This is a genomic window from Paenibacillus contaminans, assembly GCF_003285015.1.
GTDB classification, from domain to species: domain Bacteria; phylum Bacillota; class Bacilli; order Paenibacillales; family NBRC-103111; genus Paenibacillus_V; species Paenibacillus_V contaminans.
Genome location: NZ_QMFB01000052.1, coordinates 1 through 47,887, shown reverse-complemented (window position 1 = coordinate 47,887; position 47,887 = coordinate 1). Strand labels below are relative to the sequence as shown.

Annotated in this window: 31 protein-coding genes and 2 pseudogenes; 4 read left to right on the top strand and 29 right to left on the bottom strand. The window is 51.2% G+C overall.

Going from position 1 to position 47,887, the window contains the following annotated elements; translation table 11 throughout:
• Nucleotides 1-483 precede the first annotated feature (483 nt).
• The 10 genes from DQG23_RS39945 to DQG23_RS39900 all read right to left on the bottom strand — a co-directional run bounded on the left by DQG23_RS39945 (nucleotide 484) and on the right by DQG23_RS39900 (nucleotide 16,431).
• Complete coding sequence (locus tag DQG23_RS39945) at nucleotides 484-1,548, bottom strand: alpha/beta hydrolase family protein (RefSeq protein ID WP_113036646.1); 1,065 nt, start codon at nucleotides 1,546-1,548, stop codon at nucleotides 484-486.
• Nucleotides 1,549-1,805: 257 nt separating this feature from the next.
• Nucleotides 1,806-2,690 carry a carbohydrate ABC transporter permease gene (locus DQG23_RS39940; protein WP_113036645.1) on the bottom strand — a complete coding sequence of 295 codons (885 nt, stop codon included), beginning with the start codon at nucleotides 2,688-2,690 and terminating at the stop codon, nucleotides 1,806-1,808.
• 12 nt (nucleotides 2,691-2,702) lie between these two features.
• Nucleotides 2,703-3,560, bottom strand: coding sequence for an ABC transporter permease (locus DQG23_RS39935; protein ID WP_113036647.1), 858 nt, complete (start codon nucleotides 3,558-3,560; stop codon nucleotides 2,703-2,705).
• Nucleotides 3,561-3,676: 116 nt separating this feature from the next.
• Nucleotides 3,677-5,443 carry a type 2 periplasmic-binding domain-containing protein gene (locus tag DQG23_RS39930; protein ID WP_113036644.1) on the bottom strand — a complete coding sequence of 589 codons (1,767 nt, stop codon included), beginning with the start codon at nucleotides 5,441-5,443 and terminating at the stop codon, nucleotides 3,677-3,679.
• A 126-nt stretch (nucleotides 5,444-5,569) separates the two neighbouring features.
• A complete protein-coding gene (locus DQG23_RS39925; RefSeq protein ID WP_113036643.1) occupies nucleotides 5,570-6,649 on the bottom strand; it encodes a Gfo/Idh/MocA family protein in 1,080 nt (359 codons plus the stop codon).
• A gap of 658 nt (nucleotides 6,650-7,307) precedes the next feature.
• Entirely contained in the window at nucleotides 7,308-9,512 is a 2,205-nt protein-coding gene (locus DQG23_RS39920) for a family 78 glycoside hydrolase catalytic domain (protein WP_113036642.1), read from the bottom strand.
• Nucleotides 9,513-9,573: 61 nt separating this feature from the next.
• Nucleotides 9,574-11,019 (bottom strand): hypothetical protein, encoded by a 1,446-nt coding sequence (locus DQG23_RS39915; RefSeq protein ID WP_146762479.1) that lies wholly within the window; start codon nucleotides 11,017-11,019, stop codon nucleotides 9,574-9,576.
• A gap of 757 nt (nucleotides 11,020-11,776) precedes the next feature.
• Nucleotides 11,777-12,697, bottom strand: a complete 921-nt coding sequence (locus tag DQG23_RS39910; protein ID WP_113036640.1) for an AraC family transcriptional regulator — start codon at nucleotides 12,695-12,697, stop codon at nucleotides 11,777-11,779.
• A 77-nt stretch (nucleotides 12,698-12,774) separates the two neighbouring features.
• The gene (locus DQG23_RS39905) at nucleotides 12,775-14,160 is read right to left on the bottom strand and encodes an extracellular solute-binding protein (protein WP_158560950.1); all 1,386 of its coding nucleotides are present in this window, start codon (nucleotides 14,158-14,160) and stop codon (nucleotides 12,775-12,777) included.
• A gap of 300 nt (nucleotides 14,161-14,460) precedes the next feature.
• Nucleotides 14,461-16,431, bottom strand: a complete 1,971-nt coding sequence (locus tag DQG23_RS39900) for a glycosyl hydrolase family 28-related protein (RefSeq protein ID WP_158560949.1) — start codon at nucleotides 16,429-16,431, stop codon at nucleotides 14,461-14,463.
• 296 nt (nucleotides 16,432-16,727) lie between these two features.
• On the opposite strand from DQG23_RS39900, the gene DQG23_RS39895 reads away from it, so the two are divergent.
• The 4 genes from DQG23_RS39895 (at nucleotide 16,728) to DQG23_RS39880 (ending at nucleotide 20,329) form a co-directional block, all read left to right on the top strand.
• Nucleotides 16,728-17,084: a hypothetical protein gene (locus DQG23_RS39895; RefSeq protein ID WP_113036637.1), complete on the top strand. Its 357-nt coding sequence runs from the start codon at nucleotides 16,728-16,730 to the stop codon at nucleotides 17,082-17,084.
• 27 nt (nucleotides 17,085-17,111) lie between these two features.
• Entirely contained in the window at nucleotides 17,112-19,241 is a 2,130-nt protein-coding gene (gene secF, locus DQG23_RS39890; RefSeq protein WP_113036636.1) for a protein translocase subunit SecF, read from the top strand.
• A gap of 197 nt (nucleotides 19,242-19,438) precedes the next feature.
• Complete coding sequence (locus tag DQG23_RS39885; RefSeq protein ID WP_113036635.1) at nucleotides 19,439-19,777, top strand: ArsR/SmtB family transcription factor; 339 nt, start codon at nucleotides 19,439-19,441, stop codon at nucleotides 19,775-19,777.
• Between the two features lie 36 nt (nucleotides 19,778-19,813).
• The gene (locus DQG23_RS39880; protein WP_113036634.1) at nucleotides 19,814-20,329 is read left to right on the top strand and encodes an SRPBCC domain-containing protein; all 516 of its coding nucleotides are present in this window, start codon (nucleotides 19,814-19,816) and stop codon (nucleotides 20,327-20,329) included.
• Between the two features lie 324 nt (nucleotides 20,330-20,653).
• Here DQG23_RS39880 and DQG23_RS39875 read toward each other — a convergent pair whose 3' ends face one another.
• From DQG23_RS39875 to DQG23_RS39780, 19 genes and pseudogenes are all read right to left on the bottom strand, one after another.
• Nucleotides 20,654-32,122 carry a fibronectin type III domain-containing protein gene (locus DQG23_RS39875; protein ID WP_158560948.1) on the bottom strand — a complete coding sequence of 3,823 codons (11,469 nt, stop codon included), beginning with the start codon at nucleotides 32,120-32,122 and terminating at the stop codon, nucleotides 20,654-20,656.
• A gap of 773 nt (nucleotides 32,123-32,895) precedes the next feature.
• Nucleotides 32,896-33,114 carry a VOC family protein gene (locus DQG23_RS39865; RefSeq protein WP_113036631.1) on the bottom strand — a complete coding sequence of 73 codons (219 nt, stop codon included), beginning with the start codon at nucleotides 33,112-33,114 and terminating at the stop codon, nucleotides 32,896-32,898.
• A complete protein-coding gene (locus DQG23_RS39860; protein ID WP_113036630.1) occupies nucleotides 33,108-33,572 on the bottom strand; it encodes a sigma-70 family RNA polymerase sigma factor in 465 nt (154 codons plus the stop codon). The genes DQG23_RS39865 and DQG23_RS39860 overlap by 7 nt, the downstream gene beginning before the upstream one ends.
• 65 nt (nucleotides 33,573-33,637) lie before the next feature.
• Nucleotides 33,638-34,291 carry a hypothetical protein gene (locus DQG23_RS39855; protein ID WP_113036629.1) on the bottom strand — a complete coding sequence of 218 codons (654 nt, stop codon included), beginning with the start codon at nucleotides 34,289-34,291 and terminating at the stop codon, nucleotides 33,638-33,640.
• Between the two features lie 142 nt (nucleotides 34,292-34,433).
• Complete coding sequence (locus DQG23_RS39850; RefSeq protein ID WP_113036628.1) at nucleotides 34,434-35,003, bottom strand: GNAT family N-acetyltransferase; 570 nt, start codon at nucleotides 35,001-35,003, stop codon at nucleotides 34,434-34,436.
• A 40-nt stretch (nucleotides 35,004-35,043) separates the two neighbouring features.
• A complete protein-coding gene (locus DQG23_RS39845) occupies nucleotides 35,044-35,499 on the bottom strand; it encodes a VOC family protein (RefSeq protein ID WP_158560947.1) in 456 nt (151 codons plus the stop codon).
• A gap of 19 nt (nucleotides 35,500-35,518) precedes the next feature.
• Nucleotides 35,519-35,923: a VOC family protein gene (locus DQG23_RS39840; protein ID WP_146762478.1), complete on the bottom strand. Its 405-nt coding sequence runs from the start codon at nucleotides 35,921-35,923 to the stop codon at nucleotides 35,519-35,521.
• Between the two features lie 147 nt (nucleotides 35,924-36,070).
• Nucleotides 36,071-36,955: an AraC family transcriptional regulator gene (locus DQG23_RS39835; RefSeq protein ID WP_113036625.1), complete on the bottom strand. Its 885-nt coding sequence runs from the start codon at nucleotides 36,953-36,955 to the stop codon at nucleotides 36,071-36,073.
• 175 nt (nucleotides 36,956-37,130) lie between these two features.
• Nucleotides 37,131-37,520: a hypothetical protein gene (locus DQG23_RS39830; protein WP_113036624.1), complete on the bottom strand. Its 390-nt coding sequence runs from the start codon at nucleotides 37,518-37,520 to the stop codon at nucleotides 37,131-37,133.
• Between the two features lie 104 nt (nucleotides 37,521-37,624).
• A complete protein-coding gene (locus tag DQG23_RS39825) occupies nucleotides 37,625-38,641 on the bottom strand; it encodes a P-loop NTPase family protein (RefSeq protein ID WP_113036623.1) in 1,017 nt (338 codons plus the stop codon).
• Between the two features lie 132 nt (nucleotides 38,642-38,773).
• Complete coding sequence (locus tag DQG23_RS39820; RefSeq protein ID WP_113036622.1) at nucleotides 38,774-39,766, bottom strand: serine hydrolase domain-containing protein; 993 nt, start codon at nucleotides 39,764-39,766, stop codon at nucleotides 38,774-38,776.
• Nucleotides 39,767-39,976: 210 nt separating this feature from the next.
• Nucleotides 39,977-40,864, bottom strand: a complete 888-nt coding sequence (locus DQG23_RS39815) for an AraC family transcriptional regulator (protein WP_113036621.1) — start codon at nucleotides 40,862-40,864, stop codon at nucleotides 39,977-39,979.
• A 263-nt stretch (nucleotides 40,865-41,127) separates the two neighbouring features.
• Complete coding sequence (locus tag DQG23_RS39810; protein ID WP_113036620.1) at nucleotides 41,128-41,481, bottom strand: beta/alpha barrel domain-containing protein; 354 nt, start codon at nucleotides 41,479-41,481, stop codon at nucleotides 41,128-41,130.
• A gap of 208 nt (nucleotides 41,482-41,689) precedes the next feature.
• Nucleotides 41,690-42,322, bottom strand: a pseudogene (locus DQG23_RS39805) (IS256 family transposase); the annotation flags it as partial.
• 532 nt (nucleotides 42,323-42,854) lie between these two features.
• Nucleotides 42,855-44,474: a polysaccharide deacetylase family protein gene (locus DQG23_RS39800; RefSeq protein ID WP_113036618.1), complete on the bottom strand. Its 1,620-nt coding sequence runs from the start codon at nucleotides 44,472-44,474 to the stop codon at nucleotides 42,855-42,857.
• A gap of 75 nt (nucleotides 44,475-44,549) precedes the next feature.
• Entirely contained in the window at nucleotides 44,550-45,095 is a 546-nt protein-coding gene (locus tag DQG23_RS43325; RefSeq protein WP_238178246.1) for a hypothetical protein, read from the bottom strand.
• Between the two features lie 406 nt (nucleotides 45,096-45,501).
• The gene (locus DQG23_RS39790) at nucleotides 45,502-46,689 is read right to left on the bottom strand and encodes a patatin-like phospholipase family protein (protein ID WP_113036617.1); all 1,188 of its coding nucleotides are present in this window, start codon (nucleotides 46,687-46,689) and stop codon (nucleotides 45,502-45,504) included.
• 301 nt (nucleotides 46,690-46,990) lie between these two features.
• On the bottom strand, nucleotides 46,991-47,464 hold the full coding sequence (locus DQG23_RS39785; protein ID WP_113036616.1) for a hypothetical protein: 474 nt from the start codon (nucleotides 47,462-47,464) through the stop codon (nucleotides 46,991-46,993).
• A 103-nt stretch (nucleotides 47,465-47,567) separates the two neighbouring features.
• Nucleotides 47,568-47,887, bottom strand: a pseudogene (locus DQG23_RS39780) (hypothetical protein); the annotation flags it as partial.

The following is a 47,887-nucleotide window of genomic DNA, read 5'->3' as shown; positions in this document are numbered from 1 at the left end:
TCCTGCGAATGAGCGAGCATTCGTGAGAAAACCGCTACGAACAGAGGGAGTTGCGTTTGCCTCACTAGTTGGCAGAATGAGCCTTTTACCAGTTAAATAGTGAGTCTAGCCTCATTAGCAATGAGGTTTTCTTCACTAGCAGACTGACCGCTTTACATCCGAGGTTCGGGCGATATTGTGCCCCATGGGAACCCCCAGTCTGACTGAGGACTCTTTAATGGTGAGTCTACATAAGCGGTTTACCTGCTAGCCAACCCACTCCGCTTACTATTTCTTCGGCCAGCACGCCCTCCCCGCCGCTCGCTTTCCTTTGAGGGCCCGCATCCGCATCGCGACGAATTCGGCGCGGGTTATGCCGTCATCCGGGAGGAATGTGCCGGCCGGATAGCTCAACTCCGTGCCTTCCCCCTCTCTCCAATTCGGCGAAATCGGACTCCGCTCGATTCCGCGCTTCCCCCTCCCATTATCCAGGAGACCGATCCGTTACCGGCTCAAATATTGCTTCATAAAAGGCCATACCGGTTCCTTGTAGTACCGGTGGCCCTCATGCCCGACAAATTGCCGGCATCTGTCGGCTGCACCTTGTGCTGCATAGACGGCATGTACATAAGAAAAGGCTTCTTTGGCAGCCTCAATCGGGAAGATCATGTCGTCCTTGCCGTTAATGAGCAGCAGAGGTCTTGGCGCAACCAATGCAGCCACATCGTACATCTCTCCGAGCTGCAAGATACCGGGGATGTAGTTGCAGGAACAATGGTGCATTGCCATGATGGAATCGCGAAACGTACAAAAATAGGAGCTTGGCGCACAAACGGTTATCCGCTCGTCAAGCGCGGCTGCGAACAAGGATACGGTCCCGCCTCCCGAGTTGCCGGTTATGGCGATTCGGCTCGTATCGATTTCGGGGCGGGTTGCCGCATAATCGATCAATCGTCCGATGTCAAAAACCCGTTCACCGATTAAAGTACGCCCGTATAAAAGCGAGATTCGCTGCAGCTCAAGGCACGAACTGCCTTTATTTTGCTCCCACTCCTGCCGCCTGCCCATCTCAGCAAAACCTCTGACGTCCATCGCAATAGCGGCATAGCCTGCTTTGACGGCCTGGAGCGCGATGTCTCTCTCCCCCGCTTCGTTCTCGGCGCGATCCGCCTCATCGGCGTAATGCCCCACGTAGGTTTCTTTCCCTCTGGGTCCGTGACCATGAGGCGTCAGCACAAGCGGGTAACAGCCTTCGCCTTTTCCGAGCGGGAGCAGCAAATAAAAAGGAATTTCTACGCCCGGCTCAGCCGTGACGAACAATTTCTCTATGGTGTAATCCGATCGCTCCTCCCGGCTGACGGCGCGCACCTGAAGCGGTACGGCGGAAAATTGCGACTGCATGTCGCTCAAGCCTGTGAGCTTGGCGAGTTTGCTGCGGAAATCGGTGCGCCATGAATGCCAATCGGTATGATTCAAATCAAGCTTCGTAATTTCGTACTGCGGCTTGTACCGTTCATCCAAGCGGTTCACATAAGCGGCGGTATTCAAATATTGCATGCTGATCCTCATCCTTTCGATTTTACTCCTATTATCCTTTGATGCCGGTGGTGCCGATTCCTTCTACTATAACCAGTGACGTATCATTAATGGCAGCGTTTACGCCAATTTGTGCTAAATGTGCAGTATGGGTCAACGGATTCCTCTGATTCACGCTTAATGTGCAACATACGTCAGCCGAATTCTGTCATTTCATGCAGCAAGTCTACTAACAGAAAAAGAAGCCCCCATCTCCACCCCATCGGCGGATATGAAAACTTCTTTTTCCCCTACTCCTTAACGCTCCCCAAAACGATCCCCTGCATAAAATACCGCTGCAAGAACGGATAAATTAGAAGGATCGGCAAAGCGCCCAAAAAGATTTGAGCCGCATGCAAGGTACGGTCCGAGAGAGTGGCCAGCATCTCGTCGTCCAACGCGGTTAACGCCGTGTCGTTCCCCATGATGACAACCGACTGAAGATAGCTCTGCAGCGGGTAATTTTCCGGACGATTGATATAGATCAAGCCGTCGAACCACGAATTCCAATGTCCCACAATCGAAAACAGAAGCAGCGTCGCCAAAGCGGCTTTCGATAACGGAATGAATATTTTGAACAGGATCGTAAAATGCCCCGCTCCGTCCATAAACGCGGCTTCCTCCAGCTCCTTGGGCAAACCGCGAAAAAAGTTCAGCAAAATAACGACGCTAAACACAGGGACTGCGCTCGGAATGATCAAGGCTCCGATCGTATCGATCAAGCCGGTTTTTTGCAAGGTCATATAGGTGGGGATGAGGCCCCCGCCGAACAGAATGGTGATGTAAAAATACCATACGTAAGAGGTACGGAACCGAAACTTATTCGCCTCTTTGGACAGCGGGTAAGCAAGCAGCACGATCAGCAGCATTTGCAGGGAAACGCCCAAAACGACCCTTTTAATAGAAACGATCAAGGCTTTAACGAAAGCGTCGTTGCGCATCACGTATTCATAAGCGTTCGTCGTAAAATCGACGGGCCATAATGTGACCTTCCCCGCCGTGGCGGCCGAGGCTGAGCTGAAGGAAATGGCAAGCACGTTAACGATCGGAAACAAGCAAAGACAAGCTACGATAGTCAGCCACGTATAGTTGAATACGAGAAAAACGATACGAGACGGAGAATTATTCGGTGTCAAATCCAAAACCTCCTAAAAGATACGGTAGTTCGCAAACCGGTAAGCCAGCCAATACGAAACGCCGACTAAAACTAACGACACCGCCGACTTGAATAAACCGACCGCCGTAGCTATGCTGTACTGCGCGTTCTGCAGACCTATCCGGTAAACCAGCGTATCCAAAATATCGCCGCTCTCGTACACCTGCGGACTATACAAAACGAACACCTGCTCGAAGCCCGCATTGAGCACTTGGCCCAAGCTTAACGTAACGAGCAGTACGATAATCGGCCTAATTCCCGGCAGCGTAATATGCCAAACCCGTCTGAAATGGCCGGCCCCGTCGATAACCGCCGCTTCATATAAGGAAGGATTGATGCTTGTAATAGCCGCCAAATAGACGATCATGCTGAAGCCGAATTCCTTCCACGTATCGGAGATGACAAGCGTGAAGGGAAACCAGGCATTGTCTCCAAGAAAGAAGATCGGCGGAATGCCGACGAATCCGAGAAGCTGATTGACGATGCCTTGGGACGGCGACAGCACGTCGATCAGGATGCCGCCAAGAATAACCCAGGACAGAAAGTGGGGTAAATAAACCATCGTTTGAACGATTCTTTTGAAAAACTGCTTTCCGATTTCATGAATGAGAAGCGCCGTTACGATGGGAGCGATCAGTCCCGCAATAATTTTGAGCGTGGCGATAAAGACGGTGTTCCAAATGACCTGTACCGTGTCCGGCAGACTGAAAATATAGCGAAAATTATCCAAGCCGACCCATCGCGAGCCGAACATGCCGTCCACGGGATTGTAGTCCTGGAATGCCATAACGATGCCGACCATCGGCACATAAGCGTATATAAAAACGATAATAAAACCCGGCAAAATCATCAGATGCAAGGGCAACTGGGATGTAGACCGTTTCTTCAAGTTGGATTCCCCCTGTGCGTGCGGATGGCAACGGAATTAGGCGAGGAGGGAGATACGGCATCCCCCTCCTCTGCGGCTTATTTATTTTTGTACCATTCATTCACTTCTTTCGTGATTTCGTCCCCGCCCAGCTTCTTCCACTGCTCGACGAACGTATCGAATTCCTCAAGCGGCGCTCCCAAAATAATTTTGCTGATCATTTGATATTCCATCTTCTTCAGTGCCGGCATTTTTTGTACCATTGCCGGTGTCGGAACGGTCGTGAACGCCTCCGGCATGTATTGATTGTTTTGCACATAACCGTCGATCACTTTGGCGCCGCTGTTCAGACCCGCTTTGCCGTTCCGCCCTCTAAACTTCATATCGCCTTTCTCGTATTCCAGAAGCTCTTTGTACCAGGCGCGTTCCATCGGAGTCAGCTTGCTGAGATCCTCGTTCGTTTTGTCTTTTTTCTCCAGGAACGGCTTGATGTGGCGGTAGGCGTCGACGTCGTTGAACGTGTTGTACAGTTTGATCGGAGCGTTCATCCAATACCCGGTCCCCGTAACCGCATTATATTTGGCGTATACTTCGTCCGAAGTGTTTTTGTAGAACAGGTCGATCCAGGCTTGGATCATCTGATAGATCGCTTCCGGATTTTTCGTTCCTTTCTTCACGACCCAGTAATACGAATAAATATTGAGCGGATGCTGCATAGACGCTTTTTGGCCGTCGATCGAAGGCACCGGGAAAGGAAGCCAGTTCGTATCCGGCGTTACATTTTGCATCACCTGCGCCGTGCCGATGGAGCCGAACATCATGCCGAGCTTGTTGGCCCCGATCGTTTCATTCACTTTATTTCCGTCCTTGACGCCGAACTCGGGATCGATCTGCTTGGCTTTGAACATTTCCTGAAGCGCGCCTAGCGCTTTTTTCATTTCAGGCTGCAAGGTGCTGTAAGTCAGGCCGCCCGAGCCGTCCTTCATCCATATGCCTTGATAAGCATGGTACCCGTTAAGAAATCCGGTCAATTGGCCAAAATCCTTGTCGAGCGCCAAACCGTACGTATCATCCTTTTGATTGCCGTCCGGATCCTGGGTCGCGAACGCTTTCGCAATGTTCAGCACATCGCTCATCGATTGCGGCCCCGACAAATTCAGCTTCGTGAGCCAGTCTTCGCGTATCCATAAAATCGGCACGCCTACCTGAGCCTCGCCGGTCCATGGGATCGCCATGATTCTGCCTTTCATTTTGGCCGACTCCAGCACTTCCGCTCCGGCGTCGTTGATCAGCTTCTTAATATCGTCGGAAGCGTACTTGTTATAGGAATCGGTTAAATCCTCGATCAATTTCGCGTCGTAGAGCTGCTTGAATTGCGTAGGCGTCACGGCGAAAAAGTCCGGTATATCCCTTGATGCGATCATCAAATTTACTTTTTGCTCGTATTGCGAATCGGCCACATCCCAGAGGGTGTTCACTTTAATGCCGTATTGTTCCAGCATGTACCGCGACCAGGGGTTGTTGTTGATATCGTCACCCTTGTCGAATTTCGGATAGTTATAGTTAAACGTGACGGTGGACATTTCGATCGGCGGATCGTATTTCTTGAGCTTGCCGTCCCCGGCTTCGGCCGAAGGCTTCGGCGACGACTGCGGACTTGCCGAAGGCGCAGCGGATTGTTTGCCGCCTTCCCCTTCCTTCCCTTTCGAGCTGCAGCCTACCAAAAATGAGGACAATATGAAGACGAAGACCAAGGCGTTCAGAAACCATTTACGTCTGTTCACAGCAACCTCTCCCTTCAAAATTTGTGCAGTCGGTACGCCGGCGATGAACGCCGTTCTTACTCCGCCCCTCTTTTTCCGCACCACGTGTGGCTCCCAGCGCGGCACACTGTGCTCGGTCACACGTCGGCGGTCAAACCTCCTTCGATGCTTATCGATTAAGCAATGAAAGGGATTACATTTTCAAGCGCGTTCTCGAGCGGTTTAACGTTAATCCGCCATCCCGCTGGACACTTGCACGGCCTGCCAATCCTCGTCCAAGCCGAGCCCCCTTAAATCGGCGATCGAACCGTTCTTCTCGGCTTCGTACAAACGCCAAATGACGCGAAGCCCCTGCAGGCTTGTCGGCCCGTCCGTTATCGGGCGGTCTCCGGTTCGGATGCAATCGAGAAAATGCTCCAGCTCATAATGCGTAAACTTGCCGGAGGAATCCGCCTCGAACAACACCTGCGTCCGCGATTCCGTATCCAGATTCGCTATCTCCTCGTTCATTTGTGTATGCGCATACAGCTTGAAGTCCGCCTGCTTGATCTCCAGCATCCCTTCCGTGCAGTGGGCGTGAATGCTCCAGCCAAGCCGCGAGCCGCGTGCCCCCCACGTTCCGAAATGGTAGCCCAGCGCGCCGCTCTCGAATTCGATCGTCGCGTTGCTCGTACCTTCCTTCTCCATCCACGGCGTGCCGAAATTCGTACCGATATGGGTGCCGCGCACAGGCCGTCCGAGCATCCAAAGCATGATGTCAACGTAATGGCAGCCGTGGCTGAAAAATTGGCCGCCGCCCAGCCGGTCCGCCGACAATGCCCAGTGGCCGTCGTAGTATCTGGTGAACTGCTCGGTCCAAATCGAAAGCTGGAAGCATTCGCCGTATGTTTTCGCGTCGAGCAGCTCCTTCAGCTTCAGGACGATCGGCCAGAAGCGGACCGGATATGCGGTCATCAGCACTTTGCCGGTTTCCTCCGCTGTCCGGATCAGCTCGATGCATTCCTGCTCGGTATTGCACATCGGCTTTTCCATCAGCACATGCTTGCCTGCCTTCAAACACGTCATCCCAACTTCGAAATGAAGATCATGCGGTAAAACGACCAGCACGGCGTCCACAGCATCCAGCAGCTCCCGGTAATCCGTTACGGCCAGCTTGGCGCCGGTCTGTTCCGCCGCTTGCCGGGCGCGCTCCTCCACAATGTCGCAGGTTGCGGCGATTTCCACCCTGTCGGCCAAATAGCCGAATCCCCCCGAATGGGTAAGCGCCATCCCTCCGCAGCCGATAATGCCCAAACGAATTTTACTCATTCTTTTTCCCCTCTCTTGATCGGCAATGACAAGTTTTAGCTTGATACGACAATTATAGTAAGGATGAAATTTCGATTCTTTAGTAAAAAACGTTTATTTTTTGTACGCAATTGATCAAAAGAGAATCGGCTGCGCCACCTTACTGTTTCTCGACGATGGCTCATGTGCCGGCGAGACAGTGCGGAAAAGTTCACTATTAGTGAGTCCAACCTCACTGTATCTCGACGATTGCTCTAATTTCAGCGAGACAGTGAGGAAAAGTTCACTAATAATGCGGAAAAGTAAACGAATAGTGAGTTTTTCCTCATTAGCTAGTAAAAACGAAGCAAAACCGCCATTTTTCCGCTAAATTAGTGAGTCCAGCCTTATGAACAGTGTACTTTTCCTCACTATGCGCGCACACAATTCACACAGCTTAAACGACTGCCGCCAGGTCGGGTTCCTCCAGTATCCGATCTCCTCCATATCTTTAGCGCTTTAAAGAGTTTTATCTTACATCCTCATGTAGCGCCGCAGCTCGCGCCGGGAGAAGCGCGCGTTGAGAAAAGAACTAACAAGGATAAACGCTCATGGCCTCTCAGGCCGAATAAGTGCCCGTCCTCTCGCGTTTTCGTAAAAAACGGCCGCGACTTCCTTAAAGGACAAGCGCGTTTACCGGCTAGGCAAGCCCGCCTTCAACAGCGACGCCATCGGGTACGGTAAGCTTCGCCTCGCCGCCGGCATATTCCAACGCGATCGTGCCGGCAGGGGTCCGAAACGAGAGCATAATCCACTCAAGAGAATTCGGAATATGTGGCGTAAAGGACACCTTCGTCCAGCCGGGAGCCGCAGGCTTCAAGCCGATAATTTCCTCAATCAGCAAAGGGATCGGCGCGCTTGCCCATGGATGGCATAAGCTGGCATTCGGCTTCATCTCCTTGGACCAAACTTCGAAGCAGGTCGTCGCCCCTTCCTTCAGCATCGAGGCCCAGGAGTTTCGATCGTCCGAATTTATAAGTTCGTAGATTAGCTCGTATTCGCCCGCCCGGGCAAGCGCCTTCAACACGAAATAAGCCATGTACACCCCGCAGCTTAACCGCTTGGCCCGAATCAACCTTACAATTGACGGTACAGCCTCCTCAGGTGCGAGACCGAATAACAGCGGAAGCGCATTGGCGTGCAGCGAGGCATGCTGCGAACGTTCCGCATCGACGAAGAGCCCGCTCCCGTCGCTATAGAAAGCCTTGCGGAAGGCCGCTTTCACCCGCGCCATTTCATCCAGCAGCGCTTGCGGCTTCGCGCCTTCCAAATGCTCGCGAATCTCGCAAACGGTCTCCAGCGCTCCATAGTAAAAAGCGTTGATAACGTTATGGCAGCCTTCGCCGATCGGATGATCGAGCTTAAAATCATATCCGTCGCGCATCGCTTCCGGCCAATCGACAAGATTCCATTTGTCGTCGACCTTCGCGAGCAAACCGTCTTCTCTCCGGTATGAATCGAAGTGGCGCAACAGCCTCTCGGCTGTCGGAAACATATCCCGAAGAAATTCCCTGTCGCCGCTTTGCTTGTAATACTGCAGCAGCTGCATGGGCCATTGGAGGGAGAAATCGGCGATCTCCTGCATATAACTGCCGGAAGCGACCGCCATCATCCCGGGACATACTCGTTCCGCCAGCAAGGCGAAGTCTTGCAGCGATTTCCGGAACAGCCGCAAATCGCCAGAAGCATAAGCGTGCGCGTGCGTGATGACCGTGTTATCTCCCAAATACTGGCCCTTTTCCCGCGAGGGGCAATCGACGTAATGCTCCTGCGAGCCGTATTTGACGCCGTTGCTGCAGATCGCCCAAATTGCGTTCAGCCGCGGATTCGAGGTTTCGAACGTACATGCCCCGGCCTCAAACGGATAGTGGCGCACCACTGCACGGAAGCTTCCGGTATCTAACGTGACGCCTACTCCGGCAAGCACCTCGGCATACCGGAATGCCTTATAATCGAAAAACTCGGACATGTCGTCCTCACGCCCCGACAGCGTCCAAAAATCCTGATAGCGGCAATTGCATCGCATATCGTAACGAACCCGTCCGTCATCGTCCAACTCCTCGCCGCAGCGAATTTCCACGATCTGTCCTGCGGACCCCCTTGCCCTTAAGCTCACTTGGCCGGTAATCTCTTGACCGAAATCGATTTGATAGCCCTCATCCCCCAGCGCCGTCACATGCAAAGGCAATTGCTCGTAAACGGATACAGGCGGCGTCGGCTGCAGACAGAAATGATGGTCGTCTTGCCCATGCTCTGCGGCCCGGCTCCACTTCGAATCATCGAAGCTGGCCTCCCGCCAGCCCGGCGTCCTCAAGCGGCAATCGACGTGCTCGGTAAATTGCGTGTCGTAGCCGATCGCGCTTCCTCGCCCGTATTCCTCCGTGCTCCGATACTTCCAACTGCGATCCGTCTTTGCCGTTATAATGCCGTCAGCCGTCAGCTCGGCAATAAAACCTTGGCGGTAATCGCCGCTGTTGTACGCATGACAGACCAATCCGTGGTAATAGACGTGAACGGCGATCGCATTTATCCCTTTTTGGAGGAAGGAGGCTATGTCGTAACGGTTATAGTAATAATGAAAAGGATTCCCTTGCGCCGGCCCTTGTCCGACAAAGCGGCCGTTGACATATACCTTGTAATAATCGTCGCCGGTTATATCCAAAACCGCTTTTTGCGGCTTCTCATGTAGCGTGAATTCCTTTCTGGCAAACATGTGGCGGTTCGTCAGCCCGGTCTTATGCACGCTTCGCGGTTTTGACTCCAGCTCTTTGCGATAAAGATCGATCGGCGGCAAGCCGACAAACGCGCGGTCCATAATCCACCGGGCCGTCCATCGTTTCTCCATGTTTTTCTCCTTCTTAGCTCTAAAAGCATAAACCACAGAGGATCGTCCATTCCGGCCCTCCCTACAGCCTGCGGAGTATATCGTAAGCCTTGGACTCGTATGCCTCCTGCCATTCCTCGGCAAGCATGCATTCCGTAACCTCGTAGCCTCCCTTGCCGTAATGCTCGACCGGGGCGGCATAGTGCAAGTAGCCGTTCGTAAACGCGGAAACGAAAGTGTGCTCGTAGGGAGAAGCTTTTTTGAGGTTCAAGCCGATTTCCACAAGCAGCTCCGCCGGCGCCGTAATTAGCGCGCAGTCTCCGATTTTGACGCCCTGCACCTCGGCGGGTACCGTTTCACCGCCTGCCTCGCGGAGCAGCGTCTCATGGTATTGAAACGTCGCCAAATCCTCCTGAATACGGATCAATTTCTCCATCGTATAAATGTTGTTCAAATACCGGTCCAAATTCCCCCGGTTGTGGACATCCATAGAAACAAGCTCGTTCGAGCCGATTCTTTCTTCTTGCATGTAGCGGTAAGCATAATCGGACGGGTAATCCGGATTCAGCGCATATTTGATGTAGAGAGGCAGGAACGTTTTAAAATTGAGCGTCGTGCTCCTCAATGTAGCCAGCAGCTTTGCCTGCTCTTGAAGCCTCGCTTCCATGCGCTCCGGGATATTTTTGCGAACGGGAAGCCGGATCGTTTCCGACAGGACATTCAAACCGGCATCCTTGGTTTGGATTTTCCTGACCGCCTTCAAGGTGCTGAGACCGAGCATCGTCCCCAGCGGCTCGCAATTTCTCGGCCGGTTGACGTCTTTGAAGAAAACCTCTAGTATATCGCCACCCGCCCCCTGCAAAAATAAAGCCATCACACCATTGCCGAGGTTTTCCTCAATGACCTTCGAGGCGAAACCCGTGAAGTTCGCTGTAACGCCCCGCTCGGGAACGCCGATCAAAAGATGGCTCGCAAAGTTATAGACGACTGCCAGCGGCTGACCGTCCAGCCTGTCTAAACGAAGAACGCCTATCGAAGGATCGATCGGCCCGATATCGGCGACCTCCTTGTCCTCCGGGCAAGGATGGGCGTAGCGGATCGACCAATGGCTGCCGTCCTTCATTTTGAGATTCCGGTTTACGACGATTCTGTCTTCATGACCGAAGCCCGAGCCGGCCCTTACCTCCGTCATCTTTTGCAGCGCCTGCCTGACTGCCTCAAACGTCCGCTCGACCTGCTCGGCGTCGTCACATAGGAGCCGGCCCTGCGGATGAGTATGTGAAGCGTTCACCAGTACGTTCCCGCCTGGAATGTGCAGCTCGTTCTCAATTCGGGCGCGCAGCTTCGGCAGGAAATCGTCCTTTATATCGCCTAAACCGCCTATCGCCAGCGCATCCATCGCAATAATAACCGCTTTCGTGATCCCGTCGTCTAGAACGAGCGCTTTGGCGTACAACGGGTCGCTAATCAATATTCCTTCCTCTCCGGTAGTGATCTCGCTTTTGGCCACGCCTGCGCGTAATTGCATTTCCGGCATCCTCCCGACACTTTTCTCTAATCCTCCTGCTGTTTCAGAACCATTATATAGCCGGGCAAAGAGCCGTTTCTTTAGTAAAAAGCGTTTATTTTTTGTACGCGGTTGATATGTGCGGCCGCGTTATTTTTTGCTGCGGGATACAACTAAGCCCCACAAAAACGAGTACTTTTGGGGAGCCCCGATTATCCACAGAAAATCGTTTCGAGAAAAACAGTCCGAAAATCACGGACGTTAATTTGGTGCCTGGCTAAATGTCCAGCGATCCAAAGCTTTCATCAGGTTTGACGGAGAGTCCACTATCCCATAGTCACATTAACAATTGGCATTGAGTTGGAAGCCGTGCCGGCCCTTTGGAAAGTTTATCTTGCCGTATTGAAAACAGGCTTATGCAGGGAGAATTGCGCGAACAGTCGCTAACTGGAAAACATGCAGCTATTTTCGGTTAAAACGCACGAAACAGACATTTAGCTGGAAAAACTACAGGTAACTTTCGGCATTTCTTCGTATTTGGGAGTTTTCAATGGAATTAGCTGCAAGTTCTCCATTAAGATTTATAAAACAAGGAGTATTTCGGAAAACAACTGTAGGTTTTCCAGTTCGCATGGCGCCGATTTCTCGTGTTTCCTCTTAGGGACAAGCGCTTTACCGAGATTTAAAGCCGTATCCACGATATACTTTCTGACAAATCGCAAAAAGATCCGGCGTTACCGGATCTCCGCTCATGAAACTTTCGCGCCGAAAAGGCAAACTATCGCTGCACGACGACGTGATGGTCGACAATGTCGAACTTCTCCTCGATTTTCAGCTCGACGATCTCTTTCATCTTTTGACGGTATTGCAGCGGCGACATTTTCTCTTTGACGGCAAAACGGCGGCTTAAATAATGCACGCTTTGGAAGCCGACCTTGGCCGCAATTTCGGTAATCGTCATGTCCGAGTTGACCAGCAGCTCCTTAGCCTCTTTGAGCCGCCAATTGTTCAAATACTGCATGGGCGATACTTTGTATCTTTGGCAAAAAACGCGGCACAAGTGAGCCCGGCTCACAGCCAGCTGCTGCGAAAGCTCCTTCAAAATAATTTTCCGCTCATGGTTCTCTTGAAGAAACTGAAGCGCCTGACCGGCTAAATCGTCCTCGAACGCCGATCCCCCTTGACGCGCCGGCATTCCTTTTTCCTCGGAAAATTTCGGCATGTTGAGGATCGACTGCGACTCGGCGTCATCATCGCTCTCCAGGCAAATCGACCGCTGAATGTTCATAATGAATTCGATGAAATGAGCCGTAATAATCTCCTTGTATTGGGGCCGGCAGTGCGTCGCCTCTTCAAGCATGGCTTCGAGAATCAGCTTGACCTTTACGCCGGGTACGACCGTTTTGAGCGACATCAGCTTCAAATACGATTCCAGCTGAGGATCGTTCACAAGCGCTTTCACTTCAATCGTGCACAACGGCTTGGATGAATCCGATTGGAAGCTGTGGGGTGTTCCCGGAGGGATAATATACAGATCGTTCTTGTGCATGCTGTGCTTGATCCCGCCCGAAAACAGCGTGCCTCTCCCGCCTATCACATACATGATATGATGAAAGTTATGGCAATGACTGGTGACCGAGCTTTCGAACTTGTACTTGCATCTGGAAATAATAAGTACTTTGGTCGCTATAAAGCTCATCCGAATCCCCTCATTCCTTACCAGAATATCGCTAAGCCGCGTCTTTCAATCCGTTTGCTTGCATGGATCTGACTTTGCTAACTGTGCGCTCTTTCCGTTTCCCGTACGGACAATTTCTCGATTAAACTGTCGCAGAGCTTCTCTTCGTCCAGCAGGTCCGCCCAGTAAGCCTTCAACTGCCCCGCCAAAACCTGATTGAGCGCCCACGGCAAATTCAGCTCGCTGTGCATCCGGTAGGAAGAAATAATTTCGCGATACATCCCGTACCGGCTTGGGGGTTGAAGCTCCGGCTCCGCGGGCTCTTCGATCTGCTGCATGGCCGGCAGGCTGAGCGTGATTCGGCGTATGATCTCCTGCGTCCGCCTGGATGCGAAATAGTCGATCAGCAGCCGCGCCTCCTCTTTATTACGGGTGTACTTGTTCATGCCGAACCCGATCGCGACAACAAGCGTACGCGGCTCGTGCATATAAGGCAGCGGAGACAAATCGTAATCAAGGCCGGTATCGCGAAAGTCGTTGAGTCCCATATAACTGATGAGCACCATCGAAACTTTGCCTTCCATAAACAGCCTGTTGATATCGTTATTGTTTTCGGATAAATAAAGCGGAAAAATGTCCCGGTTGTGGATAATCTGCTTGCCAAGCTTCATTCCTTCAAGCAGTCTCGAATGGCGAAGATCGCGGAGCACCGCTCCGTCCCACTGAAAACGCTCCCCGCTTTGAAGCAGGAAGAGCGGCCAGCGGTTTTCCGACAGGATGTGGAAACAAAAGCCGAACCGGTTTCCGTTCTCGGACAATTTGACGGCGTTTTGCGCCAAATCATCCCAGGTCCATCCCCCGTGCGGTTCGGGAAGCCCGCACTCCTTGAAGTGCGAACGGTTGTAACAGAGCACGATCGGCGAAAAAATGGCCGGAAGCACATACTGTCGACCGTCCTTCCGAAAAGCCTCGTTCAAGAAAGGAAACGCCTCCTCCGATCCGGTAAGCGGCTCCAACATCGAATGCCGGTTCTCCTCCGTCAGCTGCTGAAATTGAGTCGAATCAAGCGCGATGACATCCGCCTGCCCGTTCCCTCCGTCCTCGCTGAATTGCGGAGTATCCGAGTACTGTACCGTAGTTACGCGAATCCACGGGTATTGCTGATGAAAATCGTCGAGCAGCCTTCTCAGCTGAAAATCGCGTTCGATCGAATACGAACAAGCAAGGGTCAGCGTGACGCTCGGCCGTTGTACGTTCACCCGGTTGCCCACCCTCGGTATTTTGACGATCAGCCCTTCCTCCACCAGCTTCTCGATCCCCTTGCGGATCGACTTATTGCTCAGTTGGAACCGTTTGGCCAAAGCCGATTCGGACGGCAGGAAGGAATTGGCCGGAAAGGTGCCGTTGCCGATTTCCTCGCGCAGCTCGTTTGCCATATGCTCCAGCTCGAGCTGAAACTGTTTGTTGGTTGGCTTTGCTTTCATGTGTACAGCGCCCCATTCGCGTGATTTCCTTATACGATGATCCGGCATAAACGAATCATAATCTAATGTATATTTCTTATCGTTATGTACATTAAGAAGTAATCAGACCTTGTTTTCATCATCATAATAAGACATCAGAAACACCCTGTCAATCATTATTACGTACATCAGAAAGACTATTTTACAGCACATATGTACATCAGAATGCAAACACAGACTTTACTTTCTGCATTTCCAAAAAAAAAGAACCGAGGCATCCGCCCCGGTTCTTCCCGCTCCTGCTTATAAAAGGCCGGCTAGCTATATGACCCAGCCGTCCGTTTTGCTCACCGCAACCCACGTCGATACGCCGAACGCCCTGAAGCGAATATAGGAGCCGGGTTTGGCGCTGTGCAGGCTCGTAAACGCGCTGCCGGTTCCGGCAATGATGCTAACGCCGCTTGGAGCCGTAATCGTTTTGGTACCCGTACCGACCGTCATAACGCCTATTTCCGTCCCGATGATCGGAACAGGCAATTGAAAGCTTTGATCGCCGTTAACGGCGAATGCGAAATCGCGCCCGGTATGCAGGATCGAAATGTTGTAGCTCGCATCGCCGATCGAGATGGTGTGACAGCTGGAGCTCGTAATCGTGACCCGCGTGCCTTGGTTGATGAACTTATTCGGCGATGCGTCCTGCTCGGGGGCATATGTGATTTTGCCGCTCAGATCTATGGCGTCAGGCGTCATGTAGTAAGAAACGCCGACGTCGGCCTTGAAAAGATCAGGGCCCAACTGCATCGTTAACGGATACAGCGGACTTACGCGATAAGCTGCGGAAGCCTTGGAAAATTCATTGTTCGATGCCCGAATAAGCCCGCCGATCAACGTAAAACCGTCGGTGCAGTATACGATGTTTCCCGTCGCCTCCAGCATGCCGCCCAAAGTGCCAGCTTTAGAAAAATCGTTAAACGATGTCGACGCGATCGTACCTGTCGCATTCGTTATTTTGGCCCATTCGATCTCCGCTCTATGAGTCGTCGAACCGGCAAATACGCAAGTATCGATATGGATGCCGTCGATGTTATCCACCTTCAATCCCCGCTGGCAGCTGACTTGAATCGGGTTAAACGCCGTGTTTTTGATTGTCAAATCGTTGCGGGTCCTGTTGCCGTCATGTCGGATCATATTGTTCGTGATATCGTAAAAAACGCAAGTATCGAAGCTGGTCAGCGTGCCGCCGAACGGATTCGAGTCCCTGAGATCGTCGCTCCACCATCCGTCCTGCAAACCGTCGAACGTGACGTTCTCGAAATGATTGAACTCGTCGTAAGTCGCCCGTATCCCGCTCCTTGCCGTCCTCAGTCTCGTCGCCGCCGTAAGGCCGAATGTCCCGACAAAAACGCGATTGAGCTTCAGTCCCGGGGAGCTGTACGAATCGATCAAATCCCCCGTGAAGCTATCATTGGCATAACAAATATCCATATCCTGAATAAGTGCCGACCGGGAGCCCGCACCATAAAACTTCAGGCCGAAACCGGCCGAAGCTCCCGTAAACAGCAGAGTCGTCGTGCCGCGAATCGCATTGTTCGTGCCCCGGTAGCCTTGTCCGACAAGCTGCAGCCCCATATCCTGCGTAATGTTGAATACATCGGGCGATACCGCGTACACGCCGCGCCCGAACACAATTCTGCCGGAGGTGTACGCGGTGATCGTCCCTCCGCCGATTTCTTGCAAAATCGTAACGGGATTCGCTCGCATGGATGCGATAGCGGCCCAAATGGCGGCATCGTTATTCGTCACCCCGTCGGGAATGGCGCCGAAATCCTCGGCGCGGCATTCCGTCGTATCCGTACGGATCCAAGCCACATCGTTATTTACGATAATAATCGAGCCGTTGTTGTCGACGGGATTCGCCAGATCGCTGACGGCAATACGCGTGAACATGCCTCCGCCTGTCGGACCTCTTCCGGTTATCGGGTTGCTCGTCCAGGTGCTGCTATGCGAGACGACATATACCTCTTCCCCGTCGTAAGACCCTATTGTCGTGCGGAGAGTCGCGATGTCCGGAATTTGCCTGATGCCTGGCGGGCATCCGCAGCTTCCGCCTTTTTGGCCCGCCGTTTCATTGCCGGGGCCCGCTGCCGCCGCTGCCGTCACGCCTCCCGTCGCAAGGGCTACGCCCGCCATCCCCATCGATACCAAAAGCTTTCTTCTGCTCATAAAGCTTTCCGAAGTCCGTTCTTCCGCACCGTCCGGCTTGAACGGCTTATCCTGTTTTTGTTCCGACATCCCGCTTCCTCCCCATCGCATCCTTATTAAATCTTCAGATCCGTCGTCAACGACAATTTTGAATTCCGCTCCGCAGCCAACACAATGAAAGCGCTCTCTAACTTCGCAAGGGAAAACAACCTCCTAACCCGTTCGGATAGCCTTCAACTCTCGCAGAACCATTATATAAGCCCGCCGCATCCGCATCTTTAGTAAAAACCTTCATTTTTTTGTACGCCGTTGATACGTTGGCGGTATTGCCCTTTATTTACAAGCAGTGATATAATCCCATCTAACGGAAAGGAGGTGAACACACGATGAGCAAAATAATAAAAGTAACGCTGCTGGCCCTCATTCTCTTCGTTTCTTGTTTGTGCCCTTTCCTGTACCTGAACGCAGGACCGGATCATACGCTTCCTGCAGAACACAAGCTGGTCAGCGGCAACTACAGCACCGGCGAGATCATCATGTCCGCCTCGATCAAGAACGGCTCCCTGTCTTCTCCAGTTCTGCCCCTGCTGATTTTCAATCTATTTCTCTATGTCTTTTATATCCGCCGCCCCAAAATCAACCGGCAATTCCGGTCCGCCATCCCGACTCTCCGCACCCTCCTGATCCTATATCCGATCAAATTCCAATCCAACTACATAGCGCAGCTCCCTGCCCGTCTATAGCACTATAGATCGAAGGGAGTATTTAGCATGCGCAAAATGATAAAAGCGCTCGTACCATTTACATGTCTACTTTTATTACTGTCGACCCTCGTATTGACGACAGTCCCTCAGATTGCCCGTTCCATCAAGCTCGGACTTGATATTAAAGGCGGCTTCGAAATCCTGTATCAGGTCGAGCCCATCGATTCCGGACAACAAATCACCCCCGAATTGCTCCAAGCCATGGGAAAAATGATCGAGAAACGCGTCAATATTACGAAAGTGTCGGAGCCTGAGCTTACGGTCGAGGGGACCGACCGGATCCGCGTCAAAATTGCGGGAGTCGCAGACCCGAACAAGCTGCGCGAATTAATCGGCCGGCCCGCCAATTTGACTTTCAAAGACGAGTCGGGCCAAATCGTACTCGACGGACATGATCTCGCCTCGAACGGAGCGAGTACCGGTTTCGACTCTCTCAATCGCCCCGAGGTCATCGTCAAGTTTCAAGACGCATCCAAGCTAAGCGAAGTCACGCAGCACAATTTGGGGAGAGAGATATCCATCTATCTCGACGATAAGGAGGTTTCGTCAGCCGAAGTCAAAACGGTAATCACAGACGGAACGGCATCCATAAGCGGTCAGACGGCTGCTTCCGCCTCCGAGCTGAAGGACCTGCTGAACGCCGGGTCGCTGCCCGCCAAGCTTATCGAAAAACAGGTCACCTCCGTCGCTGCGAGCCTCGGCGAGCAAGCTTTGCAAATGACATTGCTTGCGGGATACGCCGCAACGGCGGTCATTTTCGTCTTTATGCTGGCTGCTTATCGTTTGCCCGGACTCGTCGCGAATATCGCCTTGATCGGCTTTGCCTACGTTTGCTTCGTGCTCCTTTTTTGGATGAAAGCTGCGCTGACATTGTCCGGTATTGCCGGTTTCATTCTGGCGATCGGCATGGCGGTGGACGCCAACATCATTACGTTCGAAAAAATAAAAGAAGAGCTGAAGGACGGCAAAAGCGTCCGATCCGCTTTTCGCAGCGGGGCGCGCGCTTCCTTTTCGACGATTGTGGATTCGCATATGACGACGCTGATTGCAGCCTGGGTGCTGACGATGTTCGGTACGAGCTCCATAAAAAGCTTTGCGATCGTACTGATAATGACGATAATCGTCAGCTTGCTGACCAATGTGTTCGGGTCCCGCTTTATGATCTGGCTGCTTATTAAGGACAATGCGTTTCCGAATGCATCGTGGTTCGGTATCCGGAAGGATCGCAACCCGAACGGGACTTGGAAGCCGCCGTTCGATATCGCGAGGAACAAGAAATGGTTTCTTTCTTGCTCAACCGCCATTCTTATAGCCGGCTTGCTGGTCGTCATGATCAAGGGGTTGAATCTAGGTGTCGATTTTCAATCGGGGACGAGACTGGATATCCATGTGGGGCGCGCTTTTGAAACGGACGAGATAACCGAAATCATTCAGGAGCAGCTGCCCTCCGTCGGGATGAAGCCGGTCGTTAAGGTCGGCAATGACGGTTTTTCCGCCGCGACGACCTTTAGCAAACCGATCCCTGCTGAAGAGCTGCATTTGGTCGAAAGCAAGCTGAAGGACGTTTATGGCGGCCAAGTCAGTGCGGAGGAAGTCACAGTAGACGCGATGATCGCAAAAGAAATGGTGCGAAAAGCAGGTTACGCCATCGTTATCGCATCGGCAGGAATCGTGCTGTATACGGCAATTCGTTTTCAGCTGTTGATGGGGATTGCCTGCATCATCGCTTTGCTTCACGATATTTTGATTCCGGTCGCTCTTTTTTCCGTGTTCCGGCTGGAGATCGACATTACGTTTATCGCCGCTATTTTGACCGTCGTAGGATATTCCTTGAACGATACGATCGTGATTTTCGACCGGATTCGGACGAATTTGAAGGGAGCCGCCCTGTCATCGCTGCATGAACTGGCGGCGGTCGTGAACGCAAGCCTTTGGCAAACGATGAGACGTTCTCTTTATACGGTATTAACCGTCATGATTTCGGCGCTCGCCTTGTTGTGGCTGGCCGGAGACGGCATTCGGCTTTTCTCGCTCGCCCTATTGTTCGGACTCGTTTGCGGCGCTTACTCGTCCATCTTTATCGCTTCCCAAATCTGGCTGATGTTTTATGCGCGTAAAATGCGAATTCGGCAATAGGGTTATTCACCGCGTATGCGGACGATTTAACGTTAGAAGAATGGCACCGGCGCCGCTCAGGAACCGGTGTCATTTTTTTAAAATATTCCTTTACAGGAATATTCCTTTTGGTGTATATTTAACTCATCAAGAGGATAACATACTGAGGAAGGAGATGGGAATATACCGAGTGACCATTACTTGATGAGGTGAGCGACATGTCAGGAAAGCATCCGGGCATGGACATGAAGACGCTGATCGCTTTGGCCGAACCGAATCGTATGGATATCGTCGAACTGTTGCGCGACGGTCCCCTGACAGTCGGTGAAATCGCCGACCGGCTGGGCCTTCGCCAGCCCCAAGCCTCGAAGCATTTGAAGGTGCTTAGCGACAATGGAATATTGGAAGTGAAGGCCGAAGCCAACCGGCGGATTTACAAGCTCAGGCCCGAGCCTTTTCAAGCGCTGGATGATTGGGTGAAATCCTTTCGGCGTATCATGGAAGACAGATTCGACAATTTGGAAGACTACTTGCGGAAATTACAAGACAAGGAATAACTACAAATCATACAAATCGACTGGGAGGAAATTAACATGTCTAACAACGCTATGGTTTCAAGAGTAGAGAACGATCGGGTGCTGGTGCTGGAGCGCGTTTTCGATGCGCCGCGGGATCTCGTGTTCAAGATGTTCAAAGAGCCCGAGCATCTCAAGCGCTGGTGGGGACCGAAAGGCTGGGAGCTTCCGGTTTGCAACATCGATTTCCGGCCGGGCGGCGTTTGGCACTATTGCATGAAATGCATCGACAAAAACCAAGGCGATTTTTACGGCATGGAATCTTGGGGCAAAGGCGTTTATAAGGAAATCGTCGAGCCGGAGTCGATCGCCTACACCGATTATTTCTCGGATGCCGAAGGCAATGAGAACGCGGACCTGCCGGCGACCGAGGTCGCGATGGAATTCGTCGATCTGAACGGCAAAACAAAGCTGATCAGCCGTTCTCAATATGTGTCTGCGGAAGCCCTCAAAACCGTTATGGACATGGGCATGCTGCAGGGTATCACCGAAACTTGGGATCGTCTGGCAGAGAGCCTGAACGAGCTCAAGTAAGGAAATATGGGGCGGTCAACCCGACTTTGGATCTTGCAGAAACCTTATCGTACTTGATCCCCCGGGCTTCTCGTCAAAATAACAGGCTGCCGTTCGCCGGCAGCCTGTTATTTTTGTTGAACTCTTGCAGCCTCTTCCCCAGCATGACAACAACTCGATCCGACAAGAAAGCCATCCGCTCGCCATCCGTTTTTTCTCGAGCATCATATGGACCAGCCGGTTGTGATAATGTTCCGGGCGAGGGTCATCAAGTTCCACCCGAAAAGCTTCGATACCGCAGCAAAGAAAAGTCGCCGCCCCTCTCCAAGGGACGGCGCACGCTTGTTACTCGCTAATCCTCTTATAGTGATGCAGCATTCGCCAGATAAGGACGACCGCTTGAGCCCGGGTTGCTTCAGCCTGTGGCTGAATCTCTTTTTCCGACACTCCTTGCAAAAGTCCCATGCCCACGGCCTTCGCCATTCCGGCTCTCGCCCATCCCGAAATCGCCGGATAGTCGTCGAACTTTTCCAGCAAAGCGTCGTTCGCTTCGGGCTGCGGCTTGCCTCCCGAAAGCTTTTCGGCGGTGCGCAGGACCAGCATCGCGATCTCCTCGCGGGTCACATCATCGCCCGGACGGAACTGTCCGTCCGCGCCCTCCGCTATTCCGGCGCGCGCTGCGGCTTCGACGTAAGCATAATACCACTCGTTTGCCGCGACATCGCGGAAGGACGGGGTCCCCGGAGCCTCAAGCTTCAGCAATCCGGCGCCGACCAGCGTCTCGACAAGCAGCTTCGTCATTTCCGCGCGGGTAATGGAGCGATCCGGCTCGAACCGGTCCGGCGATACGCCGTCCACCAGATGACGGCTGACGAGCACTTCGACTTCCGAAACGCTCCAGTGTCCTTGCAAATCGCCAAACGGGCGATCGTACAGCAAAACGGCGTATTGTCCCGCTTCCGAAATATCGGTCCGAACGCGATGCTCCTTCGGCTCGACGACGCCTCCGACATAAGTCCAACCGGACGGCTGTCTTTCGTCCTGCCTGTAAATGCCGAGCCGCTCGACGTTCCATCCTTTCGCTAAGGCGGCATCGTAATCGATCAAAAGCGTGACCGGCCGTTTGGCCGTAAAGCTTCCGAAATCCAGCCCGTAAACGGGCGACATCGCCGTGTAACCGGAGCCCGGTTTCGACGCCGAATCGCCGCTCTTCGTAACGGTCAGCTTCCCGCCCGCCGACACGGCACCTTCCTTCACTGCCAACTCCAACATGCCATCGTAAGCGGAGAATGTTCCGCCCTTCTCGTCAATGGCCCACTCGATACGGGCAGGCGGTTTGGGGGTATTCGGCTGGGATCCGCCGCCACCGCCGGTACTGCCAGTGCCGCCGGTCCCTCCTCCCCCTGTTCCTCCTCCGCCTGTACCGTTACCCGGATCTGGCTTCGGCTGAGCGGTTTTCGTCTGCGCCGTAATCGTTACTGCGACCGATTCATTTCCGCTCTTATCCGTCGAGGTCAATCGGATCTCGTATACGGTATCTGCAGAGAGCCCCGTAATCGTATACGTTCCGACACTCGGCTCCACTTGCGCCGTCTGCGCCGAACCGGAGCCGTTCGCCGGTTTCCAGGCAAGCTTCACCTTCGCGAGATCAGGCGCTGCCGGATCGGTCCATGCCAGCCGGATAAGGTCGGCCTCCGTCCCTGCAGCCTTCAGGTCAAGCACTGGCAGCGGCGGAGTATTGTCGACGGATTCGGAAGCTCCGATCGTCCGGTTAAGCGTTACACCGGCGGATTCGTTGCCGCTGCTGTCGACGGCCGCCAGACGGAACTGGTACGCAAAACCCTCATGCAGATCGCCGATCATAGCCCATTTCGTCCCGCCGGATACTTCTATCGGAGTCCCGTAGTCCGGATCGGACGACTTCTTGTAGTACACGCGCACTTTATCAAAATCCGGATCGCGCGGATCGTTCCAAGCCAAGGTCATGTCATGGCCGGCGATTCCATCCAGCACGCCCGATACGTCGGACGGCGCTTGCCTGTCTTCGTCCGTCACGAGCACGCTGCGCCGGACATCCGCCGCAAGCGGTATCCCCGCATAGCTGGCGATCGAGCGGCTTACGGTCAGCTCGTAAGTTTGACCTGTCTCAAGCGGCGCTTCCGGCAAGAAGCGGATTCCTTGGGCAAGCGAACGGCCGTTAACCGTGACCGGATCGATGCCGTATACGCCACCGGTTACCGTTTCGCCTCCCCGGACGACCGTAATGCTATCCGGTGCCAGATCGTCCACCGATACCGGCTTTGAGAAATAAATATCGACCGACGTACCGCCCGGCTGCGCTATGGCATACTCGACTTCCGGAGCCCGGTAGGAAACGAGCGGGATGTTTACGTCGAAATGAGGCGGCGGCACCTCCATTTCATGGCTGTACGCCGTCTCGTACCCTTCCTTCTCGTACATAACCTGCCATCTGCCCTGCGGCACGTCCCAGCCGTACCGGCCATCGGCATTCGTAAGCTGCGGATTCGACTGACCGTACCACTCGGCATCCCAAACATGCCACTCGCCCGTAACCGGATCCTGCTCGAGCGCCGTCGCTGTTACGTCCTGCACGCGATTATCGGGAATCCCCTCGTAAACGTACCCGCTCGGATCCCAAATATATTTCGGATCCGCCTGCGGTTTTTTCTTAGGAGGCACCGGCTTCACCTTGCACGATTGCATGTTCAAATACTTTTCCAATTCGTTCAGTTCGCTTTCGACCATCGAGTCTAGCACATTTTCGGCGAGCAAACCGCTCAGCCAGAACGCGAACGCCGTTCCAAGCCCGAGCGTTTCGGGCCCCAGCACCAGTCCCGCGGCCTGCAGCGCCCATTTGATCGACTCGTGGATCATGATCGTTCTGCCTATGCCTTCAGCCCATGCGGTATAGTACTCGCTTGCTTGCGGATCGCACAGATTTTGCGCCCGGATCAGCAGCTCCTCGGCTTTCTTGAACAAGTCCGAGGCGCCGGCGATATCCTTCAAGCTTTTCAGCCTGTCGATCAATCCCATGACATCCGGCACATGATCCGTTAACGCATCGAGCGTCAGCCGAAGGGCGAGCCGGATCGTTTCCGATTTGGCTGACAGGGCGATAACCTTGGCATGTTCCTCTCCCTTGCCGTTCAGCGCCTGTTCCATGAGCCGCAATCCGGCCGCAAAGCCGCCTTCCCCTTTAAGCTCATCCGCCGGAATGTTGATGCTGAAATTCACGACGAGCGAATTGGCGTTCTTCGAATAGCCGACCGACGCTCCGTAAGCGGGAAGTCCGCTGTACTCCGCCTGCTTGCGTTCTTCGGAAGTCGGTTCGTAATCCGAAAGCCGCTGGACGGTAAACTGCGCATTCGCATTCATATCGCTCGACACTCTCGATTTGATGGTCGCCGTCTTTACCGAGGATGCCGTGCCGTCGATTACTGCGTTCATCAAATCATCCGGGACAGTAACCGAATCGATGACGTAATCTTTCATGCTGGCCGGCAGACGGTTCCGGAATTGCTCTTCCGTCGGCATCTTCTCGGCGTTGTCCGGATTCCACTTCGGCTTCGTCCGGTACGATACCCAAACGGGACCGATATCGTTTGTCGTCGCGATTGTAGCTTTGTAGACCCCGTCTACCAGTTGGGCGGAGACGAGATTTTGGCCCATTTGCACCGTTACGTCCCGGATCCGTTCCGGCTGACTGAAGGTCAGCTCGAACAGGAATGGCACATTCGGCACGACGACATAAGGGAACTTTGCCTGCCCCTCGGACGGGTTGAACGTCACCTTGCGTCCGTTCGCCTGCATCATGGACATTTGCTCCAGTACGGCCGCTTCCGGATCGACTTTGACGATCGCATCTCCGCTTGACAGCTGCTGCCCGCCGATTTCCGTTTCCGCCCGCAGCCGGTGCTCTTGCATGCCGGTCTCGGGCAATTGAACGGACATATGCCACAGTCCTGAAGACGATCCGACCGCATGACCGAGCGGCACATTGCCGTCAAACACGGTAACGGGCTTGCCTGCCGGAGCCTTGCCGTTCACCTTGAACGAAGGACCAGTTACGACAGACGGCGCTTCGATCGTAACGGGCACCGTTTCCACCCGGGCCGCCCCCAGCAGCTCCTCGCGCTCCGCACCTTCATAGGCGTAACGCAGTCTGGCGGTGACGGACGGCTCCGTATGGTACGCGGCGTCGTCCAAGGCGAGCTGGAATTGTATGCTGCCCGTCGCGTTCGCCGCGATCGTGCCGAGCGGTATTTCGACCGTTCGGCCGGCTTCATTCGCCGGCCCTGCTTGACCGTTCACGGCGACGGTGTCCGGAACGAAGCTCGTTCCTTCAGGCAGCTCCACGAGAAGAACGGCACGTTCGGCCGCCCCGCGCGGCTCGCCTGAATTCGCATAGGTCGCGCGGACTTGGACGAGACTGCCCGGCGCCGCGGAGCCCGACATGATCTGGATTCCCGATCCGTTCCGTCCGGCGAACTTGCCCGATCCGTCCAGCCGGATTTGCCCAAGCGCCTTGCTTTCCCCTGCTGCGACTTGAAAATGGACCGTTTGAGCCGCCGTAGGACGATTCGGGTTGTCGCTGACGTATAGTTTGTATGCTCCGGCTTCGGAAACGTCGAATTTGAACGATTCGCTGTTCAGCAAAAGCGTTGTCACATAACGCTGATTTCCATTGTCCCCGGTGCGGTATAAATCGCCGCGATAGTTAGGCTGCAGGGGAAGCCCATCCGGCTTCTCAATTGATCCGGTAACGGCCGATCCCGCGCTCTCCAGATAAATATCGATTTTCCCCGCCTTGTTTTCGTCGATGACCGTCTCGGCGCAGGCTTTCGGAAGACCCGCTTCCACCCCGTCTGCGCATATTTTTACGGTGTCTCCTTCTTGCGCCCTGACACGGGCCGGATCGCCGTACTCCAAAATCGAATGCGAGGAGTAGATACGGAAATGAATAGCGACCCGCCAATCGAGATCTAACGGACCTTGCCAAGTGCCGCCGGGAAGTCTCGTATACAGATTGATCGCGACTCTGGCATCCATGTTCAAAAGTTTGACGTCCCGCTGCACGGTCCCGCCCTCCGCGATGTCCAGCCGAACCGGCTTGGAGCGTATATTCGCATTGGCTTTCCCCACCGCCTCCACGGTAACGGAGCCCGCCGGAACGTCTAACGAAAACCGGCCGCTCGCGTCCACGTTTACCGCGCTGCGGAACGATTCGTTATAAATATGGACGACAGCATCCGATGTCGGCTTTCCTTGCGGATCAAGCACGTTTCCGGACAACGATCCGCTCGGCTTCGCTTGCGGGGAGACCGTCGTTTCGTTCCGCTCCTTGTCAAGAACGAACGAAGAGGTCACGGGCAAGTATGCCGGCTGATCGGCCATATCGGTCGTCAGCGTTACGGTTTCTCCGACGAATGCGGCTTTTGTATTCGCGATGATGCCGTCCGGTCCCGTCTTCCCTTGCTCCACCCATCCGCGTTTTCCGCGAAGCACATACTTGACGTCCGGAAGAGGCGCTCCGCTGCGGTCGAGTACCGTGATGCGAAGCTTGGCTTGCGGCTCCAGGTAAGCTTCGGTCGGCAGTCCGTTTTTGACCGCTATGCCTTCCTTGTTCCAAACGACCGTTTGGTGGCTGCCGACAATCGTGAACGAATAGTTCTTTCCCGCAGGCAGCGGAATTTCCAGACCGCCTCCCGCTTTGGCGACGCTGCGCCAAGTGCTGTATGCTTGCCCCCGAATCGTCAAGTAGGCGTCGTTTGGCCCGAAATCGTCCGGAATCGGGTGAACGTTAACCTTCAAAGTGCCCGTAACCTGCATGTATAGGCCGTCAACTTGCCTTTCCGCGCTTCGCCCGGAATCGTCGGTTACGCTAAGATTCACTCCGCGCACCTCGGTTATTCCTTCGTCCAGCGGGAACGCTCCGTTATACCCGCCCGGGATTCCGGTATCCGGTGTCATAGGAACGTCCTTCGTCCGCACGACAGGCTCATCCAGCAGCTTCCCGGATTCGTCGAACCAGGACTTGTAGGCGACCGTCATCTTGGCATAACGGTTCGCTTCGCTCCGGAAGCGGACTTGCAGGCTGCTGCCCGACACGGCGTGTTTTGTAGCGCCTACCCGGATCGTCTCGACGTTCCAAGCCGGATCCGCAATGGACAGATTGGACGTACGGATCGAAACCTCGTCGGAAAAAGGCACCTCCGTTCCAGACCCCGTCTTTTTCATTACGTAATAAGCATATTGCGTATCGCTTAACAGCCCCGTATCCGTAAACGATACCGCTGCCGGATCGTTCACGGTTCCAGCCAATACCGGATCGGCCGCTCCCGTCCGGCGGTAAACGGCAAATCCGGCAATGCCGGTCTCGTCGGACGGAATCGTCCACGTTACCTCCGCCCGCCCCCCTGGGACATAAGCGACGCTAAGAAATACTTTCAGATGGATCGTCGTTTCCTCCGTCAATCCTTGGCGTACCGTATAAGTCCGCTCCTCCCGCAGCGGGAGCTCGCGCCCGAGCGAGGATCGAAGCTTCACTTCGTAGTCTCCTGCCGGAAGACCTTCGAACGCATAAACGCCGTTGCCCGACAGCTTGATTTCTTCCGTCAGATTTTGCCCTTTATCGCGAACCGTCAGCACCGCATCCTTAAGACGGGCCCCGTCTTCGGACCGAACGCCAAGCTTCAACGTTCCGCCTACGGGGATGTCCGCGACTTTATCCAGTTCGGCGGTAACGCCGCCTATCGCAAGAGAGACATGTACGCTTAGGATCTGTTTGACGCCTTCCGGAACGGTATAGGTTACCTTGTAAATGGGACTTGAGGCGTTCGATGCCGCTAACGGAACCTCGGCGCTGTCCGTCGTGCCGTCCGTCTTTACATAATCGATGCGGGCGGCGGCTTCGCCTCCGGGGCTTCCTTCCGCCTCGACGGCCAGCTGCCCTCCGACGGATGCATAGCCGCTGCCGCTTTTTGCGATTGTTGCGCGAACGTCCTGCAGCCTGACGTCGATTTCCGTCTTCGTCGTTGCGACTGCCGTTAACCCTGTCGCGCTTTCATTGCCCGCCGCATCAACCGCTTTGACGGTAAATACGTATTCGGTCCCGGGCTTCAGTCCCCAGACTGTTCCCGTCGTGCCGGTTCCCGGGAACGATTCATACGGATTGTCGCCGTAGTAGATCCGGTATCCGGCGACCGCCCGGTCGTCCTCCGCCGGGGTCCACGCAAGCGCGATAAATTCCGCTCCCGCTTCCTTCACTTCCGCCGAGCCGCCCGCCGGGAACACAGGGGGCACCGTATCTTCCTGCGGAGACTCCTGCGTCGAGACCAAGAAAATATCGGCTGTTTTATTGACGTCGCCGAATATCAGGTTATCCGCTTCGGATTGGAACACGATATAGGCTCCGTCGCCGCTGATTGCCGGCATGCTCGCGCTCCCATTGCCCCAGCCGCCTTTATACGTCAAGCTCGCCGGCTTCGTCTCGCCGGTCTGCCTGTCGTATACGTAAATATCGGCTACAAAGTTCTTATCCGCTTCGTGAATATCGGCCGCTCTCGTCGCATAAGCCACATACCGGCCGTCAACGCTGATCGACGGTGCCCCGACCGAATCGTCTGGCGCTACGCCGGTCAAGGAACGGCTCGCCAGCTTCGTCTCGTCCCGGTCCCGGTCATAGAGGTAAATAGCCGGATTCTCCCAGTCGCCGTAGTTCTCACGAAGGAAAGCGACGAATCGGCCGTCGGCGCTAATAGCCGGATCGTAGAACACGGTTTGCTCTCCCGGGAGCGACGATATTCGCTTCGCCGTTTTGCCGGGAATATGGTAAAGATAGATGTCTTTGTCGTTATCCGTGTCGCCAGTGTCGAGATTGTTCGCTTCGGTGGCGAAGGCGACGTACTGCCCGTTCCCGCTCAAAGCGGGAGCTTCGCTGTCGGCGTTCGGAGCCGTACCGTCTACCAGTTGCAGCAGCGATAACGAATCGCTCTCCCGATGGTACAAATACAGATTCGTTTGATCCGCCGCGCCGGGCACCAGCTTCGCATAAGAGATAAAGGCAATAACCGATCCGTCGTCGCTGATCGCCGGCCTAAAGCTGTCATCGTCGCCGGAAGCGCCCGTTGCCGTCCGGCTGATTTTCGTCACGGCATCCGTTTCCCGATCGTACATGTAGACGTCGGTTACGAAGCCGTTGTCGTCGTCCGCAGTCAGATCGTCCGCATAAGAAGAGAAAACGATATATCGTCCGTCTCCGCTAATTTTGGGCTCGAAGCTTAAATTGTTTGCCGAAGCTCCGCCAGCCGTTTTGCTGATCAGCCGGATGCGGTCCGTAATCCTGTCGTATAGAAATACGTCCGTTTTGCCGTTCGTATCCCGCTCGACCAAGTTGCTCGAATCGGAGTCGAAAACGATGTAGCGCCCGTCGTCGCTTATGTCCGATCTTGTTCCCGGCCCGTTGCCCTGCTTTCCGCTATCCGAAAGGTTTATACTCGAAATTTGCTGCCCATGAGGCAGTCTGGCCGTTACGGAATCGGAGGTTGAACGGTTGCCGTCAGCATCTATGCCTTCGACGACAACCTCGTATTCGGTTCCGTTGACGAGCCCGTTCAATTGCGCCTGCTGCATACCGGCAGGAAGGAGCGGCCCCTCCTTGAACGCGTCGGCCCCTTTTTTCCTCCATTTCACCTGAAGACGGGCCAAATCGGGATCGCCGGGATCGTTCCAGCGAACGATCATGCTGCCGAGATTCGGCTGCAGCGCGATATCGTCCGCCTTGCCGGGAGGATTCGTTTCCCGCTTAGACAGCGTGGAAGCCGATACCGACAAAGCCTCCTTGCTCCAGTTATACGAACTGTCACCGGGTTCAACTTTGAATGTATAAGCCGTACCGTTCGACAAGCCTTCCGCCAAATAAGCGGTCCCCGCAACGATATCGTGCAGAACTCCGTCGCGGTACACTTTATAAATGACCGGTCCGGCTTCGTCCTGAGCAGGAGTCCAAGTTAACGCTATATAGCTGCCGCCGGCGAGCGATGCGCTCAGCGACGCGCCAGGTCCCCAATCCGGCGGATTCCGGTCATCCTGTTCTTTGGCCGGCAACTCCCGGAAATAGATGCCGCCCAAATAATCGTCTTCCTCGGGCTCCGCCAGCAAGTTCGTCGCCAAGGAATCGAATGCCGCGTACTTGCCGCTTAGGCTGATGACGCCCTTCATGCTGTCCCGGTCGCCCGGCTCGCCTGCGGCGGATACGCTCAGCAGCTCGGTTTCACGGGTGATCCGATCGTGCATGTATATGTTCTTGTAGTAAGCATCCGGTTGAAGCTCGTCGTCGGAATGAAACGCGACCCATCTGCCGTTCGCGCTGATCCAAGGCGAATCGTTCTCGTCGAAGCTCGGCTCGCCGGAAAGTTTGACGCTGACGATCTCCGTCGTCTTCATCACCCGGTCGCGGACGAAAATATCCTGATTATACGTGTCGTCGCCCGGAATGAAATTTCTGGCATACGAGGCGAATGCCACGTACCGGCCGTCGGCGCTGATGGCCGCATTCTGGCTAGTGGAGTCGCCTTCTTCCCCTGCGGACGATACGCTGACTCTCTCCGTTTGGCCTGACTTCGTATCGTATACGAAGACGTCTTTTTTGCCGTTCGTATCGTCAGGAACCAACTGCGCTTCGTCGGAAGTAAAAGCGACGAACCGGCCGTTCGGGGTTATCGAAACCCGGGTCGTTTGCGGATATTTGACGCTTCCGTACATCCGGTCCGTGATCCGCGTAACCGTATCGTTCCAGCGATCCTTGACGAACACGTCCCAGTTGTTGTTCTCATCTTCGGCGACGCCGTTCGCGCCGTACGAAGCGAAAGCGACATAACGCCCGTTTTCGCTCAATCCGTAAGGCCTGTCGTACGTATACATGTAGCCAGCGCTTACGTTTTCGGCGACTTTTTCGATCCGCCCCGTCTGATTGTCGTACAGGAACAGATCCTCCAGCGCGTTATTGTCCGGCGTATCTAGCAAATTCGTCGCCTGCGAAGCAAAAAGCACGAATCGTCTGTCCGGACTCATGATCGGAGCAAAGCTGCCTCCGTCCGCCTCGGCCCCGCTTGGCGCCGCGCTGATCCGCTTCGTAGTCCGAGATTCCCGGTCGCGGATGAAAACGTCCTCTTTGCCGTTCGTATCGCCTTCGATCAGATTGCTCGCTTCGGACGAGAAGGCGACCCACCTGCCGTCCTCGCTCATGGAGGAATACCGGCTGTTTCCTTCGGATCCGCTTCCGCCGCTGCTTACGCTGATCTTCTCGGTCGCGATCGGGGGCTTCGTCCGTACCGTGACGGCAGGACCGTCCGATGTCCGGTTGCCGGATCTGTCAACCGCTTCCACCTTGAAGCCGTATTGCGTATCCGGCGTCAAGCCCCGTACTGTGAACGGAGACTGGACGAAACCGTCAAGCTCCCGTCCGTCTTGAATGAGAACGTAGCGGACCAAGCCCGTTTCTCCCCCTGCCGCCGGCCATTCCAAACGAACCGTTTGATGGCCTGCCTCTGCAGGATGAAGAGCGCTGCCGGACGGCCAAACCGGAGGCGTCTTATCATTCCGATCAGGCACGACGGCCAACAAAGCACGGTTCATACTCCACGTGCCGCCCGTTCCTGCCAAGATCGCCTGACGTACCTCGTCAGCTGTCAGCGAAGGAATCGCCGACCGCAACAAGGCGGACGCTGCCGCAACATAAGCGGCGGCGGCGGCGGTTCCCGTCTTCGCTCCATACTGCCCGCCGGGCAGAGTGCCGAGGATTTGCTCTCCCGGCGCCTGCACATCCGCCCCCGGGTTCGAGCCTGGTAGCGGAGCCGACGCTTGATTCACCGCGCCTACGGAAATGACGTTAGGCAGCGCAGCAGGGTAAAAGGCATCCTCGCCGCCGTTGCGGACCGGCAGGCCGTCGTCCCCGGCGCCCGTTACGACGGTAATTCCTTTGGCATGCGCTTCTAGCAGCACTGCGGACATATAGCTGGGAGCGTAAGTCGAGCGGAAACCGTAGCCGATATAAATGACGCTCACGCGTTCGCCGGAAGGCCCGCTCCAGTCCAGCGCTTTTTCTGCGGCTGCGGCGACGTTCAACTCGTCTGCCGCCGTGTGAACCGGCAGAATGGAGACCGGCAGCGTTCCTGCCGCTCCCGCCATGCCGATGCCGTTGTTTGCGATTGCCGCGATGATGCCTGCTGCATGCGTACCGCTCTCGGCATCGTCCGCTTCTCCGTCGGCAAGAATGCCCTCCTCCGATCCGCCGCACGGCGTCTCCCCCGAACCGGTGCAGTCGATCGCCGGATACAACTTGCCGGCGAGATCGGGATGTCCGGCATCGAAGCCGCCGGCGATTACCGCGACGACGACGGGAGCCGGCGAATAAGTCGCCGTGCCGACCGTATCCCATGCAGCCTCCGCTTCGACCGCTCCGAGCGCCCATTGCTGCGCGTACATCGGATCGTCAGGCTGCGAAGCTAGCAGGCCGTAAACGGCATCCGTTACACTGCCGTCTCCCATAACGGCCACCGGGTAGGAATGGACCGTTTCGTCCCCGGCGCCGGCCGTGGACACGGCTCCGTCTCCGAAGGCACCAGACTGGACGTCGCTCAGCAGCTTTTGAAGCAAACCGCCTTCTCCCCCTCCCCCGGGCAAACCGGGTGAAGCCTGCATGGCCGGCGTAACGGCCCCAAAAATTAGCAGAAAAATCATGCACATATGAATTGCGATTTTAACCTTGCGCGATTTCCATCGACTCGGAATCACTGGACTCTCCTCTTTTCCATGGTTCATTCACATATGTAAGCCATTGTAAACGCGGAGAAGCGAACTGAGGAGGATGAATTTCTTTCACCCTCCCATCCTGCAAAAGAAGCTTCCCCCTAAATCAAGGGACCGTCCCAAAGCGTTCGCATAACATGGGAACGTCCCAATTTCCAAACGAAAGGACCTCAACTTCCACTATAAAGTAGAAGTTAAAGTCCTTTTTCTCGAGGAAAATTGGGTTATGCGAGTCCAGCTCGCCGATGCCGGATCATCCGTGCAGCAAATGAAACATCGCTTTTTTAGGCATCCGTACAGTCACTTGGTTATTTACCTACGTATGATGCACAGGAAAGAAAAGTTCCCGTACTAAACAATTCGATCTCAAAAACCGATCCCCTTAATAAGGAGTGAAGTAAGATGGCTTTTGCGCCACAGTCTCCTCCCCCTTCTTTCATCCCGGAGAAACCTGAAGTTTCTTATATAGTTGACTGCTTATATAATTACACTTACGTATGGTTATGGAATGGAGAAAACTTCTGGTTTTACCCGACTCGCGTGGAATACGGCGAAGTTTCCGGGTATCGATGGAACGGGGCGTTTTGGATGTTTTATGGAATTGATCCTAGACTAATAAATGCCGTTTCCTGTCCTCCAATTCCAACTTTGTACTAATACACGAAGCTGTCATACCGTTAGCCCGTTAGCTTATGAACAGCCCCAGCTTAAAAGAACCGGCGAAGGACTGCCGCTTGGCAGCCCTTCCGACCTCCACACTACTCCACAATCGTAATCACATTGCCGTCGGGATCATGAACGTGAAAATATTTGCCGCAAGGCAAGTTGTCATAGCGGTTGGTTACGATTACTCCCTTTTCCAGCAGCTCCATATAAAAAGCTTCCGCATCATCGGTACGCAGCTCAAAGATCGGCGCCGGCTTCCCGTTTCGGGTAAAATGCAGCGGGGTCAGCTCTTTCTCCTCATGCATCAGCACGCTTGGACCGTTTTCCCCCAGTTGAATGATCGCATTTGTCCCCTGTTCAAACCGAGTCGGCTCCGCAGCAAAATGACACCCAGATTTTCGACGTACCATCTCGCGGAAACATCCACGTTTCGGACAGGCAGATTAATACAGGCCAGACCTGTAATCCTTTTCATTACTTTGGTTACAAACGCCGTACCCAATGCTTGATCCGCCATTGTTTGCTCAGCCAATTCAAACAGCTCCTTTTTTAACATGGTTTTGGCCCTGCGAAGACGACTTTCCACCGAGCTGAGACTTATGCCGTGCAGCCTGCCGATTTCCCCCGCGTTATAGCCGCCTATGTAATACAGCGTCATAACCATCCGGTACTTTTCGTCGAGTTCGCCAAGCGCCTTCCAAACCGCCTGATGCCGCTCGCGCCGCAAAATCGTTTCTTCCGTGAAATTCGCGTTTCCGAAGCGTCTCACCTATATAGACGGATCGAAGGAGCGATTACAGTCGTCTCTTAGCAAAATTTCTTTTTAATCATGGCCTACTCGATGATATCCTTCAGCGAAAGTCCCTCTGGCGATGCGTCGCTGTAGCTTTGGCGATAACCATCCTGCTTCCAAGCGTCGAGCACGGCGGTGTCGATTACGGTATGGTCCTTCAAATTTAAAAACTGCGGATTATGCTGCTGGATCCACTGCCTTGCTTCTTTTGTATCTTTTTGTCCGGGAACAACTATCGATTGCGGAATCAGATCAAATAAATTGTTGTAGGCTTCGCGTCTTTCATACAATCGGGTAAAAACAGCGGCTTTTTCATTCAGCACGTCAACGGATTCATCCACCAGTCTGTAATAAAAACTTTGCACTTTCTCATTTTGATCGTCAGGGAACGGTCGTTCGAATCGAAGCAGCTTCATAGTGCGCTGATCGTTCTTGAACCATTTGTTCTGCTCGTAGACGACCGTATACGAAATATTAACTGCGGAATCATCGCTTACCCGATTGTATTGTTCCAGTGTGCTGGGGATCATGTTTTCGCCTGCCGGACTAATAGAAAGGTTGTATGCATTCAAGTTTTTTCCGGATCCGTAGACCCTGTCCGCCTTGATTTCTTTCGGTTGAAACACGCTGATACCGGCGACCGCCGCCAAAACGATTCCGCAGCTCAGTCCGACAGCCAACCATCGTTTTTTCATTTTACCTACCCTTTTTTAAAAATCAATTTTAGCATCGTCGAGCTAGCATCCCTTGTTAAGAGAGTAGCAAATGTTAGAATAACAAGGACTATAAATATTGCACAACTCTTTTCGTCCATTTTCCTTTATCATCTGCAAGTAATCAAAAATTGTCCTTAAACTCCAAAGCCGAATTTTTTAGATACTCCGATTGCATCATTCCATAAAACACCAAATCCTCATATACGCCCCACTTTAAAACATGCTGAGGGAAAGTTCCTTCCTCTTTCATACCGATTTTCGTCATTACCTTATACGAACCCGGATTTTTAGTCATTGCTGCTGCAAAAATACGATTTAGTTCTAAATCCTCAAACCCAAATTGAACAATCCGACGGGCTGCTTCCGTTGCATATCCCTGCCCCCAAAACGGTTTTCCGATCCAATAAGCAAGCTCGGCACGTTTATGTTTGCTGGATACTCCCATACTCATATTGCCGATCAACGCCCCGTCATCCTTTTTTATTATTGCGAATGCGTAACTATCCCCCTTTTCAGAGGATTGCCGAACAGTTTCGATCCATTTTTCAGCTGCCCCGTCTGGATAAGGATAAGGTATGGAAAGGGTTGTGCGTGCAACTTCTTCATTGCCGGCTAGTTCTTGGACCACTTTTGCGTCAGACAACTCGAAGAATCGAAGAAACAATCGTTGTGTTTCAAATTTATGCGTCATGTTTCCTCCTCCACCTTTTTACCAGTTACTAATAACTCAACTAACTGTCTGCATGTAATGCCTTCCACTCATTTAACGTCGGCATAAAGTCTAGCTTCATTGGATTTCCAGAGATTCTCGATGCAAACTCGAGTTCATTTCCATCAGGGTCATTGAAATAGACAGATGCAAGGGGACCTGAAGGATGGACAATTGGTTCGGCATCACTTCGGCCAAAAGCTTCAATGGTTTGGATTCCCTTCTTGTTTAACCATTCTTTAGCCGTTAGTAAATCTTCTAATTCAACTTCAAATGCAAAATGCCGCCTGGAAATTTGTTCACCTTCTTTCATTTGCCATAGACCTAACTCCTGATGTTTACCTTTAGGACCGATCATCATAAAAGCAATACGATTCCCGCTTCTGCTTAATAATGGTAGTCCAAGCATTTCATAAAATTTTATTGCTTCATCAAGATTCGAGACTTGTAAATGTGTTTCATACAATGCTTTAATCATCTTACTCCCCCTATACCGACTAACCGCAAAGTTGCCCATTAGGCTGCCATACTTTGAGCTTATTGCCATCCGGGTCATAGAAATCGAACTCTTTGAACCAGCTATGAATAATCATTTCTCCGACAGGAATATCATTAGAGCGGGCATGCTCATAGAGTCCGTCAATATCGGAAGATCGAAAGCATACAACCGGCATTTCATAGCTTCCCCCCTTATCCAGCCATTGGTTTGTACGAAAAGTTAAAACCCGCTCATCCACCCGCTCACGTATGAAAACTTCTTGCCTGCCTGCAAGTAAGTAATCCCCGCCATTTTCCAAACCAAAGTGTTCTATGTACCACTGTTCTGACTGTTTTCGGTTGGAAACAGGAATGTATACGCCATCTATCCCGGTCAGTGCCGCTCTCTTTTGCTCCACCATCATTCTCCTCTCACACAAAGCGATGCGAATAACTGATTATATTCTAGTTTAGTATATAAAAACCTTTATTGGTTGAAATATCCCTAAATGTTTGGCGCAAAGAAGCCGCCGATTCGTATCGGCAGCCTCGTTCTGGTTGATGATTCAACTTCATATTTTTCTTACAGCAAACCATAATTCTACGTAACTGAGTCCGGCTCTGCCGCCGTAAAATTCAAATTCCATTCCTTCGACCTGCTCATATCCCGCCGTTGGCAGCCATTCTGAGTAAAATCGCCGGTATAACGTCTCGATGGTATCATCGAATTTATCCCAAGTGAATGGTTCTGAGGGGAAAATTGCCCAAGTTTGCGCGGGTATCGTTACGGTACAATATCCGTCTGTTTTACTGGATTCGCTCTTAAGTGCACACAACATATACGGAAATGTATCAACTTCGGTTTTTCTATAACTGCAAATTGCATGAACTTTATAGAAATCCTGGCTTACAAAAGAAGGCAAGTCGCCCGCATGGACAGCTAGCCTCTCAACTTCGCCATTGGCGTGGCTTTGCTGCCAAAATTGCGCCGGTGTTTCACCGTCTCCGTTTGAGTTAAACACTCTTTCGATGCCAAACACCTGGAAATCTCCCTTTATTTCGATGCGGTAATTCATGGCTTCCGCTCCTTTAATCGTAATAAGGAAGGAAAGCCGCGGATAAGCTTTGAGCGGAGTCCCGACTTGACGGGCCATTGCCGGAGTAACGCCGTGAAGCACTTGAAAAGCTCTCGCAAAAGAAACCGGGGATTCGTAGCCGTATTTAAGCGCTATATCAATAACTTTCACATCGCTATTTTGCAATTCAAGCGCGGCAAGGGTTAGTCGTCTTCGTCGGATATATTCGGCAAGGGTCACATTCGTAATGAATGAAAACATTCTCTGGAACTGATGCGATGAACAGCATGCTCTATGAGCCACTTCAGCCAGTTCAATCTCGCCAGTTAAATTCATTTCGATGTAATCCATTGCCCGATTCATCCTCGTAAGCCAATCCATCTGATTCCCTCCTCTCAACCAAAGTATAGAGCACCTGCAGCATCGTATCACAACTTTTCGTGCACAACTAAGTTGCCTGGTGGGACAGACTTAGAATAAGTAAAGGACTGCCGATTATCCCCTTGGCAGCCCCGTCACCCTGGATGTTACGCTCTTGTTCCCGTTCATTGGGAAATTACTTTTTATTTTTCAGCCTATTAAAGTGACTTATTGTATCCGTTAAATCTTGCATATCATTCAAGTCAATTAGTCTACGAAGTTTCATATTCCAACAATTTAAACTCAAGGATCCACAAAGTATCCTGCATAGATGCAAAGCTTTAGTTATGTTACCTTCTTCTTTAAAAATATTGGTTCTGACAGATACCTCTTCAGCCTTATCAGCTTTAGTACCTGAATTTAGTTCAATTTCCACTCTGTATTTCCCGTCATCGTATAGAAAATAACATGTATCACTAAATGGATTCCACGCTTTTAAAGTTGGGGTATTTTTTACATAATCGGAGTTTTCGAGAACTTCCACAGCTTGGTTAAACTCAAAACTATAAGGCCCAACAAATTCCATTCCATCTTCAGTTAATTTCGCAACATTTCCAATAGGAAAGAGAATAAATCGATAATCCCATATAGCCGTAAAAAATCACCTCCATGACTGTCCAATTGTCGAGCTTAGTTCTGCAACGCGACAACCTCTTCGAGCTCACGTTTCTTGATGTACTTATAATCAACAGGACCGTCTAATAATGTAGGTCCAGTTACGTACATCCGTATGCTATCATCTTCAACGAATCTCACTTGAAACGGCAATGACTGAACGTCAAAAACATTTGATGACTTGGGAATAAGCGTTGATTTGGCCCACACTTGCGGAAGTCCATCTGCGATCAGATTACCGGATTCGAATTGAATCATACAGTCCGGACTACCGTCTTTCTCCGCTCGATAGGATCCGATTAAATGCAGAAGATTTTGTTGAACCGTCAGAGCTTCATCGAATCGGTCAATGCCTAAAAACTCCGATATCTTAGCATTATACTGAGGCCAATTTCCTTCGGAGTTATCTATGGCGATTTTAGGAAAAGCCAAGCCCTGAAACGCTCCATCGGTAATATCACGGTAGTCTCTCCAGTATGCTACCATCCCCTCAAAACCGTTCAATCCTCGGGATTTACCGTAGGGAGATTGAGTGGCTGAACGAATAAAATTTTTCTCGGTATCTCCCCCTCTGCGGGTACAGATTTTTTTGAGTGCTGCTCCAATGTCGGTTTGGTAAAAGTAAATGATGTGTGGATTCAATGGCTGAATCATTCGTTCCACATCTTTGACATATTGTTCTATCTCCTGCTTCGGCACTTCGAATGGAAACAGACTCCAGGTCAAATACCCAAAAAGACAACTATCCACAATAACAATATCTGAAGACGACTGTACAAACTCGACAAACTCTTGCCATCTTTTAAGAGCCATATCTATAACTTTTCGGTAATTTCCGCTGGATAATTCATCAACGATTGTCTGCATGGATGTATAGTCATCGTAGATGTACACGGGGTGTCCTTGCTCTTCCTCGTACCACCATTTAAGGTTGCCGCCCTTTCGCTGAAGGATGTGTGATATGCGCTGAGCAGTCGTAGATTTCCCCGAACCCGGAATACCCTCAATCATAATCAATTTGGTATTTTGCACCGGTACACCCTCCTTAATGTGCAACAGTTTCAAGCCGCATGTTAGCTGAACAGGTTGTCTGTTAGCCTATTCTTATACGTTTCCTTTGCCAAAGAACAACTGATCGAATTTCTGATGGACTCCAACAATTCCTCAGTCAAGGTCGTAATTTGATAAAATCACCAATGTATAACCACTTGTCATATACATGTTTAATAGAGCACTAACACCGGGAAACCCTCCGTTATGACCGATAACCCGCTCTCCATGGATGCTCACATCCATAAATCCATAACCGTACTTCATTTGCATCTCCTTATTCCCGTACGAAAGAAACTTGTCTGTTGTAGCAAGGGTAGTCCATTCCGGACTGAGCATTCTGTTTGTTCTAAGAGCGATGTCAAACCGTAACAAGTCTTCCACTGTTGAGTAGCCTCCACCCGCAGGACCGCCCTTTACGACATGGAGAAAAATGTTATTACGCCAAGGTCCTCCTTCCTCGGTACCTAGGCGCGTATAGCCAATTGCCAGATTGGGAACGTCATATTCCAAATCGTAGCAGTCGGTATTATGCATATTCGCCGGCTTGTAGACGGTTTCATTTGCGAATGTAAAGTAGTCCGTACCCGAGACAGCCTCGATGATAGATCCTAGGAGAATATATCCTGAGTTGCTGTATGCCCAATTCGTTCCAGGCTCAAATAACAAGGGATCCTCGACAAAGAGCGGAATATAATCATCAACGGTTTTGAGCTCTGTAAACTTAGCCTTGAATTTATCATTCCAGTAAAGTCCTGTTCCCGATGTGTGGGTTAACAAGTGATGAATCGTAACATTGTTCGCTAATTGTTCCGGTAAGTTAGGCAAGTATTTCCCTATTACATCATGTACATTTAACAACCCATCCTCAGCTAGCTTCATGATGGATACAGCAGTAAACATCTTATTGACGGATCCGAGATTGAACTTGGTTTCGGTTGTATTTGGAATTTCAAATCCCTTATTCGCCATACCGAATGCCTTCTTGTAAAGTACTTCTCCGTGTTGTGCCACTAAAACAGAGCCTGAAAATTTATCCTCGTCTACAAGCTCTTCAATAAAAGAATCAAATTCGGCTAGTTCAGTTTCCGACAGTGTCATATTCATAGTAACCCTCCTCTTTCGTGTACAACTTTGCTTCACTTAGAACTTTCCGGTTGATTATTCAATATCGAGAAGCAGGAACAGTATAATGCAAATCTCCACAACCTAGGTCGAGAGTGCCGTCACCCCAGAGCTCAAACCACATTCCTTAAGTATATTTGTCGCCTCAGTTTTTCCCCACAATTTCACTTCCTCAATTGCGTATTTAGCATCTTAACCGACAATTATCTTACGAATAGGAATATAAATATCAATTTGACTGTCGATATGAGCCTGACAACGTTCATCATAAAGCTCAAACTGAGGACCCTCCGCTATTTCATATCCCGATCTTGGAAACCATTCTTTAAAGATATATTCCCAAGACTTACCGATAGAGGAAACAAAGACGTCTCTAGGAACTATGGGGGTTGTGAAAACGGTATAAATTAATGAGGGAAACTCTCGGCAAACACTATTAGCGGGGGCATTTTCAAAGCTAGTCACTTCCATTCCGAGAAGATATTTAAAGCTACCATCTTCCTTCCAGCTATGACAAATCCCTAAATCAACCCAATCTTTTGATGACCAATTTGGAATGGTACAAGGATAATTATTCTCTAAATACTCATTCCAAAATTGTGGAATCGTTTTTTGGCTTAGAGCCGTGTCAATCTCATACCCAATTACTTTGAATGAGTCTTTCTTGACAATTCGTATCTCCAGATAATCTATTTCTCCTTTAAACTCAAGAGCAGTCAATTCGTGTTCCCCCATTCGTTCGAATTTTTTTATATTGATTCCATTTTTTCTATAATCACCAGGATTCTGCCCAGAGAATTGTTTAAAAGCTCTCGTAAAAGCTTCATGTGACTGATACTGAAACTGAATCGCAAGGTCGGCAATCTTTATGTCCGTTTGCAATAATAAATCCGCAGCCTCGGACAATCTTCTTTTTCGAATGTACTCCATTACGGAAATTCCTGTTAAGTGTAGAAATATTCTATAAAAGTGATATGGAGAGTAAGCGTGATAAGTGGCTAGGTTTTCCAAGGATAGTTTATCGCACAGATTTTGCTCAATATATTCAACACTTTTTCGAATGACTCTATAATATCCCAATTATAAAATCCCCCTTTAACATAAGAGTAATTTAACCAATTGAGTTTGTCTTGATAATAATTGTCACTTTTTCGGGGATATCCCTCGATTAAAAAGACCCCCAAATAATTGGAGGTCTAGATTCCACTTAGCAAGCCCTAGGAAATCCCTTCTATCTTAGTATTAAACTTCCCGTAACTTTAATGAATGAAGAGGAGCTTGCCCCTCAGCAAGCTCCCCACTATCGTACCCGTTAGTTCAAAGAACAGTTCATCAACAAATTATCACTTCACTCTTTCGGAAATATTTTTACTAATTTCTTCAGGATTTTCAACACCAATGATCAACTTTGATATTTTGAACTTACCAACTTGAAAGCTATTCAAATCTAAATGAAGAGTTTTAAGCTCATTTTCAAAAAAGTGCAGTTGATAACCACCATTTGATCTAAATAACCCACTTCTCATTTCTCCTAATAAAGCACCATATAGTTTAAAAGCATTTGGTATCGGTCTACCTGTTGTTATTCCCTTGATTGAAGAGTATGGAATTTGCAACCCTTTATCTAATTTTAAAAAGGGTGAGTTTCCAAGGTCGATATTTACGTAGGTATCCATTAGTTGAATTTTACGTTCCATATTTTGAATCCCCCATTTTCAAATAATCCATTTATTTCACAATCCATAATTACATATAATACTACAATAACCTCTTTTCTTCATAAAAGTCTAAGCTCTGCCCGTGGTAGCGTCAAGAAGTTTGTGTATTTGGTTTTAGGTAGGTTATCCATCGGAACGATGGATGATAAATGGTTCTCAGGGGGGCTACCCCCACCGAAATTTTGGATTACATTTCCATTTCCGTTTCGTTTGGACTGGTGGTTTCATAGCGTTCCCGATACATCTTGTTCAGTTCCTGTTTCGCTTTCTCCATGCCAAATCCGCGGTTGATACGGTTCGCCCAGCGCTCATTGTACTCATGGACGACAAGGTACACGATTTTCTCGGCCGCCTGTACGTTTGGAATACTGTTCATCGGATACAGACGCTTGCGGATTTCCTTGACCGTCCGCTCGATGGCATTGGTCGTATAGATACTCTGACGAATGTCCTCCGGGTATTTGTAAAAGTTCAAGAGCACCGGTAGATCATTTCGCCACGAGGCCACTTCTTTCGGGTATAGCTTCTCCCATTTGGCCGCGAACTGAGCGAACTGTTGATCCGCCTCTTCTCGGCACGAGGCGGAGTAAACCCGCTTGAGGTCACCCAGAAATTCGGTTTTATCCTTGACCCGAATTTTGGAGAAGGTATTGCGGATTTTGTGCACCACGCAGCGCTGAACATCCGCTTGCGGGTACACGCTGTGGAACGCCTCTTCGAGTCCGGTGAGTCCATCGAATACGCCTAGCAGCACTTCGGTCGCCTCGCGGCGGTGCAACCCTTGGAGCAGCTCTTTCCACCCGTGCGCGCTCTCGATACCGCTTGGGTATACTTTTCATGTGGTAGGGTCTATCCTCTCTCATGGAATTGTGGCGATTCCGAGGATACCCTACCTTTCTTATGGAGTGAATACTCCAAATTGTGGTACACAAACTATTTCTCGCACCAGCGCTGTAGAGGCGGGACTTCCACCCGCGAGAAAGCATCCTTCCAGGCTCTCGGTTCGTCTTTACCTCGGTAACGTAGCCGCTGCCTTTCATGGCCTGCTCATAGCGATTAATAGCTATAGTTGCGACTGCCCGTCGCACAATCAAAAACCCGCAAGTTATGCGGGTTTGAATCGGGCTATGTTCTTGTCGTCCGACACCGTTTCCATCGTCCAGATACAATTGGATATTACTAGTATACATCAATTTCCTTCTTTAGTAATAAGTTAGCCGCCCCATTCTTGTCATCCGATATCGCCATAATGTCTCGAGAGTCTCGTAGGCTTCAATTTAATAACGTGTCCCATTCGGGCCGCTTAGAAGCAGCAAAAATCCCTCTCAGATTGCAGAGCCGGGGCTTTTCGTTTAAATTTCGGTCGAAGTCAATTCCCACTTTAATTCCCGATTGAGAGGACGGATCGAGATTACGTTCGCCGGTTCCAGTGAATCGTTAGTTGTCAGTCTTCGGTCAAGCGCTAGCGAATAGGCTCCTTCGATTCGAACGACGTAGAAGTGACCATTATAACGGTAACGGATACTATCCGCCCCAAGCTGCACATCAGGCTGATCATCCATGTCTCCCCAAGTCATACGAAGTCCCCAGTCTTCAAGGGAAGTGCGAACTGAAATCTCTCGTTCAGCGCAGTTGATCGTGATTCTACTGCCCCCTTCGATAAACAACTCTACTGCGAGCTCTCCAGGAACAGCGTCATTTACCTCCAATGAGGTTACTGAAAGCGGACTTGCGATACCAAGGTGATCGTATACTATAGGCTCGATACCCGTAATGTTATGGAAATCGTTCCAACGGGCTCCGTCCATAACCGGCAATGTGTCGTAATGGCAATCCTCCGTGACGCATACATCCCGCAAATACCGCTCTTCGTACGTTTCATCGAATATGTGAATGTCCCTAATGCGAAAATGGTTGTTTTCCCTGAGCAGATTAACCCGATAGTTGCGGTTGTAGTACCAGACCGATTGCCTGCCTTCATCTTTCCAATCCTCGAGCGCATAAATGGCGGAAGCCGGGGTGAGCGAGTACCGGCTTTTGAACCATGCTCCCGAGTCTGCGAGAGTTTCGACAATCAGCGCGCCTTCGGCATGCTTCTTGGCAAGCAGTTCGATTTGATCGGTCAATCCCGCGCCAATCCGCTCCCAGCCGAAAGAATTTTCCTGGCCGATTTGCGCATAACCGAACGACAGTTGGGCGGGACGGAAGCTGACGTCAAAAAACCAACGTACCCACGAGGGAATGCCCCCTCCTCCCTCATTACCGGTATAGACGGGTTCTAACGTAACGACGGTTTGTCCATGTCCGTGATCTGCGGCTTCGTATTGATAAATCGGGTCGCTTCCGAGCATGCGGAATACCGGTACAGGGATTTGGTTGACCGCGGTTTGCGCGGGCATAAAGCCGTTGAACCGGCTAGGGTAATATGCCTGATTATAATATCCGCCCCACAGCGTGTAGCCGTCCGTCCCCCATTGATCCTTGCAATTGCAGGAAGCGGTAATGCCGTAACGCTCTGCTAAATAACCTAGTAAATGCGCATCGATAAACCATGATCCCACTGACTTCGGATAACGGCCGAACCTGGCGTGGAATGCTTCCATGAAGACATCAGCCAGTCTCTCTCTTTCCTCGGGCGTATATCCGATCGAAAACCCGACATGGGCATGCCAGTCCCACGGATATCTTCCTCTCCAGACAATTCCGGCTTTTTCTACTAAAGGTTGGACGACCTCGAACCATACGCCGATCTCCTGCGAGGCATCCGTCTCTCGCTTCAGCATGTCCACGAAAGCATCGTCGATCAAAGCGTCGTACTGAATCAGCCACGTTGCCGGCAGCCCGTGCTTTCGCACGAGCGCCAGTTCTTCGCGTAGCGTCTCCAACAAATCGATATCCAGTCTCGGTTCTACTCCACGAATAAAATTAATAATGTTAACGCGGTTTGGACATTCGTTGGGTATGGTAGTCATTATCAACACTCCAATTATCCTGAGATTCACTCAAGGTTACTATGGTTATTGTGTTATCGTAACCCATTAGCGCAACTATGTAAGAAAAAGTCTCCAGTAATCCCACGCTTTTAAATAATCATGCAAATCATGTAGATGAACTTTTACACAGATACCGATGCGACAATATAGTTGAAACAGCACTTCCTTGATAATCCTGGATCTTTCTAATGTATTATCATTTAATAGGTCGAAGGTGGAAAACAATGTTTCTAGGTTTAAATCATCTGGAGACGAGCAAAATGCGTAAGTAAAATCATAAATAACTGGACCAACCATAGGTGATGGATCATTGACACCAACTAATTCATTATTGCGAAACACAAAATTATGGACACCAGTATCTCCGTGCAGTAGGTATTTTTCTTCAACTTTAGAAATCCCATCGATTAAGGATTTTACTTGGTGATAATCTTCAATTGGCAGTACACTTCCAAGGTTACTCCTTGCGCCTTCCAAGCTTCGCTCGTTAAATTCATGCCAGGAACCACGTAGATGTCCTAATCTTCCCCAGCCTTCTGTTTGGCGGGCGATTTGGTATTGATTTAATAGATCTTTAACTATAAGTGCCATCCAATCCACTTTCGAACCCCGATTATAGTGGGTTGTACCCGATACATACGAATACAACAAGAAAGTGTTTGCAGGGTCAGAATAAATCAACTTGGAAAGTAAAGGGCTCCTAGAATAAGCTTGATATAATTGAGAAACCAAAGAAATACTTAGTTCACCATCAATTTTGAGTACGTATTGCGGTACCTCATTTACAGTAAGAATATGCACCTATCCGTCCGTGGATCCATTCATCTTATTATGAATCTTTGTATTGTAATCAATTATGCCGCTTTCTCGAAGTGAATTTACAATGTCATGAATATCTCTTTCTATTGTCATCACGAATTGCCCCAATTCGATTTTGATGGAATAATTATACATACGAGTAGTCTTAAACACTAGGTAAAATTTGAATAAAACTTAAACTCGCAAACTACCCCCGTCCGACGGCGTCGAAGATCGCTTGTGCCGCCATACAAATTTCCACTTGTCTGACGCCGAATCCCGCAGTATTTTTCAGAGGACCGACCCGCACGGCGCGAATAAAATCGTCGAATGTATACACGGTATACTTGTTCATGCCTTTCGCCTCCGCCAGCGTTTCCGCCAACCGAATCAAAAATGTCTGCATCGAGACTTTGTCCGGAAGCCTCATTCGCTTCGTCAGCTTTTCCACAATTTGCGCGCTCCGCAGCTCCCGCGGCGGCAAACCGCCGATCCCGAGCATGCGTCCCAGCGAATAGATCGTCTTGTCGGGGATGGCGTTTATGAGGTGCAAGCATTTTTGTTCATTCAAACTTTCGCTGTAAAAATAGTATTTTAGCCCCAGCAGCCCGTGAATATGCCTCTGGGCGTCATAGTACCCCATTTGCAAGTTGCGGCGAATGAGCAAACGGTTGAAGTTCATTATTCCTCCCAAATTTTCGGAAGGGACAATTTCCGTCACAGTGACGCCGGAATATTTGATTTGCCGCGTAATGCCCAGTCCCAGCGTCCTGACAGCCACGATGTGCTTGTAGCCTTTGCGCGCCACCATATTGATCGGGCAATTGTCGTACAGGCCGCCATCAATAAAAAGCTTGTCATCGATTTCGGCCGGCTGGAATCCCGGGAATGACGCACTGGCAATTAGGTAGTCGAGCAGTTGGCCTTGAGGAATGTCCTCTTTGAACAATTCAAGAGGCAAGCGGTCCGTGAGCGATACGGTCACAAGGCCGAAATCGGTTGCCGAATCTCGCAAGAGGCGTTCATTGACTACAGTGGCAATTAATTTGCGGATTTTGCTCGTATCCATGCCGCGGTTGACGATGAACTTTTTCGTTTTGGCCGCCATCTTCCACAATGTGCTTTTATCTAGATTCCATTGAAGCAGTTGACGATATTCCGCTTCGTCAATGTCGAAAATAGACAAGGCGTCGATGCTCTCCCACATACGGTACCCGGCTTCAAAATCGCCTTGGGCGATAAATGCTCCGTTCAGTGCGCCGATCGATGTCCCGGCAACGGCGCCGAACGTATGCCCCGATTCCAAGTAAGCCTTTACGACGCCCATATGATACGCGCCTTTGGCGCCGCCGCCTTCCAGCGCCAGCCCTAGCGTAGCCGTATGTATTGCTGTCATTGCTCGCGGCTCCTCTCTTTTCTCAAATAAGCAATGGCTTTTCACCGTTTCGATGGCTTTAGCAGCCTCAATTCCCTCCGCTTGTTGCTGGCGGTGCCAGAAATGAACCGACAAATTCGGTGATCTGCTGTTTACGTCAACAAACCATGAATCGTCCGCCAACTATAGTTCATGGCTTGTAGCTAGCGATCAGACGGACGGCGGTGAGGCTGGCTTGCTTATTTTTGTTCGCGTTAAGCCCGTTATCAGAACAGGCTGCCGATTGTGCCGGCAGCCCATGTCATGGTGCTATCGTGTCCTGTTAGTTGAATAGCTTCCTCTTCAATATAGAAATATACTCTAGTTCTAGCCCTGTAATCTTTATAATTGTATCCTCTTCGATTCCTTCAACTAAAGCCTTTCGAGCAAAACGCAAAGCATGCTTGTCAGCAGCTAATTTTCGGTGAAGGGCATTTTTATCCTCAAATGATAAGTAGTCATCTGCTGCTGTACCATCTAACAAGAATTCCATATCATACGTTCCGATCATCGTATGCAGATAACGTAATCGAAGGGAGCAGAAGACGGCGGCACCTTGACGATCATAATATTGTTTTAAGCTAATTGATAGCACATCAATAATAATAAAGTCCTCATCCAATTTGCCTAGAAACAATTCATGATAGGTATCCTTGTCCTGAACTTTCCAGCTGCGAAAAGCATTCCAGAATCCCTCGATTGTTCTTTTTAAAGCATTATGCTCTTGCTCCCAGCGAGATAAAAGTCCAATATCCACCAGTCAGCCCCCATGATTATTAATCGTATCGCCTCTCAGCTTGCTGACTTAATATTAGCACATATTGGAAGCATCCTGCCCATTAGGTGAACAAAGGCAGCCATTATATTAATGGATATTTGATTTCTAAATCCAGTCCTACTAATCCATCATAATAACAATAATTATGGTCTGCCCCCGCAAAGCATAAAATTCTTTTACCTTTATGTTCTTTAATTGTATTTTTGATTCTTTGAACCATAATTTGATTTCTGCATATCCATCTGAAGATTTGTGATTCTGGATTGATATCGTACAGCCATTTATACTTCTGTCTAGCGATATCGTCATACTCTTTAGAATTAAAAGGTACAGGTGTTACTACACTGGTACCCACAGTCTGGACACTTTGAAAAAGTGTCCAGACTGTGGGTACCTTTTTTT

Excerpts from the sequence above, each read along its gene's own strand:
- DQG23_RS39915 (WP_146762479.1), bottom strand. The coding sequence starts at position 11,019 with ATGCAATTACGCGCAGGCGTGGCCAAAAGCGAGATCACTACCGGAGAG.
- DQG23_RS39905 (WP_158560950.1), bottom strand. The coding sequence starts at position 14,160 with ATGAAAGCAAAGCCAACCAACAAACAGTTTCAGCTCGAGCTGGAGCAT.
- DQG23_RS39900 (WP_158560949.1), bottom strand. The coding sequence starts at position 16,431 with ATGTCGGAACAAAAACAGGATAAGCCGTTCAAGCCGGACGGTGCGGAA.
- DQG23_RS39840 (WP_146762478.1), bottom strand. The coding sequence starts at position 35,923 with ATGATGGTGGAGCAAAAGAGAGCGGCACTGACCGGGATAGATGGCGTA.
- DQG23_RS39945 (WP_113036646.1), bottom strand. The coding sequence starts at position 1,548 with ATGAGGATCAGCATGCAATATTTGAATACCGCCGCTTATGTGAACCGC.
- secF (WP_113036636.1), top strand. The coding sequence starts at position 17,112 with ATGCGCAAAATGATAAAAGCGCTCGTACCATTTACATGTCTACTTTTA.
- DQG23_RS39910 (WP_113036640.1), bottom strand. The coding sequence starts at position 12,697 with ATGAGCTTTATAGCGACCAAAGTACTTATTATTTCCAGATGCAAGTAC.
- DQG23_RS39885 (WP_113036635.1), top strand. The coding sequence starts at position 19,439 with ATGTCAGGAAAGCATCCGGGCATGGACATGAAGACGCTGATCGCTTTG.
- DQG23_RS39830 (WP_113036624.1), bottom strand. The coding sequence starts at position 37,520 with ATGGAATTTGTTGGGCCTTATAGTTTTGAGTTTAACCAAGCTGTGGAA.
- DQG23_RS39935 (WP_113036647.1), bottom strand. The coding sequence starts at position 3,560 with ATGATTTTGCCGGGTTTTATTATCGTTTTTATATACGCTTATGTGCCG.
- DQG23_RS39835 (WP_113036625.1), bottom strand. The coding sequence starts at position 36,955 with ATGGATTGGCTTACGAGGATGAATCGGGCAATGGATTACATCGAAATG.
- DQG23_RS39800 (WP_113036618.1), bottom strand. The coding sequence starts at position 44,474 with ATGACTACCATACCCAACGAATGTCCAAACCGCGTTAACATTATTAAT.
- DQG23_RS39810 (WP_113036620.1), bottom strand. The coding sequence starts at position 41,481 with ATGGAACGTAAAATTCAACTAATGGATACCTACGTAAATATCGACCTT.
- DQG23_RS39855 (WP_113036629.1), bottom strand. The coding sequence starts at position 34,291 with ATGAAAAAACGATGGTTGGCTGTCGGACTGAGCTGCGGAATCGTTTTG.
- DQG23_RS39925 (WP_113036643.1), bottom strand. The coding sequence starts at position 6,649 with ATGAGTAAAATTCGTTTGGGCATTATCGGCTGCGGAGGGATGGCGCTT.
- DQG23_RS39845 (WP_158560947.1), bottom strand. The coding sequence starts at position 35,499 with ATGATTAAAGCATTGTATGAAACACATTTACAAGTCTCGAATCTTGAT.
- DQG23_RS39880 (WP_113036634.1), top strand. The coding sequence starts at position 19,814 with ATGTCTAACAACGCTATGGTTTCAAGAGTAGAGAACGATCGGGTGCTG.
- DQG23_RS39920 (WP_113036642.1), bottom strand. The coding sequence starts at position 9,512 with ATGGAGAAACGATGGACGGCCCGGTGGATTATGGACCGCGCGTTTGTC.
- DQG23_RS39820 (WP_113036622.1), bottom strand. The coding sequence starts at position 39,766 with ATGAATATGACACTGTCGGAAACTGAACTAGCCGAATTTGATTCTTTT.
- DQG23_RS39790 (WP_113036617.1), bottom strand. The coding sequence starts at position 46,689 with ATGACAGCAATACATACGGCTACGCTAGGGCTGGCGCTGGAAGGCGGC.
- DQG23_RS39850 (WP_113036628.1), bottom strand. The coding sequence starts at position 35,003 with ATGACGCATAAATTTGAAACACAACGATTGTTTCTTCGATTCTTCGAG.
- DQG23_RS39895 (WP_113036637.1), top strand. The coding sequence starts at position 16,728 with ATGAGCAAAATAATAAAAGTAACGCTGCTGGCCCTCATTCTCTTCGTT.